The sequence below is a fragment of the Donghicola sp. genome (assembly GCF_025210255.1).
GTDB classification, from domain to species: domain Bacteria; phylum Pseudomonadota; class Alphaproteobacteria; order Rhodobacterales; family Rhodobacteraceae; genus Donghicola; species Donghicola eburneus.
On the sequence record NZ_JAOARZ010000039.1, the window covers coordinates 1 to 57,671 of the forward strand.

Here is a 57,671-nt window from a genome sequence, read left to right on the forward strand (position 1 = left end):
CCCGCCACAATCAAGAGCGGCAACCGGTTCACATGCGCGAGCGCCGCAGCCGTCACCACGTTCGTGGACCCCGGCCCAATGGACGAGGTCACGGCCATCGCCCGCGTGCGCTTCTTGCCCTTGGCATAGGCAATCGCCGCATGGGCCATGGTCTGCTCGTTCTGGCCGCGCCAGGTGGGGAACACATCGCGGCAAGCATGCAGCGCCTCGCCAATGCCCGCTACATTCCCGTGGCCAAAGATCGCCCACATGCCGTCAATGTACCGCTCACCCTCTTCGGTCAGCTGTACACTCAGCCACTTCACCATGGCCTGCGCCGCTGTCAGCCGGATCGTGCCCATCGTCTTCTCCCGCACAAAGGACCCCTCAACGCAGGCCCCTGCTTTCAACTTTGTCTCAAATACTCCGGGGGCGCGGGGGCTGGCCCCCGCACACGCCCGATCCATCCTCAGGCCGCGTTGCGCCGTGCGCTCTCGCGGGCCGTATCCCAGACCTGACACAGGCGGGTGTAGCGCGCCGCCATCTGTTCGATCGCAGCCTCGTCCGACATCTCGCCCTTCATCCAGGCCCGCGCCGCATCGCCAAAGATCGTCCGGCCCACCGCAAAGCCCTTCACCAGACCAAAGCCCGCCGCCACTTCGAACGACGCCGCCAGCTCTGCCTCGGGGGCATCCAGGCCCAGAACCACGATCCCGCGGGTGTGCAGGTCGTATTCCTCGATCGCCGCCACGGCCTTGGCCCAAGCCTCCGCAGTTTTCAGAGGCTCCAGCTTCCACCAGTCAGGGTAGACACCGATCTCGTAGAACTGGCGGATCAGGGTCGGGGTGGTCTCGTCATCGATCGGGCCGACCTTGGACGGGATCACCTCGAGCAGGAACTCCAGACCATTCCGGCGCGACGCCTCGAACAGGCGCTTGACGGTGGCTTCCTGATCGGCGCGGGTCGCCGCGTCGTCATCGGGATGGCAGAAGCACAGACACTTCACCACATTCTCTTTGGCCCACTGGTTCAGACCGCCAAAATCAGTCCCCAGCTCCGGCTCCAGCGTCAGCGGGCGCGAGCCCGGCCATTCCGTTGGACGCCCGATCCACAGACCCGAGCCACTTGCCGCGTGCAGGGCCGAACGGCCAATGCGGTTGTCGCACAGAATACCGTACCCATCGCGGCCATCCTGCACCTGAACGGCAGCCTTCATGCACAGCTCTTTAAACTCGCCGCCCTTGGCCAAGGTATACCCGTCCATCTCTTCGAGCTGCAAACGGTGGTCAAAGGCAAAGACGCGCATGGTCGACCAGTCGCCCGCATTGCGAGTGTAGCGGGTGGTGGACCAGTGGATCTGCTCCAGATCCGCATCGTTGCGCAGGTCTTTCTGTTTGACGCCGCGCTCCAGGAAATACTCCAGCTCGGTCAACGAAGGGTACGCCGGCGTGCAGCCATGACGGCTCACCGCAAAGGCCCCGCAAGCATTGGCGTACTTCAGCGCTGTCGGCCAACCGGCATCGTCCATCCAGCCCTTCAGCAGACCAGAGAAGAACCCGTCGCCCGCGCCCAAAACATTGAACACCTCGATGGGGAAGCCCTCGCCGGTCTGTCCATCATCCAGGCTGTCCGGCACATCGCCTTCGAAGGCCACAGCCCCCAAAGCGCCACGCTTGCACACCAGTGTTGCGCCAGAGTTCTCGCGCACTGCGCGCAGGGCCTTGACCGTATCGGTCGAGCCGCCCGCGATGTGGAACTCCTCTTCGGTGCCCACGATCAGGTCAAAGTAATGCAGGGTCGACAGCAGCTTCTCGGTGACCTTGGCGCTTTCCACAAAGCGGCTCTCACCGTCCCCATGGCCCGCCACGCCCCAAAGGTTCGGGCGATAGTCGATGTCCAGAGCGGTGCGCAGCCCGTGCTTGCGCGCCAGTTCCAGCGCCTTGATCACAGCCGCTTCGGTGCGCGGGTGGCTCAGGTGCGTGCCCGTCACCACAACCGCCCGCGCCCGCTTGATGAAACCCTCGTCAATATCGTCTTTGCACAGCGCCATGTCCGCGCAGTTCTCGCGGTAGAAGATGAGGGGGAATTGCTCTTCGTCGCGAATGCCGAGGATCACCAATGCTGTCAGACGCTCGGGATCCGTCACCACACCATCGGTGCACACGCCCTCGCGCCCCAGTTGTTCCAGAATGAACCGCCCCATGTGCTCATCCCCAACACGAGAGATCAGAGCTGTCTTCAGACCCAAACGCGCCGTTCCGCACGCAATGTTTGTCGGGCTGCCGCCGATGTACTTCTCGAAAGACCCCATGTCCTCCAAACGCCCACCAATCTGCGCCCCGTACAAATCAACGCCAGCACGACCAATCGTAATTACGTCCAAATCGCTCATTCTCTGTCCTCCCTACGCGCGCCAACAGGTGCTGCGCGGTCGTTTTCGTCTCTGGGTGTTGCGGCGAAAAGGTCAGAACTCCAAAGCGCCGCATTTCGTGTCATTTCGTCTCATCGGAGCGTGCAATCGCTCCAAATCGTGTCAGCTTTCAGGACGCGATGTTGATCGTCTCGAAAACCAGATTGCTGTGAAATTGCTCGTGGAAAGCGATGAAGTCTTTGGTGTGTTGCTGCGCCATGTGAAAATCATGGGCGGCCTGATCGACCCAAGTTTCAACGAACACGAGACGGTCCGGATTGTCCGTGCAGGTGTAGAAATCATAAGCGAGGCAGCCGGGCTCTGCGCGGGTCGCCGACTGAGCTTCTGGCGCACGGGACAAGATCGTCTCGCGCGTGCCGGGCAAGCAATCGATGGTAATGATGAACTTGTACATGGTGTGTGATGCGGTGGCCGTGTGCTGACCACCGCGCCTCCTTAGCGGATGATGGTGGCCTTGAGCGCGTCGATCGACGATTGGATTCCCGCATTCGTGGACATGGTGAAATCTTCCATCTCCAGCGAAACCCAGCCGTTGTAGCCGCACATGCCCACGACCGAGAAGAACTCCTTCCACCACTGCAGGTCACGACCTGCACCGACGGCAACGTAGTTCCACGAGCGGTTGGCCACGTCAGTCACGTCCTTCAATTCCAGAAGGCCGTTGATGTCGCAAAGACCGCGCTCGATGCGGGTGTCTTTGCCGTGGCAGTGGTGGATTGCCTTACCCAGTGCACGGGCCGACGCGATCGGCTCTGCGCCCATCCACATCAGGTGCGAAGGGTCGAGGTTCATGCCGACCATCTCGCCCACTTCGTTGCGCAGACGGAACAGGGTCTCGGGGTTCCACACCAGCATCGCGCTGAAGTTTTCCAGCGCGTAGCGCTTGATGCCGGCCTTCTGACCGAACTCGACCAGATCGTGCCAGAGGGGGAACGCACGGTCTTCCCACTGGTACCGGTCGCGCTCGGGCATCTCGTCGGGCCAGGACTTGGTGTAGACCAGCCAGTTCGGCACTGTGTCACCGGGGGCTGCTTCGGGCAGACCTGACATGGTGACGATGGTCTCAACGCCGATTTCACCTGCCAGAGTGATGGTATCCTTCATCTCTTTCAGGTGGCGTTCGCCCATCGCGCCGGGATCCAACGGGTTGGCAGAGCAGTTCAGCGCAGCGATTTCCAGTCCACGGGCTTTGATCTCGGCCAACTTCTGCTTCAGCAGACCTTTGTCCACCAGCAATTCGGCCGCGCGGAAGTGGGGGCCCTTGGACCAGCCGCCGCCGGTCATCTCGATGCCTTCGACACCGAGATCAACACATTTGTCGAGCATGTCCGTGAAGGACATATCGCCCATGACATCGGTGCAAATGGAGAGTTTCATGAGGAGCTCCGGATCACTCTGCTGCCAAGGCTTGCGGCTCGCTGTAGAGCGCAGGCTTGTCGATCATGGCGATTTTTTCGAATTTGCCGCTGTCTGCTGCACGCAGAGCTGCATCGGCGGTTAGGGTCGAGGCGTAGCCGTCCCAAGCGCTGGGACCGGTTGCGGTACCCTGCCCTGCGGCGATGATCCACTCGCGGAATTCCTGATCGTAGGCTTCGATAAAGCGCTCGCGCCAGTCTTCAGGCATCGCCTGACGAATACCGTTCATGTCCGTGACCACAGTCGCGGGACGGTTCGGGAGCGACGCAACGCCGGTTTCACCGGACACTTCACCACGGATGTCGTAGCCGTACTGGATTGCCACCGAAATCTCGACGTCAACAATCGCACCACCCTCCATGTGCAAGAGCACAATCACGGGGTTCTTCAGATCGTTGCCGCCGACATTGGAACGGCGGGGATAGCGCACTTCGACACCGACGATCTCGTCCGACAAGAGCCAGCGCGAGATATCCGCGTCATGCACCAGCGTGTCGTTCAGGCACATGTCCGAGATGTAATGCGAGGGCACCGAAGCGTTGCGGTGAACCGACTTGTAGATCAACGGGGTGCCAACAACACCGCTGTCGATCACGCGCTTTAACTGGCGGTAATCGCTGTCAAAGCGGCGCATGAAGCCCACCTGAACCAGACGCTTGCCGAAAGCCACTTCTGCTTCGATCACCTTCAGCGCGCTCTCTTCCGAGGTCACCATCGGCTTTTCGCAGAATACGGGCTTGCCGGCAGCGATGCAGGCCAGCAGCTGCTCTTCATGGGCAGGACCCCAAGAGCAGATGACGATCGCGTCGACATTGTCGGACTCGATCAACGCCTGAGGGGTTTCAAACACCTCTGCACCATAGGGAGCGGCCTCGCGGGCGCGCTCCACATCAATGTCGTTGACGGCGGTGATTTCAACGCCGGACAGGACTTTGGTCAGACGACGGATATGATCTTGGCCGATCATACCAGTGCCAATGACACCAACTTTCAAAGCCATCTCGTAGCCCCTTATTTGAAATATTTGTCGACGTAGCGCTGGATTTCTTTGCGCATGAAATGGCCGGACTCGTCTGCCTTGTCTTCCCAGGCAAAGACGCAAGAGGTCATGATGCCGTCAAAGCCGATTTCAGCCAGCGTGCCAAAGAAGTCATCCCACGGAACCTCGCCTTGACCGATGTTCAGGTGCTGGTGGACGCGGGCATTGGTGCCCGGAGGGTTCAGGATGTAGCGCAGACCGCTCGATGCCTTGTGGTTAAAGGTGTCGCCGACGTGTACGTGGGCGATGATGTCTTTGCACTCGCGCAGCATTTCTTTGGTGTCATCGCCAAAGTAGAAGGTGTGCGGCGCGCAATACAGGAACTTCACGTTTTTGGAATTCACGGTGCGGATGATGTCCAGCGAGGGCTGCAGGGTTTCGCACCAGTCTTCGGGGTGGGGTTCCACGTGCAGGTTGATGCCTTCGCGCTCGAAGATCGGCACGAGTTCTTCCATCGAACGCCACCATGCGTCCTCACAAGCCTCGATCATAGAGCCGGTGTGGCAGCAGTAGCACGAGCCCTTATCCGGGTGCGGGCCGCGGCCAAATTCGGAGTTCATGGTGTCGATTTCCATCTCGACCGCGATCTCGATGGCGCGCTTCCAATGCTTAACGGCGGCCTGACGCTCGGTCTCGTCATTCGAGGCCCAACGGTACATGGGCAGCAGCGACGCGATGCCAACGTCCGCATCCTTCAGCGCTTTCTTGAAGCTCTTGATGCGGTCGGGGTAGACGCGGGGCGCCTTGAACCATTCAAGGAAATCGCCACGGGGGCTCATTTCGATCCAGTCAAAGCCCAATTCTTTGACTTTGTGGGGCAATTCCTCGAGCGAGAGGTGGCGGTGCATAAACGGGTCGAGCGCGATTTTCATGCGTCTATCCTCCAAAGGGTAATTTCGAGAGCGCGCCGCCTCCTCTGCGGCGCGCGAAGTCTTTAGTCAGCGGTGGCGACTTTCGGCGGGTGGCCTTCGTGGGTCTCCATGTACCCTTCGATTGAGGCTTCCAGATCGGCCATGGTCTCGCCACCAGCCATCAGGTCGGTGATCTCTTCGCGGGTCTTCTCGCCTTTGCGGAAGTCCGCTGCGATCGCGCCGCGGATCAGAACTGCGAAGTGGTCGCCCACGGTCATTGCGTGCATCACCTGGTGGGTGATGAAAATCACCGCCAGACCGCGCTTCTTGGCTTCGTTGACGATGCGCAGAACGTGCGCCGCCTGCTTAACGCCAAGCGCCGCAGTCGGCTCGTCGAGGATCAGAACGCGGGCGCCGAAGTAGACGGCGCGGGCAATTGCCAGCGACTGACGTTCACCGCCCGAAAGGCCACCGACCAGACGGTCGCCATCGGTGATGCGGGTGATGCCCATCTTCTGGACTTCTTCCACCGCGATCTGGTTGGCCTTCTTGCGGTCAAAGACCTTGAAAGGGCCAAAGCCTTTGGTGGGCTCCATCCCGAGGAAGAAGTTGCGGCCGATCGACATCAGCGGGTAGGTGCCGCCGAACTGGTGCACGGTCGCAATGCCTTGATCCTGAGCATCACGAGGGCCGTCGAAGGTGGTGGGCTTGCCGTCGACCAAAATCTCGCCACGGGTGGGGGCGTGAACGCCCGCTAGTGTTTTGATCAGGGTCGATTTGCCGGCGCCGTTGTCACCCAGCAGGCAGAGCACTTCGCCAGCGCGGACCTTCAGGCTGATTTCGTGCAGGACGTCGATGGGGCCGAAGCTTTTGTCGACATTACGGAGTTCGATAACAGGCGTATTTGTAGACATAGTTTCAGCCTTTCTTCTTTTTGGTGACGGCAGTGAGGGCTTTCTTGCGGAAGGTTTCGTTCATTCCGACGGCGACCAGCAGCATGACGCCGATGATCAAGTTGGCCCAGTTGCGGTCGATTGCGGTGAAGTCGATGCCCTTGATGACGATGGCGAAGGTGATCGTTCCGACGAATACGCCGAGGATCGAACCGAAACCGCCTGTCAGGAGCACGCCACCTACGACCACGCTGACGATGATGTTGAAGATGTCGTTCATCCCGCCAGAGACCTGAGCCGAGTTGAACAGGATTGCGTGGCACATGCCGACAAAGGACGCGGATGTTGCAGTGCCGATGAAGAGCAGGATGGTGATCTTGTCGACGGGGATACCTGCGTTCTTAGCCGATACCTTGTCGCCGCCGATGGCGAAGATCCAGTTGCCGTACTTGCTCTGGTGGGCAAAGAACCAGAAGACCGCGGTCAGGATGACCCACCAGATGATGACAACCTGATGGCTGCCGCCGAAGATAAAGTCTCCAAAGACAGTCTTGGCCCAATCAGGCGCAGTAATCGGAACCGAAGCCGCACCCGTCAGCAGTTTGGAGCCGGCCAGAACGATACCCTGCATGCCCACAAGCGTGCCAAGGGTAATGATCAGCGTGGGCACCGAAGTGCGGGTCGCCAAGAGGCCGTTGAACAGGCCGACCAGAACACCGACAGCCAGAGCTGCGATGATCGCAACGATCATGGGCATCTCGTAATGGCCTGCGACGATCGCGGTGGTCATGGCCCCTGCAGGGATCATCGCGCCGATCGAAATGTCGATCTCGCCCGAGATCATCAGGAGGGCGACGGGTAGGGCAACGATGCCGATGCGTGCTGCGTAGTTCACCCAGCTGGCTGCGCCAGACAGTTGGTTCAGATCAACGCCGCCAAAGATGACGTAGAAGAACAGTACACCGATCAGGCTGAGAACCGAAGCTGCAGCGGGACGGCGGAAGAGGCTTGAAATCGTGTCCATGTGTCCGTCCTCACTTCTTCTTTGTTGCGTAGTTCATGGCGAGGGCGCGGAAGGTGTCGTTCGACAGAACAGCTGTCAGCAGCAAGGCACCGATGATGATCGAGCCGATGTTCGGATCCAGTGCTGCAAAGAAGATGCCTTGGTTCACGACCGCAAAGGTCATGGTGCCAAGCACGATGCCGATGATGGACCCTGCCCCGCCGGTCAGCAGCACGCCGCCGATAACCACACACATGATCGAGTTGAAGATAAAGGACTGACCGCCAGCAACCTGCGCAGCTTGATAGGTCATAACTTGTGCGATGCCGACAAAAGCTGCGCCGAAACCCGAAGCCATGAACAGGCCGATGGTAAGTTTGTCAGTGGGGATGCCAGCGTTGCGGGCGCTCTCGCGGTCGCCACCCATGGCGAAAACCCAATTTCCGATGGGTGCAACGTGGACGAGGAAGTAATAGACCGCCACAAAACCGAGCCACCAGAAGATCGAGACGTTAAACATGCCATTGATAAATGTGCCAAGCAGGCCTTTGGTGACCGGATCGGGCACGTAGGACACGCTGGTCGAGCCCTTGATCAGAACCGCCAGACCCAGCGTCAGACCCATCACAGCGAACATCGAGCCGATGGTGGCGATGAGCGAGGGGATGGTGGTGCGTGTGACGATCAGACCGTTAATGAAGCCAACCAGCAGGCCGACGCTCAGGCCGCCGATGATCCCGACAAGAGCGGGCAGCTCGTAATGACCGGACAGAATAGCTGCGGTCATGGAGGACGCCGGAATGATAGAACCGACGGACAAATCAAATTCACCAGAAATCATCAACAGCCCGACGGGCAGTGCGATAATTCCGACTTCGGCTGCGATGTTCAGCCAGCTCGACCAACCTGGGGCACCCATGAAAACAGCGCCGCCGAGGCTGGCGAAAAATACATACACCACGATAAACCCGATCAGGGACCCGGTCTCGGGCCGCCGAATGAGATCACCGATCGAAAATCCACCCGCATCGGATGAGGATTGCGTAGACATCTAAGCGATTCCTGTTTGGTCGGTCTCTGCTAACCTTGGCGAATGCTCCGGATTAGCCTTGGCGAAGAGGGCCAGCCGGGGAGTGCCGGCGGCCTTCTTCAAGTGTGCCGGACCGAAGTCCGACACGTGGGGAGAGGATTAGCGGACGCCAGCCTTCACGCCTTCGATGACCTGCTCGACGTTCGACGCATCGATCACGCCGGGGCCGGTCAGGATTTCACGGGTGGGGATGGTTACGCCGTAGTTGACGAAGTTGTTCAGGATCGACACAGCAAAGAAGCCCTGCTGGTAACCTTGCTGGTCGATGGCACATGCTTGCGAACCAGCTTGGATGTTCGCCAAGATCGACTCGTTGAAGTTGATGCCGCAAACTTCGACCCGGCCGGTTTTGCCAGCCTGCTGGATGCCAGAAACGGCCGCGTTGGTGTCTGCGTCGCCGATAGCGAACAGCGCGTCAACGTCAGGGTTCTGCAGCAGGTGTGCACGGACCGCCTGAGCAACTGCGGTTGCATCGCCGAATGCGGTCGCGGGCAGTTGCAGGGTCGAACCTTCGCCGCCAGCTGCGGCGATACCTTCGATGAAACCCGAGCAGAACGCTTCGATGTTCGCTGCGCCGGGCAGAGTGTTGACGCACGCGCCGTTTTTCTTGCCAGCCTTGCCCAAGTATTCGCCGGCCGCGTAGCCCGACTTTGCGTCGACTGCGCCAACGTAGTTCATGGCACCCAGTTTGTCGGCTGCGTCCAGACCACCAGCGTTGTAGATAACCAGCGGGATGCCCGCGTCAACTACAGCTTCGAATGCGGGGTCCATTGCTTCGGGGACCCAGTCGGGGCCAACGATTGCGTCTGCACCTTGGTCGATCGCCTGACGGATCAGTTCCGCGGCATCGGGGCCCAAGTTGTCGTAGTTCTGCGGGCCAAGCCAAGTGACCGAGCCACCCTGTGCTTCGGCAACGATACCTGCGTCTTCTGCGCCCTTTTTAACACGCGACCAGAACGGGTCGTCGGGCTTACCGCCGATAACAAAGATGTCTGCAGCCATTGCGGTGCCAGCTACCATGGTGAAAGCAGCGGTCGCCAAAAGGCCGCGCGCAACGCGGGTTGTGATAGACATTGAGTTCTCCTCCCATTGGAAAAACCTGGCCACTTCCCTGTGTGACCGGTTAGCGACAAGTTACCGCAACTCAATCACACGTGAAATACTTCTTGCAATAAAATGGCTTTTTTGTTTCATTTTGTGTCACGCCAAAATGAAATGAAGATACGTCATTATGAAAAATCGCCCCACCATCGCGGACTTAGCCAAAGAGGCTGGCGTCAGCGTGTCGACCGTGAACCGCATTTTAGCTGGAACCTCCAAAGTGCGCGCCTCGACAATCCAGAGTGTTCAGGCCGCAGCCGAAAGAATCGGTTACTATGGGTTGGGTGTAATTGAGGCCCGCCACGACGAGCAGCGTCCCTCCTACCGCTTCGGTTTCTTGCTTCAGCAGTCCAGCCGAGAGGTCTACCGCATCTTTGCGAGCGGCATTCAAGAGGCTGCCGTGCAGCGTCGAGGCGAGAAGGTGACCCCTCTGATTGACTTCGTGGACCGGCTGGAGCCATCAAATATCGCCGCGCGCCTGACCGCTTTGGGCGAAGAATGCGATGCGGTCGCTGTGATTGCCGCGGATCACCCCCTGATTGGACAGGCCATTCGCGACCTAAAGCTCAAAGGCAAACCCACTGTCGCCTACATCACCGACCAGAGCGCACCGGATCGTGCCGCCTTTGTCGGGCTGGATAACTGGAAACTTGGACGCACCGCCGCATGGTTCGTGTCCGAGATGTCGCCAGAGCCCGGTCGGATTGCTTTGTTCCTTGGGAACCACCGCTATCAATGTCAGGACATGGCCGACGCTGCCTTCCGCTCGTATATTCGCGAACACGCGCCGCATCTGACGGTGGAGGACTCGCGCCCCACCAACGAAGACAACGATGTGTCCTACCAAATGATGAGAGAACTTCTTTCGACGGGCGAAAAGCTGTCTGGCGTCATGATCGCAGGCGGCGGCATTTCTGGTGTGCTGCGAGCTCTTCGGGAAGCGCCTGAAGAGCAGCGAAAAGGTGTTCGTTTGATCTGTCGTGATATCGGCCCCGAAGCCCGCAAAGGTTTGACAGAAGGATTGATTACCGCTGCGTTGTGTCATCCGCTGAAGGATATCTCTAACAACCTCGTGGAAACCATGATTGATGTCACTAAGGATAAGGCCGGCGGAACGACGCTTCAGCGTACCGTCCCGCTTGAGATTGTCACACCGGAGAGCATTTAATCCCAATCCCGTGCTCAAACACTGCGCTCAATCCTTAATCGACTTTAGGAAAGCGTCATATTCTACGTCTTTGATTGGCACAGAATGACAATCTTCTGGATAGCTGCCGGTGTCGACGTCGGATTTGAAGTCCTTGAAGGCCTGAATGCGAGCGTCCTGCAGCTCTTTCATCTTGGCGCCAAGATCCGCGTAGACTTTGCCGTGACGGGGCTTGTGGTTGACGCCGTAGCCGCAGACATCCTCGGTAAAGAGGTATTGCGCGTCGGCGTATTTGCCTGCGCCCATCCCCAACATGATCAGGCTGGAGTTTTCTGTAAGGTGCTTTGCCACGCGGTCGGGGACGACCTCGAGCTCGGCACCGAAAACGCCGATCTCTTCCATCTTCTTGGCATGAGCATAAAGGGCCGCTGCCTCGTCACCTGTTTTGCCGACAGCGCGCCAGCCGGTCCACGTGATGTAGGACGGGATCAGGCCGATGTGTCCGACCACCGCCAGATGGTTGTCCGCCATCGCTTTCTGGATGTCATAGGACGCCGCGCAATAGTAGCAATCCGCACCGATCGCGCCTGCTTCGAACGCGGCGCGCAGGTAATCCTCGGCGGTGATCAGCTTGGCACCTGCGGGGCCATGCGGGCCATAGGGCAATCCGACCTGCACAAAACAGCTGCCCGCCGCTTCGCGCATCTCGGGCGTCCAGTATTTACGCTCAATGGACAGCATGTGGATGCCCGCCTCGTTTGCGGCGGCGGCCTCTTCCAGCGTGGTGACATAAAGCATCGAGATTTTCTCGCCACGCTTCTTCATGGCGCGGATGTCTTCGACGTGGGGGCGGTTGTGGTACATCGGTTCGCTTTCTTTCAGAGGGTGAAGGCCACGACGAACGCGTCGAGGGCCGCGTCGGAATCGCTTTCGGCAAAGGCTTCCATCGCCACGGGGCCGGAATAGCCCATGGCGTGCAGCGCCTTGGCGACAGCGGCGTAGTTGATTTCTCCGGTGCCGGGCTCGCAACGACCGGGGTTGTCGGCGACTTGAACTTCGCCGATCCAAGGCAAGCAGGCTTCGCACCAGCGGATCAGATCGCCCTCGCCAATTTGGGTGTGATAGAGGTCTAGATTGATGCGCAGTTGCGGACGGTTCACAGCCGATACCAGCGAGAGCACATCTGCGGTCGATCCGAACGGGCAACCAGGGTGATCCAGCGGGTTCAGGTTTTCGAGCGTAAAGGTCACGCCCTTTTCTTCGGCCATATCGCAGATGCGGTTCAGAGTATCGCGGGCCCGCAGTTCCATGCCCGGCGCAAAGGTGCCGTGCTGGGGGATCGGAATGCCGCCATCGCCAAGGCCGGTGCCGTGAAGGTTCAGACGATCCACGCCCAAACGCTTGCCGACTTGCGCTGTTTCCCGCGCCGAGGCTAGCAGCATGTCTGCGCCTTCGGTGTCGGTTAGGCGACCGACCAGATAGCCGTTCATGATGGTGTAGTTAGCGCCGACCTTCTCAAGCTTGTCCAAGTCGTGCGCGGGCCAGTTCCACAGACCCACGCCAAGACCGCGTTCGGTCAGGCGCGCGGCGCGCCACTCGATCGGTTTGTCCTGCCACAGCATTTCGGCGCATGCCGCCAATTGGAAATGTTCTGTCATCTTGTGCCTCAAAGATGTGGAGATCAGGCACCCTGCCCGATCAGATTTCGACGTAGACGCGGCCGTCTTCGATCTTGGTGGGATAGGTGCAGAGGTTTTCGCAGGCGGGTGGTGTTTCGACCTCGCCGGTCGTCGCGTCAAAGATCGACGAGTGCTTGGGGCATTCGATGGTCGCCTCGACCACTAGGCCGTCTTCGAGGTGCACATCCTCGTGGGTGCACATCCCGTCAGTGCAATAGTAGTTGTCTTCGTGGTCGCGAATAATCACGAAGGTGCGCTCACCGTGGTCAAAACGGATGACATCCTCTTCTTCGACATCATTGATCGCGCATGCGTTTACCCATTCAGCCATGGGGTCTCTCCTCCAGTCGTGCCGTTCAAGCGGCGGGGTTGTCTTGGTAGGGGTTGGCCGTTGCGGGTAGCGGACGGCAAATATGAAAGTCCGGGTCTTTGCGCTGACTCCACAGGGCGGGCAGCATTTCCGCGTAGCCCGCAGCAAAGGACCGGCAGGGCGCGGGGAAATCCCACGCGCACTCTTGGTGTAATTCCGGTAGTCGGTAGTACGGCACCAGCGGGAACATGTGATGCTCTACATGGTAGTTCATGTTCCAGTAGATGAAGCGGCTGACGGGATTCATGTAGACCGTCCGGCAATTCAAGCGGTAGTCGGTCACGTTATCCGCAAGCCCGCCATGCTGAAGCCAGCCGCAGATCACCATGTGCCAGCAGCCAAACAGGCGCGGCAATCCGATCAGCAGCACCGGAATCTACGATTGGAACCACAGTGCAGCTGCTAGGGTCAGCGCATAAATCGCCATCCAAATCCGCGCGGTGCGGATGGTTTTGGCGGCGAACATTGGCGGCAGATATTCCGCCTCTTCGGGGTCAATCTTCTCGGCCGCGTGCAGCACCATCAGACGAAACCCGCTGAACATATCAGGTAGGCCGAACAGGTTCATCGCGACTTTCAGCGCCACCACAGGGCGCATGATCGCCACTTCGGGATCGCGGCCCACAATAATCGTGTCCGAGTGGTGCCGTGCGTGGCTGAACTTCCAGCAATGGGGATCGCGGATCATGCAAAAGGACGCGATCTGGTAGACCACTTGGTTCATCCAGCGTGTTTTAAAAGCAGTCCCGTGCCCGCATTCGTGCCAGCGGCTGTCCATTGCCGAACCATAGAGCACGCCATAGGCCAGCCAGAAAGGCAGAGACCACCAGGACGACATGAGCGCGATCGCGATGCCCGCAAAGATCACCATCAAACCGAACAGGATGGCCGTATCGCGGATCGCTGGCCCATCGGAACGCCGCATGAGGGCCTTCATCTCTTTGCGGTCGATGTGGGTGCGGTACCAGTGTTCGGTGACCAGTCCTGCGTCGACAGCACGTTGGGCATCGGGCCCGATCAGGCTGTAATCGCGGGGCATGTTATATGTTCTGCGGCTTGTAGTCGGATGCCGCGACAGGCATCACCCGCTGCAACAACGCGACCGATTTCTCCAAACCTTCCAGACTGTTGAGCAGCACATCTTCATGTTCGATGGAAAGCCAGCCGTCGTAGCCGCCCATTTTCAGGCGGTAGCAGAACTGGCGCCACCAGTCCTCGCCATGACCAAAGCCGAGGGTAATGTAGCTCCACGACCGCGCGGGGATATCCATGAGCGAGCCGTTTTCCAGAAGCGAAGTCGTCGCTTGCTTGGGCGCGTTCAACAAGGTGTCTTTGGCATGGATGTGATAGATCGCCTCTCCCAGAGTCTCGGCCGCGATCAGGGGATCTGCGCCCATCCAGAACAGGTGGGACGGATCAAGGTTGGCCCCCACGGTCGGGCCGACCATCTCGCGCAGCTTGAACATAGACGGGACGTTGTAGACGCATTGATTGCCGTGCAGTTCGAGTGCGATCCGTTCGACACCGTGTTCACGGCAGAGGTCCACGATCTCTGTCCAGAAAGGGGCTAGCACGTCTTCCCATTGATAGCGCAGAATGTCTTGGGTCTCGGGCGGCCAAGAAGACACGACCCAGTTTGGTAGCGTGTCATTGGCCGATCCTGCGGGCAGACCGGACATGGTGCAAACGGTTTTGATCCCCATTTCACCGGCCACACGGATGGTGTCCCGCAGCCCCTGCCCCTGTTCGGGCTGGGTCGGATGCACAGGGTTGCCGTTGGCATTCAGCGAGATAATTTCGAGACCGCGATTGTCGAATGCTTTGCGAAATTCTTCGCGCGCGGATGCATCGGTGACCATCGCAGGCAGATCGAAATGTGACGCAGCGGACCAGCCACAGGTGTTTACCTCGACCCCGGAAACGCCCATGCGGACCGCGTGGTCCAGCATTTCGTCACGGGTCATGCCGCCTAGGCTATCGGAAACAAAGCCAAGCTTCATCTTGCACCTCAAAAAAAGGGGTCGCGCTCAAAAATTTAGAAAATCAGGGGGCAAGACGGCCCGCTTGGGAACAGGCCACCTTTCGGGGAGGAAGGTCTTATTCCGCAGCTTGGGCCTGCGGATAGTGACCGTCGTGGGACTCGACAAAGCCCTCGATGCTGGCTTCCAGATCAGCCATGGTCTCGCCGCCTGCCATGAGGTCGGTGATCTCTTCGCGGGTCTTTTCGCCCTTGCGGAAGTCCGCTGCGATCGCGCCGCGGATCAGAACGGCGAAGTGGTCGCCCACGGTCATCGCGTGCATCACCTGGTGGGTGATGAAGATCACAGCCAGACCACGCTTTTTCGCCTCGTTGACGATGCGCAGAACGTGGGCCGCCTGCTTCACACCCAGAGCCGCAGTCGGCTCGTCGAGGATCAGAACGCGGGCGCCGAAGTACACCGCGCGGGCAATCGCCAGCGACTGGCGCTCACCGCCCGACAAACCGCCGACCAGACGGTCACCGTCGGTGATGCGGGTAATCCCCATCTTCTGGACTTCTTCCACCGCGATCCTGTTGGCTTTGGCACGGTCAAAGATCTTGAAGGGACCGAAACCTTTGGTGGGCTCCATGCCAAGGAAGAAGTTGCGGCCAATCGACATCAGGGGATAGGTGCCGCCAAACTGGTGCACGGTTGCGATGCCCTGATCCTGTGCGTCACGCGGACCGTCGAAGGTGGTGGGTTTTCCATCAACCAAGATCTCGCCGCGGGTTGGGGCGTGAACCCCCGCCAGGGTTTTGATCAAGGTCGATTTACCAGCGCCGTTGTCGCCGAGCAGGCAGAGCACTTCGCCAGCGCGGACCTTCAGGCTGATTTCGTGCAGGACGTCGATGGGGCCGAAGCTTTTGTCGACATTACGAAGTTCAATAACAGGCGTATTTGTAGACATATCTGGCCTCATTCCTTCTTCTTTCTGGCCCAGTTGGTGGCCATGGAGCGGAAGCTGTCGTTCATCAGAACTGCGATCAGAAGCATCACACCGATGATCAACGAGGACAGGTTACGGTCGAACGGGGTATAGCCGATGCCCTGCTGCACAATCGACAGGGTTGCAGTCCCAAAGAAGATGCCAGCCACGGTGCCAAAACCACCGGTCAGCAGCACGCCACCCACAACAACAGCGATGATCGTGTTGAAGATCAGAGCAAAGTTGGTGGTCGTAGTCGCAGAGTTCGACAGGACGGTTTCACACACGCCCGACAGAGCCGCTGCCATCGACGCCAGCATGAACAGACCGATTTTCAGCTTGTCTGTGGGGATACCGGCGTTGCGCGCACTGTCCTGATCGCCACCCAGAGCGAACAGCCAGTTGCCCCAAGGCGAGTAGTGCAGAACATAGTACAGCAAACCTGCCAGAGCGATCCACCAGAACACCGAGCTCTGGAAGCCCCAGATGTGATAGTCACCGAACAGAGCCTTGGCCCACGCAGGCGAGGTCAGCGCTTGGCTCGTGGTGTCAGTCAGCAGCAGCGAGAGGAACAGGGTCGCGCCGGATACCGCAAACAGGGTTGCGAGGGTAACAATAAGCGAGGGCACCTTGGTGCGTGTGACCAGCATGCCATTGATCCAACCGATCGATGCCGCGATCCCAAAAGTGATCAAGAGACCCGCGAGGATCGGCAACTCGTAGAAGCCGCAAGCAATCGCCATGGTCATTTTAGCGGCGGGTACAACCGCGCCGATGGAAATGTCGAGTTCGCCCGCGATCATCAAGAAGCCAATCGGGATCGCGATGATGCCGATGGTCGAGGCCGCGTTCACCCAGCTAGAGGTACCGAAGGGCGACAGAAAATTCCGGTCATAGCCAAAGTAAGAAAAGAATAGAAAACCAGCATCATGCCGACAAAGGCACCGACCTCTGGTCGGCGGAACAGGCTACCGATGGAGAAGCCTCCCGATGGTTTGGTTGCGTTGGCGGTATTGTCGGTCATTCAAGTGTCTCCTCAGCGCAATATACCGTGCGCACATGCATCAAAGTCCTTCGGCAGGGCTGGCCTGCCGAAGGCAAAAGTAAGGGATTAGCGGGCGCCAAGCTTTACGCCTGCCAGTGCGCTCTCGACGTTCGAGGCGTCGATGATTGCAGGTCCGGTCAGAACAGGATCCGTTGCAAGCTCAGTGCCGAAATCGAGGTGCGCGGCCAGCATGGAGGTCGCGAGGAAACCTTGCAGATAGGGCTGCTGGTCGATTGCCATGGTCTGGGTGCCCGCCTGAATGCGGTCCAGAACAGCGGGGTTCATGTCGAACGAGCCGATTTTCACGCGGTCAGCTGCACCGATCTGAGCCACAGCATTGGTTGCAGCGTCTGCCGACCATGCGGCCAGAGTGATCACAGCATTGATCGACTGGTCAGCAACCAGCTCGGACTTGATCGCTTCGGCGGTACCGGTGATGTCACCGTCAAGGTTCGCAGGAACGCGCAGGATCACAGCTTCTGCACCGGCTTCGGCTGCGCCTTCGGCAACACCCTTACAACGGGTTTCGAGGTTGATCGCGCCGGGGGTCTGGATGTGGCACAGGATCTTGGTTGCGCCGTTCTCGACCATGTACTTGCCGCCTTCAAAGCCAGCGACGTACTCGTCCGAACCAAAGTAGTTCACGCCGTTCACGTCTTCTTTGACGCTCTGACCCGAGTTGTACATCATGATGGTGACGCCCTTCTCTGCAGCTGCCTGCAGTGCGGGAACCTGCGCTTCGGGAACCCAGACGGGGATCGCGATGCCATCAACACCCTGAGCGACTGCCTGGTTGATCAGGGTTACCAGATCGGGGCCAAAGTTGTCATAGTTGGGGGTGCGCAGGTAGTTCACCGAACCACCGTTCGCTTCGACCATCAGGGTCGCGTCATCAACGCCCTTTTTGATCAAGTTAAAGAAGCCGTCTTCGATCGAACCTGCGATCACAGCAATGTCGGCAGCCATTGCGTTGGTTGCCATCAGAGCCGCGGTCGATGCAGCAGCAAAAAGGTTCTTCAGTTTCATGTTCGTTTCCTCCCTATAGTCACCGCGTTTTTGCGGTGCGAACATTTAGTGGTCCTTCGGAAGCTCCTCTTTCCGAAGGCGCGAGAGCCGCTATTTGGCGGACCCTCCCGTTCTTCTGGCCTTGGCCTCACGCTTGGCGCGGAAGCGGGCTTTCATTCTTTCGTCGGCCTCTTTTGTGCCGTCGTGCCAGGTTCCAAGCCATTGATCCCACGGCAAAAACCCGTCGTCGCAATAGTTCACCTCAAAATACTTGTGATGCAGGTAGTGGGCGTAGGCGTGGCTGGTCACAGAGCGCTGTTGCCCCAGCTCGAGGCGATCAAATCCAAGGTGCCCGACGATGGCGCCAAAGGTGGCGAGCACGAAAAGCCAGAGCACGACAAAGGGATTTGAAAAGAGCGCGAGCTGCAAAACAAGTGCGCCATAATACAGTGTAGACTCGACCGGATGCATAGACAGGGACGACCAAGGGCTAGGATTGATCGAATTGTGATGGACCGAATGTACCCGTTTGTAGATCGGCTCCCAATGGATCGCGCGGTGCACAAAGAAGAAGTAGCCTTCGTGCAGGATTGGCGCGAATAGAACTAAGGCGATGACCCAGATCGGGTTGTCGATGGTCGGTACGGCGCCAGATGCCATCAGCCACATGACCACCACCATGATCGCGGTGCCAATCGGCACGGTCACGAACAGCGACCGCAATGCATTGTCCCATGCTTGCGAGCGGAACCAGAAGACATCTGACGGCTTCTCAGCGGGAAACGTGCCATTGTATTTGAAGCGGCGCTCTTGGGCGCGCTGCATGTACAGACGCAGCTCGAAGGCACCAAAGAACAGCGCGGCACCAGCAATGTTCAGCGCCAGTATGCGCAGGGTCCAACCCCATTCGAGCGAGGCCATAACCTGTGTCTCAGGCAGCGCCCAATGCCAGTAGGCCAGCGCGATCGCCATGTAGAGCGTGTTCCACCCGAAGAGATACCCGAGCACAAAGCCGGGAAGCTTCTTTAGGGCGCCCGCGGACACGGGCGGCAGGGCGATTGGCGCATTCGGGCGCCAATTGCCGCGCTTGTCACGCGTGCCGTATGCGAGATCGTTTACCATTAACCGCGGGCCTCGGCAGCAGCGGCCTTTGCTTTCAGGCGGTCTTTCTTGGCTTTGAAACGGGCCTTCATCTGAGCATCGGCCTCTTTCGAGCCGTCGTGCCAAAAGCCGAACCACTTATCGAGCGGGATCAGGCCCTCGCCACCATAGTTCACCTCAAAGTACTTGTGGTGCAGGTAATGGGCATATGCGTGGCTATCGACCGCGGCGTCCTCGGTGATCTCAAGCTTATCAAAGCCGATGTGTCCGTTCAGGGCGCCAAAGCCGATCATCTTGGACTGGAACAGTGCAACAATCGGGTTCGACGGGATCAGCAGATGCCAGAAGATTTCGACAAAGTAGGCAAAGCTTTCCACCGGATGCATGGAAAGGGACGACCACGGGCTCGGGTTGATCGAGTTATGGTGGATCGAGTGGATCCATTTATACAGCGGCGGCTGATGGATCAGCCAATGGATGGTAAAGAAATGTACCTCGTGCAGGGCCGGACCGAGCAGGGTCAAAACAACCAACCACACCCAATGCTGTTCCCATTCAAGCCAGCCCAAGGCATGGATGCCGTTGGTAAAGCAGTAGAGAAACAGAACCTCCATGATCGTCCACATGGGGATCGACAGGAAGAAGCTGCGCAAGAAGTTGTCGAGGTTTTGGGATTTGAACCAGAACACGTCGGACGGGTTTTCTGACGGGAATTTGGCGTTGTACTTGAAGCGGTTCTCTTGCTTGCGGCGGGTATAGTAGAGCAACTCGACTCCGCCGAAGGAGGCAAAGATCACACCGGCGTTCGCCGCAAAGAGCAGGCCAAACCCCGTAAGTGAAATGGACTGATAAAGGGCGAGGTTCGGCTCAATCAAAAAGAACCAGTAAGCCAGCGCCATCACCATGTAAAAAATATTCCAGGGCCACAGGTAGCTCAGGGCAAAACTGCCAAGCTTGCTGAACTTGCCCGTCCAGAACGGAGCGATCTCCAGCGTTTTGCTGGGTGCCCAATTGCCGCGCTTGTCGCGCGTGCCGAACTGCAAATCGTCCATGAGTCCCTCCCGGATCAACCCGCCAATGCTCCCCCATGAGCGGTGCTGAATTGAGTGAGTGGTTGACAGATTGACGCATGAGCGATCAAGACTAGTTCAAATCAGTGCATGATTTTGTTTCAAAATAACTCAAGGGAGGAGCCAAATGAAACAAAATGAGGGGACGGGCCGATGGTAGGACGGCCCACTATTCGTGATTTGGCCGATGCGGCGGGGGTTTCTGTGTCGACCGTCAATCGCGTCATCAACCAGCCAGATTCGGTGCGTCAGCCCACACGAGATCGCGTTTTGTATGCCGCCGAAGACATCGGGTTTTACGGTCTGGGCTCGATCGAGAACTCGGTGATGAGGGCTCGAGAGACACATCGGCTCGGCGTCCTGCTACAGCAAGGGGATCGTGCTTTTTACAGCGGTCTGGGCAAGGCGTTGACACGAGCGGCACAGACATATCATGCGGCAAATATTGATCTACAGGTCGAGTATCTGAGCGATTTGAGCCCCGAGAATGTGGCTGCGCGCATTCGCGCTCTAGGAACTCAGGCGGATTCGATTGGCGTGGTCGCGGCCGAGCACCCTTATGTATCTGACGCAATCGATACAGTGATTCAGCACGGCGTGCCGGTCACGGCACTCATTGCTGTCTTGTCGGCTCAGCACGACGTTGGCTTTGTGGGACTTGACGGTTGGAAAGTTGGTCGGACGGCAGCATGGGCGTTCCACCGGATGTGCCGCGAGCCCGGAGAGGTCGCGATTCTATTGGGCAATCCGCGCTATCGTAATCAAGAGTTGAACGAAACAGGGTTTCGTTCGTACTTCCGCGAGCATTGCCCGAGCTTCACCCTGCTCGAGCCGCGGTCGACATTAGAAAGTTTAGCAATTGCCAAGGAATTGACGCACGAAATTCTGGATAGCCACCCAAAACTGAAGGGGCTCTTCATATCAGGAGGAGGTGTGACGGGGGTGTTGGAAGCACTGAGGGAGCGGCCTCAAGCCGATGATTTTGTCACGGTTGGTTACGAACTTTTCGGTGCAACACGTACAGGCCTGATCGACGGAACACTAACGATGGCAATCTGCCATCCGGTAGAGGCCTTTGCGCGCCAGATTATTTCACAGCTCGTCGCGGCGAAACTGGGGAACCTGAAGTCTGGCGCCACTACGACCTATCTCAACTTTGAAATCTACACGTCTGAAAATGTTTAACAGTTCGCAGAGAAGCTTTCGTGGCGCTGCTCTACGAGGCAATTGACCGATGGCGAACCGCCCCACAGTAAAAGACGTCGCACGCGAAGCTGGCGTTAGCGTCACGACCGTTGATCGCGCCTTGAACGGCCGGATGACGGTTCGCGAGGATACCTTGAAACGCATTGCGGACGCTGCGCATCGTGTCGGATACCATAACAAATTCAACCTGACGCAAAGGCTACACACCTATTCCCCATTGATGCGGTTGGGTGTCGTGCTCGTGAAGAGACATCAAGAGTTCTACCGCAACTTTTCCAGTGAACTAGAGGCGACCATGGCGCAGCGGCAGGATATCCGGGGAGAGGTGAAAATCCGATACGCGGCATCTCAGGCACCTGACGATTTTGCGCGGGAAATCATGAGCCTATCCGAAGAGGTTGATGCTATTGCGTGTGTGTCTGTCAACCATCGCAAGATCGACGAAGTCGCCCGCGATTTGCAGCAGCGTGGCATACCCCTCTTCGCACTGCTTAACGATGCCGCGCGAGGTATTAGAACCACATATATGGGATTGAACAATATGAAAGTCGGGCGATCTGCCGCTTGGCTATTGAGCCGCACCATCAGGTCGCCGGGAAAATTAGCTGTCTTCGTGGGCGGCAATAGATGGCATGGGCACGATCTTCGCGAAGTTGGATTTAGATCTTTTATCCGAGCGGAAGCGCCAGAGTTCACTGTCCTTGACACCTTGGTAAATTTGGAGACGCGGCAAGTCACCTACGAAGCGACTCTAGATTTGCTCAATCGGCACACAGATCTGGTCGGGATTTTCGTCGCGGGTGGTGGGATGGAGGGTGCCATCGCAGCCCTTCGGGAGTCGCGTCCGCCCAACAAAGTTTATACTGCCGTCAACGAATTGACTGGAGAAAGCCGTTCTGCTCTCGCAGAGGGATATGTGCATATGGTCAACGCGACGCCCATTCAGGCCTTGTGCTCTGATCTAGTGAGTTTAGTCGTGCAAAGTCTGGACCCCAAGGGCACCGCCCTGCCAGATCACAAGTTCTATGCACCAACGGTCTTTCTGCCCGAAATGGTATGAATGACGTTTTTTCGTCATTTTGCAAATGCAGCAAACGTCAGAAATGACGTTGAATGGTTTCAAGTTCTTTGACGTCAAGGCGCGCGCGCCCTCATGGTCCGACAAAGCCTGCATGGCAAGCTACGGGTCAGGAGGAGGTCCCTATGCAAAGAGCGCTTAACCAGATGACGGTTCCACATCTCAGCTTTGAGGCATTTCTCGATCTGGCGTCAGATATTGGCTGCGTCGGGGTCGAAGCCCGCAACGATATGGATGCGCTCGGACGACCTCTGTTCGACGGAATGGCGGCCGAAGCTGCTGGAGCGTTAGTGCTCGCAAAGGGGCTGAGGCTAATCGGCCTGAGTCAAGTTTATCCCTTTAATCGCTGGGACGAAACGCGCGCGTCCGAGGTGGCTGGTCTGATTGCGACCGCCAAAGCAGCGGGCGCCGAAACCATAAGCTTGATCCCTCGTAACGACGGGACGGGCCTCGGAAATGGCGAGCGGCAGGCAAATGCGCGCATCGCGTTGAAAGCAATTTATCCTATGCTGGTAGCCGCGGACATGAGAGCTCTAGTCGAACCCTTGGGTTTCGGCAGATCTTCGCTTCGCTTCAAGGAAGAGGTCGTCGGGATCATCAATGACCTTCAGGCGACTGATCGCTTCAAGCTGGTGCACGATACGTTCCACCACATTCTGTCAGGCGGTGGGCCGCTCTATCCCGAGCAGACGGGCATCATCCATATTTCTGCCATTGTGGACCCGTCGCTGAGCTTTGGCGCAATGGAAGACGAACATCGCGTCTTGGTGGATGAAAGAGACCGGCTAGAGAATGTGTCACAAATCAACGCTCTGCTGGATTCGGGGTATGATGGACCGGTCAGCTATGAGTGTTTTTCACCCAAAACACAGGCGCTGAGTGATCCCAAGACAGCGATCTCGCAGTCTTTTGCTTTCATCGAAGCAAAGTTGGCCCGGGGCTAAGCCCTCTTATCTCCATGCAGCCGTCACTCGTCGGCTATGGTAAAAGGATACTTCATGAAACTTGGTTTGGTTGGATACGGCTTTGGTGGCCGTGTGTTCCATGCACCTTTTATACATGCCGCAGAAGGCGTGGATATCGCAGGTGTTGTGGCCCGCTCTGCAGACAAGATCGCGCAACTGGCAAAAGATCTTCCGGGCGTTCCCGTTTATAGCAGTCTTGCTGAAATGGCAGCCGCAGGCGAGGTCGAGATGGTCACAATCACCACTCCGCCTGAGACCCACAAAGCTCTGACGCTCGAGGCAATTGAACTCGGCTTGGATGTGGTTTGCGACAAGCCCTTTGCACCGACCTACGCCGATGCTGCCGAGATGGTCGAAGCAGCTAAGGCCAAGGGCGTGTTGTTGAACATCTTTCACAACCGCCGATGGGACACGGACTTCCGCACTCTGAAGTCGCTTGTCGAAAGCGGTCGCCTTGGGGAAATTCGTGCGATCCACAACCGCCTGGATGCGGATGACTGGGCTACGCTCGAAGCGGGCCCCGGCGGCGGGTTGCTGCGCGACCATGGCAGCCATTTCATCGACCAGATGCTGTTCCTGCTTGGACCAGCCGCAGCAGTTGATGCAAAGCTCGACTTTATGGACCTGCCCCAAGGAACGACAGACGTGAGCTATGCCGTGCACGTCCGCCACCAAAGCGGCCAGCATTCCTACATCACAGGCTCCAAGGTAAACTACTACAACGAGCGCGAATTCCGCGCCTACGGATCGCTCGGGACTTATGTCGGACGCGGCACAGATGTGCAGGCGCGGATGGTGATGGCGGGCCATATGCCTTCGGACGACCCCGAAGGCTGGGGCATCGAACCCAAAGAGGCATGGGGCACCCTGCACACCGAAGGCAATGCGGAACTCGTCCCCTCGGTTCAGTCCAAAATCCAAGACCTCTACACCCAATTTGCGCAGGCTGCACGGAGCGGCGGCCCCGGCCCTGTGCCGGCGACGGGTGCCTTGCACACCATGCGCGTTCTCGATGCGGCGCGCGAAGCGTCCGAGACCGGCCAAACGGTACTTATCGATTAACACCACGGCCCGAGCGGCCCAATTCCGGAGACTACAATGACCGTTCGTTTCGCAATTCTCGGCGCAGGCCGCATCGGGCAGGTTCATGCCCGCGCAGTATCCTCGATCCCCGCAGCACAGCTGGTCGCCGTGGCTGAACCCTTTGCCGACGCAGCCAAGTGCATCCAAGACACCTATGGCTGCGACATCCGCGAGATCGATGAAATCGCAACATCGGACGATGTGGATGCCGTTGTCATCTGCACTCCCACAGATACCCACGCGGACCTGATCGAAAAATTCGCCAAAGCAGGCAAAGCTGTCTTCTGTGAAAAGCCCGTCGATCTGATCGTACCGCGCGTCAAAGAAGCCTTGAAGACCGTTGAAGCCGAAGGGGCGACCCTGATGGTGGGCTTCAACCGCCGTTTCGATCCCGACTTCATGGCACTGAAAGCGGCCATCGACAGCGGCAAGATCGGCGATGTCGAGATGGTCACCATCACCTCGCGCGACCCCGGTGCCCCGCCCGCGTCCTACATCAAAGTGTCGGGCGGCATCTTCCGCGACATGACCATCCACGACTTTGACGTGGCCCGCTGGCTCTTGGGCGAAGAAGTTACCACCGTTATGGCGCAAGGCAGCGTTCTGACCGATCCCGCCATTGGCGAGCTTGGTGACTACGACAGCGTCAACGTCATCCTGACCACCGCGTCGGGCAAGCAGTGCACTATCACCAACTCGCGCCGCGCCACCTATGGCTACGACCAGCGTATGGAAGTTCTGGGCTCGCTCGGCATGGCGCACGCGCAGAACACCCATGAAAACACCGTCGAAGTCGCGGTTGAAGATGGCTACTACAAAGCGCCTCTGCTGAACTTCTTCATGGACCGCTACACCATGGCGTATGCCAATGAAATCGCGGCATTTGTTGATGCGATCCAGAACGGCACCCCCACCCCGACCACCGGCCTTGACGGCCTGAAGGCGCTGGAACTGGCGGATGCCGCACTGGAAAGCGCACAGACCGGCAAAGCGGTGACACTGGCCTGATCGGCCAAACCGGAGGAGAGACCATGATCCAATTCGGCACCAATCCAATTGCATGGGCCAATGACGACGACCGATCGATCGGCGCGGATATCCCGACCGAACGCATCCTGGACGAGGCCGGTCGCCAGATCGGCTTCGACGGGATCGAGAACGGTCACCGCTGGCCCGAAGATCCTGTGGAACTACGCGAGACACTCGAAGAATACGGCCTGAAGTTCATTTCAGGCTGGTATTCGACCGAGTTATTGACCCGTTCGGTCGAGGACGAGATCGCGGCCTTCCAGCCGCATCTCGCCAAGCTGAAAGAGAACGGCTGCAAGTTTTGTGTGACCTGCGAAACCTCGAACGCGATCCACTCGGACGCGGACAAGCCTGTGAACGACAAAGCCTCGCTTACGGCGGCAGAGATGCTGGCCTTCGGCGAAAAGATCGAAGCCTTTGCCGCCTATATGGCGGCACAAGGCATCCATCTGGCCTATCACCACCATATGGGCACGATTGTCGAGACACCGGACGAAATCGATGCCTTCATGGCGGCGACCGGCCCCGCGACCAAGCTACTGTTCGATGCGGGTCACTGCTTCTTTGGCGGTGGCAATCCCGAGGAGGTTCTGGCCAAACACATCGACCGCGTGGTCCATTTTCACGCGAAAGACGTGCGGCTTGACATTGCGCAGCGCGTGCGCGCCGAGCGTCTGTCCTTTATCCAAGGTGTTTTGGCTGGCGTTTTTACCGTTCCTGGCGATCAGGAAGGCGCGGTGAACTTTAAACCCTTGCTCGCACAACTCGCGGCCAAAGGATACGATGGTTGGATTGTGATAGAGGCGGAACAGGATCCGAGGGCCCGTAATCCCCTGCTTTATCAGACTTTGGGGTTGGCGACGCTCAGGCGCTTGTCAAAGGAGGTCGGCCTCGATTTTATGATGTGATGACAAATTGTAGGCATTGATCAAGTCTGTGCGGCTGAGAAGTCTCTTCATTGTCTTTGCGGCTCGGTTTGGAACTTTGGCCTTCCGGAAACTGTGTTTGTCAGGCTGCCGCGGAGGTCCACTTGTAGCGGATTTTGTTTCAGCATTTGCGACAGGCGCCGCTTCAGATAAAGGCAAAATGGGCTTGCTGGGACAAAAACGTCGGCGTAGTCATGCCATGACCCAGCGCATCAAGGTTTGGTTGTTGGTCCGTTCTCTACGGACTGTCGGCATCCGTTTTCAGAGGTCGCTGGCGTGGCGAACGACGGAAAAGTCTGCACTGGCGAAGTTGGGCTGTTCCGGTGTGTCTCGGCCTGCATGAACCACCGCATCAGTGAAGCTACGCTTCGGCGATGGTCTATTGCATCAGGAATCTGAGATCGCTCTACAGGCCAGAGTGTGTCCAGAGCTTTGCTTCCCGCGCGACCTTTGCAAGATGGTCCTCAAGGGTTTTGCCCGTGACGCGCTTACGAGGCTTGAGGTCGTGATCTCCATCTTCGAGCCAGTGCAGTGTGACCGCATCTGACAGTGCGTAGGTCTCGACGACTTCCCGCGTGCCGAAGGGATCTCGGGTCCCTTGGCAGATGAGGGTAGGACAGGTGATGTCCGATAGGTTTTCGCCGCGGCGATTGTCGGGCTTCTTCGGTGGATGGAAAGGAAAGCCGAGGCACAGCAGGCCGTTGATCCGCCCCGCGTCGTAGAGGTCTTCGGCGATCAGGCTTGCTACGCGGCCGCCCATGCTTTTGCCGCCAATGATCAAGGGGCCGTCGCAGGAGAGCGCGTCTATGGCAGACAGGAATTCAGGGGCATAGGTGTCGGCTTTTGCGGGCGGGCGCTTGGAGCCGCCCGTGCGACGAGCCGCCATATAGCTGAACTCAAACCGGGCGACGCGGAAGCCTTGGTCGGCCAGCCCCTCGGCAACCATATTCAACCAAGGGGTGTCCATCGGGGCTCCAGAGCCGTGGGCGAGGAGGATTGTCGTCCTCCCCTTCTCATTGCCGTTCAGCAGGAACTCCATGGCACCCTCCAGGCAGGTTAGGCCGCGCTGGCCTCGCGCTCGGCTTCTTCGACAGCAAGTTCGGCCATTTTCAGCGCCGCCTCTCGACTGCTGGCAACCGCGATAAAGCGGCCGTTGTGGCAGAACTTGGCGCCTTTGACGCCGCTGGCTTCTTCGAGCGCTTCGTCGGTCAGGCCGGCCCACGCCGCAGGTAGATCCGCGCGCTGCTCAAAGCTGTCGCCGCTGATGCGGATGCCGCCGATGGACCAATCGTTATCACGGGGATTGATCACGAACAGCAAGTGGTCGGCGCCCGCTGCGTCGATGGCCGAGCGGAATGGCATGCCCATGGGCAGCTCCAGAATGCGCGAGGCGCCTGCGTCTGCGATCGCTTTGGCAACAATGGCCTCTGCGCGGCGCTTGGCGGCTTTCTTGGCGATCGAGGCTTCGACGAAGGCCCCTGCGATCGGCAGCGCCTTGGCAAAGGCCTGATCGTCCGCATCGGGGCTGCGGTTGTCGAACACCGGCTTCAGGCTTTCGAGCAGAACAGAAATCGTCAGCGAGGTCAGAGGGCCCGCCACCGACGGGTTCATGGCGCCGTTGTCCATAAGGTCGATCGGCAGGACAAAGCTCTTCTCGAAGCTGGCGTGGATGTCTTCCAGATCCGCCTCGGGGATGTCGAGCGCACGGAGATAGTCGAGCCCGTAATGCTTCCAGATCAGGCCGAAGGAACTGTAGGGCTGCTCGTCTTCACGGGTGGGCACCGGGCGCTGATGATGGTCAAAGATGCGCGCTTCGGCATCATAGTCGCGGCCCACATCGTAAATGATCTTGCCCTCGCCGGGGGTGATCCACGCTGTGTCGCGGGTGCGGACCAATTCGGCTTCGGGGAAGAGGCGGGTCAGGATGACCGACGACAGCAGTTCATCCGCGTGAAAGCCGCCACTGTGGGTTACGAGGTGGGTAATGGTCATCTGGGTCACTCTGGCAGGTCTGGAAATGCAAGGGGCGACCGGTGGGGTCGCCCTGAGGAAGTCATGTTCTGGGATGTTTCAGCGTCTGCGCGGCCACAATCAATATGTTGCGCAGGGCGTGGTCCGAAAATTAAATCTAGGGCTTCGCGAGATCTTTGCCCCGATTTCGCGACAACTTTACCCCGATTTACAAAAGTTTGTAAGTCGGCCCAAAGTTATCTCCGTGTCGCCGAAAATCCTCCCTAATTACAATGGCTTATTTCGCATAAAAATTGACCGGGAGCAAGGATGCCGCGAAATTCGGGGTAAGATCCCGCGAAGTCCTGAAATTAAAAAGAAAAAGCTCGCCGAAGCGAGCCTGTTTTCCGAATCTGTGAATGACGTTTAGGCGGCGTTTGCCGTTTCGACCAAGGGCTTCACCTCGACGAGGATTGAGCTGATTCCTTTTTTTGAAGGATCACGAAACGCTGGGATCCGCCGATTGAGAATTTCGGTGAACAGATGTTCGAAGCGCCCTGCCCCACGCTGGCTTGCGTAAGTAAGGGAGTGGAAATCATTTCGATCACGGTGGACGATTTCCACCAGTTCTTCGATCTGCGCCAAAAGAGCATCTAGGTGGTTCCGGGCAAAGACGACGTGCCGAACTGATCCTTGGGAAGTTCGCGGCACCAAGGGTTGAACGGCTCCGGTGCGATAGAGGACCTCGAATTGGAGCTTCGTCGCTCCAATGTAATCCCGCGCATCTCGGAGCGGAATTGCTGTCTGGAAGGCCTCGACCAATGGAACAGTTTGTGCCGCTTCAAAAACCATCTTCCCGGCTTCGATCTCGGTCGCCTGCGAGGGAATTTTGCCAAGCTTTTTGAGGATCCGCGACAGGCGCTTTCGGTCAATTCCGACTGCTAATGAGAGACTGGGAAGAGAATGGTATCGACGCACTGTGATTTCTTCACCAAGGACTGTGGTGCCAGGCTCTACCGCGGAATGTTTGACGATGTGATCGCGAAGCAGGTCGCGGATCGGCCCGGGGTCGATAGCATTGCTTCTGCGGTCCAGCCAATCAAAGAGAACACCATAGTGCGCAAGAGGACCTGCCTGAACTGCGGAGGCTGGTGACATATTGCGGATCGTGTCCAAGGCTTCTTCTACAGCTTCGTGACCCTCTTGGTAGATCGAGAAGCCGATATCGATTGCCTCTTCCGCGGCCTCCTGTGACAGCTTGGTCAGCCTGACTTTATGGCCATGCTGGAGGACTCCGCCGATCATTTCCGACGCGGCTAAAACCTGCTCCATTGACTGGTCGGCCAACCAAGAGGATTCGAGGGGTCCTCCGCCATGCACGCGATGGCGTAGCCAATCTAAGTAAGTCGGGGTTTCTCCGGATGCGTCAGACGGCGCGTTGTAATGCGCGTCGTTCAACGCAACCCGCAGATTGATCGCGCCTGTCTTTCCTGTGGGAGTGAGCCAAAGACCGTGATGCGTGCAACGCTGAACGTGGCGGAAGCCCCAAAGAAGACGAAAGCGCCAATTGGTCGGGCCGCCATCCTCTGCGAGGCAGGCTGGGCAGTAGCGCTTGGCTTGGGGCAGCAAGAATGGCTTAGAAGTGGCCTCTCCTCGGAACTCACCACCGAGCCGAAACACACGGATTGCGTTGCGCTGGAGTTCAAGCAGGTCATGCCCAACGGCATCCGCGAACATCTCTACGGCCTCGGGGCGGCCTGAGGCAAAGTGCTCATGGTTGATGCCACGGTCCCGCAACAGCCGCTCCATACCGCGCCCGGTGTGATACATCGACAGACGATCGGCGTACGAAGTCAGAGTTTCCTGCGTATCAAACGGAAGCATCGGCCACAGCATGGTTACTGCCCCCACCCAATTGCATGAAGTTCGTTCTGCACGCCAGCCCATTGAGAGGCATGAAAAGGCGTCATGCCGATACACTTGCTGCTCTTGCGGTAGACGGTCTCAGCGCGTTCAAGCGATAGCTCCGTGCGTTTGCGGGTGATGGCGTCCGCCAGGATCAGCTTGCCAAGCTCGACGCTGCGTCCGAGTTGGCCATGCTTCGCGAAGAGGATCCGTTCTGCCATCGAACAATCTTCCGGGATCTCGACACCAACAGTCTTCGCCGAATATGCGAAGTTTTTTGCAAACGTGAAGGCGGCTTTGCTGCCGAGCCCAATTTCGCCCATCGTGAACTCTTGGAAACGGCGCGCTGTTTCGCCTGACTCTTCCGAGAGGATGTCGTCGCGAAGGCTTGGGACCCCGGCAATGATCAGGGCAACGCCTCCAGCAGACTGCATAATGTGCTTGAGCGACTGGATTGCACCGGCCACATCCCGGCCCGCCCCTCGACGGAAAATGTGGTGGCATTCATCGATAATGATGGCGCGGATGCCGAATTTGGTCAGCCGGTGCATCACCATTTCCCAAGCATCAGCAGACCGTAGCTTTGCGTCCACGCGCTGGTAGCCTGTCCTTGCAAGGATAAGTTCGGCAAGCTTCTTGATCGTCGCCTCAGGCGGGACAGTAATGTAGAGTGTGTTCCCCTCCTGTCCCTGTGTTGCTTCGGTCAGGACCGAGTTCACCCGGAGCATCCGTTTCAAAAGAGCGCTCTTGCCGTCACCGGAGCGGCCCAACATCATGAGGCCACGGCTTTCGCCAGTCAGCGGATCAACCCGCGGCTCGGCAGTCATCGCGCCATTGTCGTCGATTTTAAAGAGATCGAAGAGTTGGTCCTCAAACTCGTCCTCCATACCGAAGCGCCAATAACGCGCTTCGAGCCAGGCAGTTTTTTCAGTAATTGTGGAAGGGATCGTGTTTGTGGTGTTGATCGTCATTTTGGTCACTCCATAGTGTGGTCTTCGTCGCTGTCATGCGCGCTCTTTGTGGGAGTAGAGGCAACGTCGAACTGATTGGTTTTAGCGGTGATGTCAGGCGACGCCTCGCCGTCGAGGTCCCCCATCAAGGGGCGATGTGGGACTGCTTTGTGGCGTCGTTCAGCGGTATCGGAATGACGCATGAAACGTTGGGTCTCGTATTCAAGCTCATCCCCCGTCTTGGGCAGCGAAATCAGCCCTGTCAGGCGCTTAAGGCGATAGGATTCTCGGTTGGCTGCGTTGATCCAGTCCCGGCGGGCGCGCCGTTCCGCGTCGATGACAGCCAGATCCGAGTCATCAACCTCGGCCTCCTCCGCCAGATCTGCCAACATCTCCAGCTCGCTCTTGCCGATCCAGCGCTTCTCGCAGGCCGGCACTGTCATCCACGAGCCGATACCCGCGCGCACCGAGATGGTGCCGATATCGCCGTCCCACCAGAGCACCTCGAGATCGTCCACCTTATCGTTTAAAAGCATGTGCATAGTCGCATCCGACTGGTAGTCGATGTTGCGTACGCGAACGCCCTTGCGCGTCAGCTTGCGGCGCGTGCGGACGCCGAACACCTCACGCATTTCATCGGTTGTCAGGGATCGCGGTGGGCACTCCTTGCAGCCTTTCTCCCAGGCCCTGCCGGGGGACATGCCAAGCGCGGGGTGCTTCTTGGTGTGGTAAGCGTCAACAACCCAGCGCACGAGCCAGCACAGGAAGGCTTCCAGCGTCAGGGTCGCACGGGCTGCGGCGTCGTTCTCGCCGCGCTCGACTACATTGCTGAAGGCCCTACCAGAGAAGCGGAGTAGTAAATCAGTGTGAACAGTCCGAAATACGCGCTCAATGAAAGGCTTCAACCAGGGCTTGCCTGCAGGGCAGCCAAGGTTAGTGATCCCTAGATCAGAGAGAATGTCGTAGGCATCATCCGTGATATACTTATCGCCGCGGTCAAAAACGATGGCCTCCGGTGCGCCACCCATTGGCCAACCAAACTTGGCACCGGCTGCATCGGCGATCGGGGACTTGTCCATGTAGATCATCTCGAGGGTTCGAGCGAGCGGGCTCTCGGCGCCTTGCGGGACGATCTGCAGACCCACGAAGCAGCGGGTGTGGACATCGACGGCACCTGACAGAGTGACCCTACAGGGTTTCCCATCCAGTCCGATTAGCTGTTTGATGGACACCGGCAAATGATCGAAAAGGCCCGTCTCGCGCATGAGCACAAACAGATCCACGGTGTATTCGTCGACTTCAACCCTCTCCAACACCCGAGATGTCGTGATACCCATGCCAAGCGTGTGCAGGTCTTTGTAGGCGGTATCTCGGCTGCTTCTACGTAGCGCGTGATCGATCGGCGCCAATTCCTTGATCTTGCCTTTGATATAGTCGTATCCAGGTCGCTGCAGCTTTGCGGCTGGCACAGGCAAGCGTTCGCGGCGTTCATTTTCGGCGTCAATAGCAGCCTGAACGCTTTCGACGAAGGACTGGATCGTCGGGCGTTCCTGATCCCACAGCATATCGAGTTGGCGTTCGAGGAAGCTGTCGGTCGCCTCGTTGTACCGCTTGTAGCGACCGCAATTTCGGTATTGATCGAACAGCGCGTCATCCCCATTGGCCTTCCAGGCGCAATACCAATTCCACATCGTGTGCCCGCATTTGAACCCCTGATGAAATTCAGCAGCGCGCTGTTGCGCCTTCTCGGTTCTCTGGACCTTGGTACCCCCGCGCTTTGCTTCCCGCATCGACAACGCTGCTAGGTATTCGCGGTATCGCTGGCCTCCATTCGCGATGATGGTGACGATTTTCTCGCAGAAATCATCTCGGACAGGATCGAGTTCACCTTTGTCTAGCATGTCCTGAATGGCGAGGACGTATTGCTTGCGGAACTTCTGACGCGCGACCTCCGCGCTGACACGTTCGCTGCGCCGGATGCGATCATGCCGCGCAGGCTGGGCCAACGGGCGCTTGAGGATTTTCAACGCGCCATAGTTGTTGTCGGTGATGATGGCTTCATAACCGTAAACACTGGCTACGCTGTCGTGGCACTCACCGCTGGTTGGATCAGTCCAAGCCTCCCAAAAGACCAAATAGCCTTCTGGGCGCAGATCTAGCACGCGGCCCTTGCGAACACCGACCTGGAAGTCACAGTCCTTTTCGAGGAGCCGCTTGACCTTCTGTTTGAAAGAGAAAGCCATTAGAGAGCACACCCACGAGTGATCAAGGCATGTCCTGTGATTTTCTGCGGCGAGAATAGCTTGGCCCGACCAACTTGAATGGCACGCGCAACACTTCGAAACCCGATGCCCTCAAAACCAATGTTCGCGAGAAAGTCACGGATGCGGATCGGCCCTTCGATATCGGCGAGTCCTGCGATGATGGGAGCATCAAGATCTGGCTCTGGTTCGCGCGCGGAATGGAAGAGTTTCGCATTATGCAGCTCGATCGGATGGATGTTACGTTCTGTAACGGTCAGAACGTCATCGCAGATATTTCCAATCGCAGCCTGTTTCACGCAATCGATCTGTGAACGATATTTGAACGTCTGCGCAATACGCTCCGGCTTTACCGAAATGCAAACACGGCGACCGCCTTTGAAGGTGACCCTAAAATCAAAGAAGTGATTTGAGGATTTGCCATTTGGCATGACGAACGGAAGAGCGGGCAATTGCTCTTCAATATCTGAAAAGTCCGGACGAGTGATGAAGCATACTGCCGTATTGTGTTCCAGCATACTCGCGAAGCCCAATCGCTGGCGCTCGTTGCCACGATTGAAGACGAGTTCCCCCACAAAATGCCCTCGCGAGGATTTGGGGATGGTACGCGCTGCTCGAGAAGGCGAGGGTTTACGACGCTTGTGCTTGGGTTCGGCGTTTGTTGTTTCCTGCTTTTTGCGAGGCTCGCTCTTTTCAGGGCAGTCGACGCTCTTATCGCTTGAGGAAGTAGGGTCTTGTGGTCTTTCCATTCGTTCTTACCTTTAAGCACAGATGGTTCTGTCCGATCCGCACTGCGGTCGGGTCCTTTGTGTGCTCTCCTTTGGGAATTTTGGTGGGTTTTCGCGCTGCATTTGAAATGCAGCTTGCGCTTTGTGTTTCGGCTTTTTGGCCAATTCAGTCTTTGCTTTTATCTTCTCAAATTCTCCGTCTTATGTTGCCGTTGCTCGACTACAGATTCACCTATGTGTAAAATTTTGAGTTTTGCAGGAAAAAATATTTCAACCTTCTCGCGTTGATTGTTTTTCAATATAATTCAATATCTTGTGCTGAAATTTTTTTGGGAGGCCAATGTTCTTGGACACTTCTCAAGTGTTTTGCAGCGTCATAAAGACCATTTTTCAGAGCGACCTCGGAGAGTTCGCCAGGCCTGTTCGCCATTACCTTCCGCGCTATGCGCAGAGGGATGCCAAGCCCATGTACTCCGACCGTGGGGCAAAAGCCTTCCAGATCAATGTCAGGAAACGTCCGAGAGATGTCGATTTTCAGTGGGCTGCCGAGACGATACCAGCGAGACAGCGTCCGTGCCCATTGGGAGTCGTCCGAGATGTAGATCAGCATCGATGTTCTGATAAGCCTTTCACCGAGTAGAGGATGGCCGGTCACCTTGCCGGTTAGGTAAAGTTTGGAACCTTGCAATACGCATAGGTACTCGTCGAGATTTGGGGCATGTAGGTCAGCGCCATTTATTTCGGGCCCCTTTTGAGACGCTCGAAAAGCGTGGATACAGCGTTGGATGAGTTCTTGGAATTTGGGTGTACGTATTTTTGTCATTTCGCCATGAGGTCGCCACTCGGACCGGAAACAGAACTCCGCCAAGGGGTAAATTGTGATTGCGAGATGAGCGCTCAAACAGAGCCCGTAATCCCTTGTTTTAAAGGCTGCAACAGGATGATTTTGCGAAAAAGGATGCCGGCAAATTTGTCGGACCTACGCTCCGCCAAGTGAGCAAGGAGTGCGTGGGATTCTCAAGGAGGTTTTCGCAAACGCTTGTAGTGCACATTTGTCTCTATGACGTAACGTCACTTTTCGATGAAATGCGACCTTCTTCCATTCACGTTGATCGGCGCAGTTACTTGTTTGCAAAAAAGCGTTTGCGGAAACGGGTGAAAACGGGGTGGAATACTATCCTTGTGAGCGAGCGACACAATCAATAATGTAAGCGAAAATTTGCTACGCAAAGAAAGCTTTTGAGGAATATGTGTTGAATGATGTAATTTTCGCGTTCGGCGTTGAGACCAAGAAGCGCATCATCGAGCTTGCTGAGTTGCTGACCAAGTCGGACAGCAGCCCGGGTCTGATTGCTGCAGGTTTGTTTCTGACGACCTTCGCTCTAGGGATTTGGTATTTCATCAGAACTTACCATCAGTTGGAAGCTATCAAAACCTTTGACGGGATAGTGCGCAAGCATGATGGGATTGAGGCCTTTGCCGATGGTTATGCTGACTTCAAGCATCGCATCAAGTCCGACTACAGAAAGCGGGGTCCGAGGGAAGCCATTTGGGAGGCTTGGGACGAATTCAGCGAAACAATCGTACCTGATGACATTGACGGTCCTCTTAGGATGCGAAATTCCATTCGCCCCGCGTCATTTATGAATATCGAAGATTTGGGTTTCGGACCCGCTGTCTTTCGTATCGTGCCAAACACACTGGTTTCCGCTGGCTTGTTTCTCACGTTCCTTGGACTAGTGGCTGCACTTCACCAGTTTTCTCAGTCGATGAACGAGACAGCTGGGGGTGACATGAACAGCGCGATGCAAGACTTCATGCAAATCGCTTCAGCAAAATTCATCATGTCGCTGGTCGGCCTCTTTTGCTCGATCATCTTCACCTACTTATTGCGGGTGCGCCAAAACAATTTAGAGCATCATCTGCATCGGCTCTGTACGGGTATCGAACGCAGGCTGGTCTTCGTGAGCCTCGAGGATATCGGGTTCCGCCAGTTGCGGGCTGCAGAGGAACAAAAGGCAAATCTACAAGAGATCGGCACCAGCCTTGTGGCACAGTTGAGAGAGCCTCTCGATGCACTGCCAGGGGCCATTACCTCTGCTATCTCAACCGAGATGAAGCCAATCTTCGAGAAGGTCGGCACGCTCGGTTCCTCCAACATGGAGGGTCTAGTTGGAGATCTCTCCCAGCAATTGTCGCATTCGGTGGGCAATGCTCTCACTCGAGCCAGCGAGTCGCTTGGCGAGGCAACGGATCGTATCGGCACAATGGTGGATCGAATGAGCGCCACCAACAACCAAGCGGGCGACGGGCTTCGTGACGCGATTGACCAGATGGCTCGCGCCATGTCCGAGATGCGCTCGGAAGTCGCGGCGAGCGGTCGGACAGCGTCAGAAGCAATGAACGAAGGCGCGGACAGGCTCCTATCGGTGATGAACGACACGCTCTCGGGCATCAGGGACAATACCGGGCAAGGTGCCGAAGCGATGCGAAGCGCGGCCGAGGAAATGCGCCGCGCGGCCGAGGGCTTCCGCGATACGCTGGAAAGCGCCAGCCAAGATAGCGCAAATGCCGCGAAGCAACGCATGACGGAAAGCACGGAGCAAGCAGGACAAGCGATTGAAGGTGCGGGTAAATCGTTGCTTGAGAGCTTTAATCAGACAAGCGCCGATATTTCGCGTCTTGGAACTGAAATGGGCGGTGTTATCGGCGGTGAACTACTCTCGCGGATGGAAGAGATCAGCGGGCGTCTGGCAGAGATGGCTGATGCAGTTCAACGCGGCGCATCAGGTGCTCAAAGCGCTGCGCAAGGCATGAACTCCGGGGCGGACGCTATCCACGGAGCGTCTGAAGGCTTTAGGATCGCCAGCCAGAGTCTATCCTCAGCTGCCGAACCCATACGCGCTTCCCATGAACGTATCGAGACGACGATGCGGCGTGTAGGCGATCTTGTCGAAACGGTTTCCGAAACACTTATGCAAAACTCCGCCTCGGTTGCCGAGAACGCCAGCCACGTTCTGGAGACCGCACAAACTGCGCTTGGCAATGAACGCGAAGGTATTCGCCGAAGCCTCGAAGCGACACGCGCTGCTATGGCCCAACTTTCGGACGAGGCCGAAAAGCTCGATCAGATCGATGAAATGCTCGGTCGCGCCCTTACACAATATAATGCGCAGTTGGAAGCTGCACTTGGGACGGCGCAGGACCATGTCGGCCAGATGCGTGATGCCCTTGCGCCAGGGCTCGATACGCTTAAGAGCGTAGTGGAACAGGCCGAAGCATTCTTACCTAGCCAGTCGCGGGGGCGCACATGAGGGCGCAAGGAAAGCAGGTTCGCCATGAGGAAGAGGAAGAGAGCGCTTTTGTTTCGATGACCGATATGACGGTCGGCTTCCTATTCATTATGATGATACTTCTCGCGTTTTTCGCTAGCCAAGCCCGTGAGACAGACACTATCCCACGCAGCGATTACATCGCCGTAGTGGATCAGCGGGATAGAGCGCTCGAAACGCTGCTTGAGCGAGAGGCGACCATCACTCTTCTGGAGCAAAAGATTGAAGACCTCGAGGCCCAACTCGCCGATTTGCGTGACAAACTTAAGGTGGTCAAAGAGGAGCGCGATCGGCTTGCCGAGCAGGTTGAAAACCTGACAGCGGAAAATGCTGAGCTTTTGGATCGCTTGCAAAAATCTCAAAAAACAGTCGCCAAGTTGGAACAAGAAATTCTTGAAAAGGATCAAGAAATCAAGCGCCTGAAAGAACGCCTTGCCCGTCTGGAAAGGCGCGACCCGCTGGAGGCTTATCTTTCAAATGTCGCGCATGAACGGGAAAGAATTATCAAGGATCTCCGGGATCGGCTCCTCGTCGACTTCCCCGACCTAAAAGTAGAACTCAGCGAGGAAAGCGACGCGCTGCGTTTTCAGGGGGAAGGATTGTTCCGGACGGGCAGTGACAAGATTGTAGAAAGTAAACGTGCGATCATATCGCGCCTCGCGGAGCTCCTGAACGAAATGCTGCCCTGCTACACGATCAGCAAAACACCGATGGAGCGCTCGAACTGCAGAGCAGGATTTATCATGATCGAAACCGTCCAGATCGAGGGGCACACGGATAATGTCGGCAGAGATCAGACGAACCGTCCGCTTTCTGCAAATCGCGCGAATAGTACGTTTTTTGCCATGACTGACGCCGCAAACGACATAATGCAGCACCTCAATCTCAAGCGACAGCCGGTGCTCTCCGTCGCGGCCTACGGTTCGGACAGGCCTGTGTCTACGAACGACACAGCAGAGGGGCGCGCAACCAACCGGCGGATCGACTTGCGTTTTATCATGGTCACCCCCCAAGACACCGACGGTATCGAGGTTATTCGTCAAGCACTGGAGACGGTCGGAGGTCAGGAGTGAACGAAGCGCGTTCCAAACATCCGTCAGCCCGAGACCTGCTGAACCGGCTGGAACCACTGCGGACGCGTGCACTGGCACCGCTGGACGGTATTGGCAGATCAGTAGCCTCTATCTTGTCGAGATGGCCAGATGCTGTGCGTACGCCCGAGGATCGGGATCGCGAAAAGCTGGCGCTGAACATGCTTTTCCGAGTTCAAAACTGGAAGTGGGACGACATCACCACCCAGCGCGTGATCTCTGCAGCAGTTGCTGTTTTCGACGAAGAACGTCGATGTCGTCCGGATCTCGCGCCGGTTCGGAGCTTTTACCTGTCCGAGATCGCGATCCGCGATCCTGGTGCTTTTCTCGATGGCATGGTCGGGATCTATATCGACAGTTTCACGCCAGGCTCAGATCACACGCGCAATCTGGCAAAGGCGCTTGCGCAGCGTGCTAGGGATCTCGGTGGGAGGTGCCGAAAACTTACCGAGGCTCTTCCCAGTCTCTTCCGGCCCGATACTGCGCAGCTTGAACTTGGGCGGCTTATGCTGGAGTCTGACGATCCTTATACCCGCCTTAAACAAATTGGCCTGAACAGTCCGCACACTTCAGGTCTAGCTAAGGCTGCGCAACAGGTTTTCATTGAACGACTGAAACCTGATTTAGCAGGAGCCAAAGCGCGTCAACAGCTCTTCAACTGGCTGACGCCTGAAAAAGGCCCAGTTCTGCAAACCGGCGCCGGTTCTGCTGTCGAAGCCCTGCTTTCCGTGTGGCGAGACAAGGCACCCTCGGACGCGCTGCGGAACGAACTGTCAGAACAGATCATCGCCGCTTGGAATGATCCACGACTGCACACGGGCGGGATATGGTCAGGGTTCGATCCCTCCCTTCGCGCGATCCTTCTGCGTTGGCTGACTCACCAAGACATGAAGTTCTTCTGCAACATGGTCACGGCCACGCAGGACAGCCACATGTGGCCTCCGAGACGGGACTTTTGGCTGAAGCTTTACGATGACAAGATGATCGATGAGGCTTGGGTGGCCTTCGGATCAGAAGCGCGCCGTTATGCGCAACAAAACCTCGTTCGGAGCGGAAAGACCGACATGAACCGGCGCTTCGGGCGTCAATTGGATCGCGGTGGTTCCACATCTCTCCTAATCATGCGGATCGGCAACAAGATTGTCGTTGACGGGTGTCACAGTTACAAAACGCACATCTTCCGAATGGATGACAAACAAGCACCAAAACTCTACCAAAGAGAGTACTATTGCGACAAAATCATGCGTTCTTCGCGCAACTCTAAGCCCCACAATTCTATAAACAATTGGTCCCAATGGGTGCTCCAGAATGTCTAGTATTTCGCCCATTATCACGACCTCAGATCGCTCCATTCAGGTTCGGTTCCCAGAAGCCAAACAAGGGCTTTTTTCGCGCCTTATTTCAAAGCCGAAAGAACGCAGCTTCACTGCGCTCAATCCTGAAGACCGGGACCTGCTTTTTGCTATAGGCGATCTTCGAAACTGGGAGGACGCTCATCCCGGCGAGGTCACTGTTGAGACAGATCATATAAGTCTATCGCATGACGCAGCTTCCAGCCTTTCTGCTACTGCAGCTGAAGCGTTAGGTTTGCCTAGAACAGTGGACTTGATGCTCAAGACCGACGTGTCTGGCGTTTTGGGACGACCAGACTTTAGGCTGCGCTACGAATGGTCTCGGCAGGGAAGCCGCGAGATACCAAAACGGACGGGTGCAATCCTACATACCTCGAACGGCGACCGTCGTCTGCCACTCTGGATGAAACGTGCGCTTGATCTGGCGGACAGTTTCGATGCCAGCCAACCTATCGAAGATCATTGGCGTGCTTTGGCTGAGTTTCGCCGAGCCATCGAACCTGAGGCTGACATCGAGGCGGAAATGCCAGCGAACCGAAGCATGGCCGGGCTCTCGATGACCGCCTTCCTGCGCGGGCTGGAGGTACGTATCGCAGATCGTTTCTCAATCTCACCCGACGAAGCTCTGGGGCACTTCGACGTGGTACCCTATTCGGCCGAACGCCTCGAGAATGCCGAAATCGGTGACGATATCTCCGAAGAGCAGGCAGAGCTAAGCGGAGAGGAACTGGCAATTTTCCAATTTGGCTTGCACCAATATGGAGCAAAGCCCGCTTACCGGATCGGAAATAACGGTTACCTCGTCATCGACAAGGGCGCGGCCTCGGTGCTGGCAGAAATGACCCGTGCGCAGAAGGCTCCGCGCGAGGAAAGGCGCGCCTTCATCGAGAACCCTAGGGCTTTCATCACAGAAGCCGTCAACCGCGACTTGGCTGAGCGTGGGGAATTGGATGGTCTCGATGATGCGCAGCAAGCTGAGATGGTCGAAGCCATCGCAGGGCCTGCGCTGATCGAAAGCCGCGAGTATTCCGAACGCGTGACCGGGATCGTTGTTTACAAAAGAGAAGCGGAAATCGGCGAAGGCAGTGGGACGACATGGCTGCCCGAAGCCTTTGCACAGCATCTCGTCGAGGCCATTCGGGCACTACCCAAAAACGAGCTTCAGGCCTTGCGTGACCATATGGCGGCGGTGGTTGAAGCTGGGACGGACATCCCTGCTGAGATCGCTGGCGAAGAAGTGCAAGTTACCCCGGCCCGCTTGGCCGCGATTGAAGGAGAGATCCAGCGCCGGGAGAAACACGATTTTCCGGACGGCGATAAGCCCGAGACACCAGAAGCCGATGGTCCGATCATCCTCGACACAAAGGGCAACTACGAGAACCTGACGTGGGAAGCACAACTCGTCCCACGGACGCCTACGATCCCGATTGAGGTGCCGCAGGCGATCACCACGCCCTTACGCGAGCACCAGAATGTCAGTTTCGATTGGGCAATGCATGCTTGGAGAGCTGGGTTGCCCGGCATTCTAAACGCCGACGAACAGGGGCTGGGTAAAACCCTGCAAACCATTGCGTTTTTGGCCTGGCTGAAGGAGCACATGAAGCAACCTTCGGCGAAGAACCGTGGCCCGATCCTCGTCGTGGCACCCACTTCGCTCCTGCGCAATTGGGAGCAGGAAGTTGAAACCCACGTCGAAGGGAGAGGCTTCGGGACACTCGTGCGCCTTTATGGGTCCTCTCTGGGTTCCCAGAAGCGGCGCGACGCGCAAGGTACAGAAACACAATCCGGCCTGCCGCAACTCGATATGGATTGGCTGGATGAGGCTTTCGAGGACGGACGCGCGCATCGTTACTGGCTGTTGACGACTTACACGACGCTTGCCAACTATCAGCATTCGTTGGGGAAAATCCCGTTCTCGGCTATGGTAATGGACGAGATCCAAAACATTAAGAACCGTGCGACTTTGGCGTCGAAAGCCGTCGAAGCGATGAATGCTGATTTCAGGATCGGCCTGACCGGAACGCCCATCGAGAATGCTGCGATCGACCTCTGGACCATTATGGACCGCATCGCGCCGGGCTGCCTCGGCTCCGGCGCGGAGTTCAAATCGCGTTACGCAACACCCGACGCCGAGAACATGGCGGAGCTCCATGCGCGTGTCTTTAAGGCGCGCGGTACCGCACCGCCACTAGGTCTACGTCGTCTGAAGGACCAGGTCGCCCGAGATCTGCCGAAGAAACGCCGCTTCCTGCATCCCCGCCTGATGCCGAAAGTACAGGCTGAGGCCTATGATCTGGCTCAATTGAAGTTGGCCAACGGCGGACCTGGCGCAGCGCTAAAGATGCTGCACCATATTCGCTCGGTCTCGGTTCATCCAGGCGCGGCCAAAGCCATGCCACCGGATGAATTCATTGCTCAGAGCGCGCGCCTTGACGCGGTCGTTGATGTCCTGCACCGCATCAAAGATGCAGGAGAGCGGGTGTTGGTATTCATCGAGCATCGAGACATGCAGTTTCGCTTTGCCGAGATTGTGCGCCACCTCTTCGGTCTTGAGAAGATCGATGTGATCAATGGCGACACGCCGATCCCGCGTCGGCAGGAGATCGTGAACCGGTTCCAGCGGCATCTGAGCGTCGATGGCGGCTTCGACATGCTAATCCTCGGCCCTAAGGCGGCCGGTACAGGCTTGACGCTTACCGCGGCTACCCATGTGATCCACCTGTCGCGCTGGTGGAACCCGGCCGTCGAAGAGCAGTGTAATGATCGCGTCCACCGCATTGGGCAAACACGCCCCGTTTTTGTCCATATCCCGATGGCCTTGCATCCTGAGCTTGGTGCCCAGACCTTTGATAGCTTGCTCCAAAGCTTAATGCAGCGCAAACGCAAGCTCGCGGAACAGGCGCTTTGGCCCATGGGGGACAACTCGGCGGATGTGGCGGGACTGACGAAGGCTGTCTCAAGTCCGACACGTGGCCATGCGGTGATTGCCGACAGTATGGCCGAGCAATTCCAACGAGATGGCCTTGCGCCTCACGCGCCAGATTCCTTTGGTGCTTGGGAGCTGACATAAAGAGTACGATAGAAAGTTTGTTCCATGACGATAAAGCGTGGTCTCATCATTGATACACCCTGGATCGACCATATCCTCGAAGGTCGCAAAGATTGGGAAATGCGATCCCAGCCTACGACAGTCCGAGGCTGGGTAGGGCTAATTCGCAAAGGGAGCGGCAAAGTGGTCGCTATCGCCCGTCTTGCTGATTGCGGCAAGGCTCTCACACCAGATGAAATGATTGCCAATGAGGAGCATCACCGGATACCCGAACGAATGATCCGCAGCGGCGAGGTCGCGAAGTGGTGTGTCCCTTGGAAGTTCGCGGACATCCGCCCGCTTGCTCAAGCGGTCCCGTATGAACACAAGAGTGGTGCGGTTATCTGGGTGTCCCTTTCGCAGGAGGTGACGCGCGCATTACATGCTGCCAATACCAGCGTTCAAACTGCAGCATCCCAGGAAGCGCCATCGCCGTCTCGTCAAGTGACTACGCTAGTAAAGCTGTCAGACCGGCACGATCATTACTCGGCTGAAGTTGCGCCGCGGCGGCCTTCAGGAATATATAATCAGCTCCCCTCAGATACTCGAAAAATCATAATGCGGAAGTCCATCACGCAAGGCAGCTTGAGCAACGGCTATATCGCATTGGGAAGTGCCATCGCCTCTTTCCCCGCAGATGCCATTGGCGGTGGCAATAAGAAAAGCTCTGCACCCAAGACGCTGACGGTCCATTGGGGTGGACCAAATCCCACTAGAACCGATATCGCTGGCGACAAAAAGATCTTCCGAGACCGAAGCATCATGAAAAATTTCATTGAGACTGCAGGCGCATGCGAAGGCGACGTTATCGTGGTGTCGCTTTCAGATCCTTACACGGTCCATCTCTCCCTTGAGCGTTCTGGGCTCGAGTAGGTCCGCCTGTTGGTCACTTCTGCGATTTTGCTTTCCGCGGGCGCTGTCATAGGAGCCATAGTTGATCACGGTATCAATTGACTGATTTCTCAAATTACCAGAGGGCAAAATTTGGCTATCAGACTCGCTGAGTGATAGTCTGGATTACTTACTATCGAGGCCGTGAGTGAGGCCTGATTATGACGACTGAACTTGCATATCTTAATGATACGCTTCATTCTGTGGTTGATTTAATGCAAGGTGTTTCATGTCGGCTGCCGTTAATCAAAGCCCCGAGCAATTAGCGAGAGATCGAATTGACGAATTGCTCGCTGCGGCCGGCTGGGTTGTACAGGACAAGGCCGATATAAATTTCAATGCGAGCCTCGGAATTGCAGTGCGCGAGTACCAAACGGACATTGGACCAGCCGACTATGTTCTTTTCGTCGATAGGGCCGCTATAGGCGTAATCGAAGCCAAACCTGAAAATTGGGGCGAAAAGCTTACGACCGTCGAGGAGCAGTCCTCCGGCTACGCGAATGCGCAACTGAAGTGGGTCAACAACTCGCAGCCTTTGCCCTTCGTGTACGAAAGCACCGGCGCAATCACACGTTTCACCGATGGGCGGGATCCGTCGCCGCGGTCTCGCGAGGTCTTCACTTTCCACAGGCCGGAAACCCTGAAGTCCTGGTCGAACGCGCCGTTCTCGTTCAGAACCGGGCTGAGTAAGCTCCCTGACCTCAACACCGACGGCCTCCGTGATTGTCAGATCACCGCGATCACCAACCTCGAGGCATCACTCCAGGCCGGGAAGCCGCGAGCTCTCGTCCAGAAGGCGACCGGGTCGGGAAAGACCTTTACCGCCATCACCCAGGTCTACCGCCTGCTCAAACACGCTGGCGCGCGCCGAATCCTGTTCCTTGTCGACACGAAGAACCTTGGCGAACAGGCCGAGCAGGAGTTCATGGCCTATGTCCCGAACGACGACAATCGCAAGTTCACCGAGCTTTACAACGTCCAGCGCCTGACATCGCCCTCGATGGCCGGTGATACTCAGGTCGTCATCTCCACCATCCAGCGGATGTATGCCACGCTGAAAGGCGAGGAGCTCGACGAGAGCCTCGAAGATGAAAATCCTGCGGAACAGAGGTTCCGGCCCAAGTCGCCTAAGCCGGTCGTCTACAATCCCAAGCTCCCGCCCGAAACCTTTGATGTGGTGGTGATCGATGAGTGTCACCGCTCCATCTACAACCTCTGGCGGCAGGTCATCGAATACTGGGATGCCTTCCTTGTCGGCTTGACCGCGACGCCCGACAACCGTACCTTCGGCTTCTTCAAGAAGAATGTAGTCAGCGAATACACCCATGAAAAGGCCGTCGCCGACAAGGTCAATGTCGGCAACGAGGTCTACATCATCGAGACCAAAGTCACCAAGGGTGGAGGCAAGGTGCAGGCCGAACAGCTGGTCGAGAAACGCGAACGGGCGACCCGTACGAAACGCTGGGAAACGCAGGACGTGGACGAAGCTTATGCCGCCACGCAGCTCGACCGCTCTGTCGTGGCACCCGATCAGATCCGCACCGTCATCCGTACTTTCCACGACCAGTGGCCCGAGATCTTCCCCGGTCGCAAGGAACTTCCCAAGACCCTTATCTTCGCCAAGACCGACAGCCACGCAGACGACATCATCCAGACCGTCCGCGAGGAATTTGGCGAGGGCAACGAGTTTTGCCGCAAGATCACCAATGGCGCGAAGAACCCGAAATCCTCGCTCACCTCGTTCCGCAACGAATACTACCCGCGCATCGCCGTCACCGTGGACATGATCGCCACCGGCACCGACGTGAAGCCCCTCGAATGCCTGCTCTTCATGCGGGACGTGAAGTCGAAGAACTACTTCGAGCAGATGAAGGGCCGTGGCACCCGTGTCGTCAAACCCGATGACCTGAAAAAGGTCTCCCCCTCGGCCACCGCGAAAACCCATTACGTCATCGTCGATGCGGTGGGCGTCACCAAATCGGTCAAGACCGCCAGCCAACCGCTCGATAGCAACCCCTCGATCCCCTTCAAGGAACTTGCCATGAACCTGATGATGGGCGACCGGTCCGAGGAAACCGTCAGCTCCCTCGCAGGCCGTCTGGCGCGGCTGGATCACAAGCTGACCCCCGAGGATCAGGAGAAGGTCACCGAACTGGCGGGCAAGCCGCTCTCCGCCGTCATCCGTGACCTCTTCGATGCCATCGATCCGGACAAGGTCGAGGCTGACGCCATCGCCGCAGGCCACCCCGAGCCCGACGATGCCGCCATGAACACCGCCCGCGAGAACCGCATCAAGCAGGCCGCCAATGTCTTCACCGGCCCGCTGATCAACACGCTCGACACCATCCGCCGCGACACCGAGCAGACCATCGACCATGACACCATCGACGAGGTGATCACCGCCGCATGGGCGGGCGATGCGGACGAGAACGCCAAGGCCATCGCGCAGGAGTTCGAGGACTACCTCAAGGAACACCGCGACGAGATCGAGGCGCTGACCATCTATTTCGACACGCCCGCCCGCCGTGCCGAGGTCACCCTGTCGATGATCAAGACGGTGCTGAAGACACTGACCGAGGATCGCCCCCGCCTTGCGCCGCTCAATGTCTGGCGCGCTTATGCGCATCTGGATGAGTACAAGGGCGAGACGCCGAACGGCGATCTGACGGCCCTCGTGGCGCTGATCCGGCGGGTGACGGGGCTCGATGACACGCTGACGCGGAATTCCGACCGCGTGCGGCGGAACTTCCAGAACTGGATCATGCAGCGCCACTCCGGCGCAGGGACGAAGTTCAGCGACGCCCAGATGGACTGGCTGCACATGATCCGCGATCACCTGATCAGCTCGTTCACCATCGAGCGCGACGATCTGGAACTGGCCCCCTTTGACGGCAAGGGTGGGATGGGGCAGATGTACCACCTCTTTGGCGATCAGATGGACGAGGTCATGACCGAGATGAATGAGGCGTTGTCGGCATGACGGAACTACCGAAGGGGTGGGCAGTAGCCACCGTAGGCGAATTATTCCATTATTATCGTGGAGTGACATACTCGAAAGAAGATGCTGAAAAACAACCCAGCGAGGGCCGTTTGCCGGTACTGCGGGCTAATAACTTCAATCAGGCATTCGATTTATCGGACTTGGTTTTCCTCCCCGAGGCGATGGTCAGTCCAGATCAGCGGCTTAGGTCCGGTGATCTACTTTTTGCCATGTCAAGTGGTAGCAAGTCACATGTTGGCAAATGTATTGAGGTTAAAAAGAGAATGAACGCAAGCTTTGGCGCTTTCTGCGGCGTTTTACGCCCAGTGGATGCTATGGCGCCCAGTCTCTTCGTTCATGCTTTTCAGAGTAAGAAGTTTCGGAACTATATTGAAGAGTTGGCGGCAGGAACGAATATCAACAACCTGAAGCGGGATACTCTACTGAATTACGAGCTTTCGATCCCACCCCTAAACGAACAACGCCGTATCGTGGAGCGGATCGAGGCGATGTTCGACGAGATCGATCATGGGGTGGAAAACCTGAAGAAGGCCAGGGCGACCCTTGGGCTCTACCGCCAATCCCTGCTCAAATCCGCCTTCGAAGGACGTCTGACCGCCGACTGGCGCGCCCGCAACGCCGACAAACTGGAAACCCCCGAAACCCTTCTGGCCCGCATCCGATCCGAACGCGACTCCCGCTACAAATCCGCCCTCGACGACTGGCAAAAAGCCCTGACCGACTGGCGCGAAAACGGTGAAGAGGGGAAGAAGCCGTCGAAGCCGAAGCGGCCACGGGACATTGCCGCCATCCCTAAGGACATCGGCATTCCCGGTTGGACCACTGTTCCACTGGGTTTGATTATAGATACCCCAACCTACGGGACATCGAAAAAGTGCGACTATGACGGGGGGGCGAAAGGGGTGCTTCGCATCCCCAATATCGGTGCAGGCCGCGTAGATGCTACTGATCTGAAGTCGGCAGACTTCGACGAATTTGAAATAAAACAGTACGGCCTTGAAGAAGGCGATGTCCTGACTGTTCGTTCAAATGGTAGCCTTTCGATCGTGGGGAAGCCGGCACTTGTGACAGCGAAGGATACGGCGTTCCTTTTTGCCGGGTACCTCATCCGCGTGAGAGCCGTTCCTCGGGTGTTGCAGCCTGAAAACTTGGCAAATCTGATGACTGAGCCTTCCGTACGCAATCAGATCGAAGCCAAGGCAAAGTCTACGAGTGGTGTGAACAACATCAGTGCGAAGGAACTGGAGGAGCTCCAAGTCCCGATCTGCTGCATGGAAGAACAAGCCGAGATCACCCGCATTCTCGACGAGCGCCTCTCTGCCGCCGATGCGCTGGAGGCCGAGATCGACGCAGGCCTGACCCGCGCCGAAGCCCTGCGCCAGTCCATCCTGAAACAGGCCTTCTCGGGCAAACTGGTCCCGCAAGACCCCGAAGACGAACCCGCCGCCGACCTCCTCGCCCGCATCAAGGCCGAAAAGGCCACCAAGCCCAAGGCACCCCGCAAACGGAAAGCACCGCAGAAGCAGAAGGAAGACCAGAATGGCCTTTGACGCCCTCGATGAGATCTACGGTCTGAGGACATGGAAGGGTCTGCCTCTCGCGGATGGCTTCATTCGCAAGGTTGTCCCTGCCGCCGATCTGCGCGGGGCACTGCCAGAGTTTGCGCGACGTCCTTTCGGAACAGAGCCCAACAACCATCCTCGGATGCGCAGTATCTGGAGAATGCCCTTCGGTGACGATCCTTGCGAAAGGCCGGTTGCCGTCGTGTCGGACCAATACGATCTGCTGCAACACCAGGTTCTTGCCACCTGGCTGACGGAAAACCTTTCGAAAGCCGGTCTCAAGAACGCTGACGCGGAAATCACCATGACCGAATACGGGGAGCGCGTTCGGATCACCGTGCCGCTGGTCGATAGGACTTTCGACTTCGCCGAAGACCTGCTGTCTCCTGACCGCTACCGTCCCGAGATCGAGGTGACGAATTCGGTTGATCGGTCTTCAGCCTTTCACGTGGTTCTGCGTTGGCGTCGCCTGATTTGTCTGAATGGTATGTTCACAGTCGAGGAGGACCGGATGCGCTCGATCCATCGCGTAGACCTGTCCCGGACCGAGCTGGTACGCGATTTCATCCGGGAACGTCTGTCGACGACACCAGACATGGTGACCGCGTTGAGCAGTTGGAAGAAGCGTAAGACCGACAAGCAAACGGTGCAGGCGTGGTGTGAAGAGTGGCTGCGCAACCAGAAGGATTGGACGGTCGAAAACTGTGCCCGTCTCTGGTGGATACTCGAGCAGGGCTACGATGGAGAGGTTCGCACACCCAGCGGCAAGAAGGAAAAATGGCCATTGAGATCATATCAGGTCAGTCAGGACGCCCGCGTTCCCGGCGACAACTTCCCGGTCAAGACCGCCTACGACGTCGCGCAGCTGCTGACGTGGATCACTAGTAACCAGAGGTCGGTCGAAATGCAGCTCGAAGGCACCGAAGCTGTGCCCAAGTTGATGAAGGCTTTCCTGAAATTTGCAGGAGCACGAAAATGAGCACGTTCGACAGCACGAAGCTCCCGCTTCCGCAGGTCCTGAAGGACATCACGGATGGTGTCATCCAGCTTCCGGATTTTCAGCGTGGCTGGGTGTGGGACGACGAGCATGTGAAATCCCTTCTGATCTCGATCGCGCGGTCGTTCCCTGTGGGTGCCGTCATGATGCTCGATACGGGCGGTGAGGTGCGGTTCCAGGTCCGCCCCGTGGAGAACGTCGAGTTCAGCGGAGGCCTGCCCGAGCCAGAAAAGCTGATCCTTGATGGTCAGCAACGTTTGACTTCGCTGACCCAGGTGTTGGCCCTCGACAAGCCGGTGAAGACCTTTGACCCGAAGGGCAAGGCCATCGACCGGCACTACTACATCGACATCGCGCTGGCGCTTGAGGAAGACCGGCTGGAGGACGCATTCATCTCGGTTCCCGCTGATCGGATGATCAAAACGAACTTCGACCGGGACATAGTGATGGACCTGTCGACCACGGAGATGGAGATAAAGAACTTCCACTTCCCATGCTCGCAGATCCTGAGCTCAGACGATTGGGAGGAGGCGCTGCACGAGCACGCGCCGAACCGCTTCGGTGAGTTCATGAAGTTCCGCAAGCAGGTGCTGGCGGCGTTCAGGAGCTACCAACTGCCTGCGATCACGCTGGGCAAGGCTACCTCGAAAGAGGCTGTGTGCCTGGTGTTCGAGAAGGTGAACACCGGCGGCGTCCCTCTGTCCGTTTTCGAACTGGTGACGGCGACCTTCGCCGCCGATAACTTCAATCTCCGGGACGACTGGTACGGCAGCCGGCTTCGGAAGGTCGAGGGCAGGGTCGAACGGTTGTCGAAAGAGCCGATCCTGAAGGGGATCGAACCTGCCGACTTCCTGCAAGCGATTTCGATCCTCCAGAGTTCCGAACGCCGGAAGGCCGACATTGCCGCAGGCAAGACAGGAAAGCAGATCTCGGCAGTTTCCGCGAAAAGGGCGACTGTTCTGTCCTTGTCCCTTGCTGACTATCAGTCTTGGGCTCCGGCGGTGGAAGCTGGCTTTATCCTTGCGGCCAAGTTCATGCGAAAGCAGTGCTTTTTCACAGGGCGCGAACTGCCTTACCGGACACAGCTGGTTCCTCTGGCAGCGGTTCTCTCCCAGATCGAGAACCGTTGGCTGGAGCCGAAGATCTATGACCGGCTGTCGAAATGGTTCTGGTGCGGTGTCCTGGGTGAACTGTATGGCGGTGCGGTGGAGACGAGGATCGCGAACGATTACGAAGAGCTTATGCGGTGGGTCATTGATGGTGGCGAGAATGGCGATACGCCCCGTACCATCGGTGATGCCGCCTTTCAGGAGAGCCGCCTTGACTCCCTGCGCTCGCGCAACAGCGCTGCCTACAAGGGGTTGAATGTCTTGATCCTGCGGGAGGGGGCAAAGGACTTCTTCTGGAAGGCGACGATCCAGGAGCTTGAAAACGAAGATGCCAGTCTGGACATCCACCACATCTTCCCTCGGGCATGGTGTGAAGATGCGGGGATTCCGGCGAATACCTTCAACTCGATCGTCAACAAAACTCCGATTTCCTACAAAGCGAACCGGATGATCGGTCGAAAGGCCCCATCGGAATATCTTGGCGCACTTCAGACGCATAAGCAGGTTGGTCTCGATGACGCGGAAATGAATGCCATTCTGGCTTCGCATCGCATTCCAGTGCAGCCCCTGCGTTCGGATTCATTTGGGGAATTCTATTCGGCCCGGAAGTCAAATCTGTTGCAACTGGTTGAGATCGCCATGGGAAAGTCACCTCAGCTTGATCAATCAAATTCGGATGATCTGCCTTCTCCGAGTGCCGAACACGATGCGCTCGTGTGAAAGGAAACTGAATGAACACTGCACCAATTATCTCGAAGGTCTGGTCTTTCTGCACGACGCTCCGTGATGACGGGGTCGGCTATGGCGATTACCTCGAGCAGCTCACCTACCTGATCTTCCTGAAAATGGCGGACGAATATTCGAAGCCGCCTTATAAGCGTGATATCGGCGTGCCTCTCGAGTACAACTGGGAAAGCTTGACCGCATTGGTGGGCGCTGATCTCGAGGCCCATTACGTCAAGGTACTTCGTGAATTGGGCCAGCAGAAGGGGATGCTGGGGCAGATCTTCACCAAGGCGCAGAACAAGATCACCGATCCCGCCAAGCTGTTCCGCTTGATTGCCATGGTCGATGGCACCAAATGGATCATGCTGGGCGCCGACGTGAAGGGAGACATCTACGAGGGCCTTCTGGAGCGCAATGCGGAGGACACCAAATCCGGTGCGGGGCAGTATTTCACGCCGCGCTCGCTCATTCAGGCGATGGTGGAATGCGTCCGTCCGGAACCCGGCAAGACCATTGCCGACCCGGCCTGCGGCACGGGCGGCTTCTTCCTGGCGGCTCATGATTTCCTGACGGACCCGGCAAATTACGCGCTCGACCGCGAACAAAAGGAATTTCTGAAGAACGCCACGTTCCATGGGAACGAAATCGTGGCCGGAACGCGCAGGCTTTGCCTGATGAATATGTTCCTCCATGGCATCGGGGAAATGGCGGGCGAACCGAGCGTATCCCCGGCGGATGCTTTGATCTCGTCGCCATCGGACACGGTTGACCTCGTTCTGGCAAACCCGCCCTTCGGCAAGAAAAGCTCCATGACCTTCACGAATGCCGAAGGGGAGCAGGAAACCGAGGACCTGACCTATAACCGGCAGGATTTCTGGGCCACGACGTCCAACAAGCAGCTGAATTTCGTTCAGCACGTCCGCACCATGTTGAAGACCACTGGGCGCGCCGCAATCGTGGTGCCGGACAATGTGCTGTTCGAGGGCGGCGCGGGCGAAACGATCCGCCGCAAGCTGCTGCAGAACACCGATCTGCATACGATCCTGCGGCTGCCGACAGGGATCTTTTACGCACAAGGGGTCAAGGCGAACGTTATTTTCTTCGACAATCGCAGCGCCAGCAAGGAGCCGCAGACCTCGCAGGTCTGGTTCTATGATTATCGGACGAACGTGCATCACACGCTCAAACAGAAGCCGATGACCTATGCCCACCTTGAGGACTTTATCGCCTGCTACAACCCGGCGAACAGGCAAGAACGCACGGCAACCTGGAGCGAGGGCACCCCTGATGGGCGTTGGAGGGCCTATACGCGTGAAGAGCTGCTGTCGCGCGACAAGGCCAGTCTGGATGTGTTCTGGCTCAAGGACAGCTCCATGACCGATCTCGACAGTTTGCCGGAACCCGACATTCTTCTCGAGGAAATCCTCGAGAACCTCGGCGCAGCGATGGAGAATTTCGCGGCGGTACGGCAGGCGGGGTGAAGTTGAAGCGGCGATTCAGCCGCAGAAGCACCCCGCAGATTCCGCAATCCCAGAAATAGTACGGGCACCCAGTGGGTGCCCTATATCATGATCGAAGCTCAGCTTCGCGGGATCCTTGCCCCTATTTCGAGACAACTTTGCTCCGATTTACAAAGTTAGTGGGTCCACGCACCGCGGCGGTTGGTGGCGAAGTTTTCGCCATAGCCGCCCTTGCGAATGTTCGCCTTGCGAGGCTTGGGCTCGATCACTTGGGCGTCGATGCCGTGCTCTTCGGCGTATTCCATCGCGGCTTCTTTGGTCGAGAAGCGCAGCTTAACCTGGCTCTGCGTGTCTGCCGAAGAGGTCCAGCCCATCAGGGGGTCAACTTCGCGGGCGCTGGCTTGAACGAATTCGAGAATCCATTCTTTGCTTTTCGCGGTGCCCGAGGACATGGCCGTTTTGGCCGGACGATAGATGCGTGCGCGCATGGGATGCCTCCTTAGAGTTCGGTTTCTTATCCAGAAATCGGGCGCCTTGCGCAAGTCCCGAACGGCGATTCAGCGCGCGCATTGAACGTCTTCTTGGCTTTTCTGTACCGGTGCCTCTGAAAACCGACCGGAGCCGCCGCAAGAGACGGCAGAAATCGCGATCAATTCGGCCTCTGCCCTTGAAAGGGAACAAAAAGAGGACAAGATATGCCCTGAACAAGCGGAGACCTCTATGCACAACAATCGCCCCGACACTTTCTCGATGCAGAATGCTGCTCCACAGCGCCGCGAGAAGCTGGAAGGGGGTAAGCGGTTCGAGATGCATACCGAATTTGCGCCAGCAGGGGACCAGCCCACAGCGATCAAGGAGTTGGCGGGCGGCGTGCTGGATGGCGAACGCGATCAGGTTCTGCTGGGGGCCACTGGTACGGGTAAAACCTTTACCATGGCCAAAGTGATTGAGGAGACCCAGCGCCCTGCCATTATCTTGGCTCCAAACAAAACACTGGCCGCGCAGCTCTATGGCGAGTTCAAAGGATTCTTTCCCGAGAATGCAGTCGAGTATTTCGTGTCCTATTACGACTATTACCAGCCCGAGGCTTACGTACCGCGTTCGGACACGTACATCGAAAAAGAGAGCCAGATTAACGAGCAGATTGACCGGATGCGCCACTCGGCGACGCGGGCTCTGCTGGAGCGTGACGATGTGATCATTGTGGCCTCGGTATCGTGCATCTACGGCATCGGCTCGGTCGAGACCTATAATGCGATGACGCAGGACATGCATGTTGGTCAAGAATACGATCAAAGGCAGGTGATTTCCGATCTGGTGGCGCAGCAGTACCGCCGAAATGACCACGGGTTCCAACGCGGAAGCTTTCGCGTACGTGGCGACGTATTGGAGGTTTGGCCAGCACACCTTGAGGACCGCGCATGGCGTATGAGCTTCTTTGGTGAAGAGCTTGAAGCTTTGACGGAATTTGACCCGCTGACTGGTGAAAAGACGGACACGTTCGAGCGTATCAGGATTTACGCGAACTCTCACTATGTGACCCCGCGTCCGACAATGAAGCAGGCGATCATCGGGATTAAGGACGAGCTGCGCAAACGGCTCGATCAATTGGTTGGTGACGGCAAGCTGCTTGAGGCGCAGCGTCTGGAGCAACGCACCAATTTTGATTTGGAGATGCTGGAAGCCACTGGGGTCTGCAACGGGATCGAAAACTACTCTCGCTATCTCACCGGCCGTGCACCAGGCGAGCCGCCGCCGACCCTGTTCGAGTTCATCCCCGACAATGCAATTGTTTTCGCGGACGAAAGTCACGTCTCTGTGCCCCAGATCGGCGCGATGTACAAAGGTGACTTTAGGCGCAAAATGACGCTTGCGGAACACGGGTTCCGCTTGCCTTCTTGCATGGATAACCGCCCACTGAAGTTCGAGGAATGGGACGCGATGCGCCCGCAGTCGGTGTTTGTCAGTGCGACCCCCGCCGCGTGGGAAATGGAGCAATCCGGCGGCGTCTTCGCCGAGCAGGTGATCCGTCCGACGGGCCTGCTGGACCCGCTGGTCGAAATCCGTCCCGTCGACACGCAAGTTGATGATTTGCTGGATGAAATTCGGCGAGTCTCGCAAGAGGGGTGCCGGACGCTCGCGACCGTTCTAACCAAGCGGATGGCCGAAGACTTGACCGAGTATCTGCACGAGCAGGGCATTCGTGTACGCTATATGCACAGCGATATCGACACGATCGAGCGGATCGAGATTCTGCGGGACCTGCGTTTGGGCGCGTTCGATGTGTTGGTCGGGATCAACCTGTTGCGAGAGGGTCTCGATATCCCAGAATGTGGATTGGTCGCGATCTTGGATGCGGATAAAGAGGGCTTCTTGCGGTCCGAAACCTCATTGATCCAGACCATTGGTCGTGCCGCGCGAAACGCCGAAGGCAAGGTGATCATGTACGCTGACCGGATGACCGGCAGCATGGAGCGTGCAATCGCGGAAACCAACCGACGCCGTGAAAAGCAAATTGCTTATAATGAAGAGCATGGGATTACACCCGAGACGGTCAAGAAGAACGTCGATGACGTGCTTGCTGGCCTATACCAAGGCGACACCGATATGTCGCGCGTGACGGCGACCATCGACAAAAAGCAACAGGGCAGCAACATGCAGGCTGTCATGGAAGGCTTGCGGAACGACATGCGCAAGGCAGCCGAAAACCTCGAATTCGAAGAAGCTGCCCGTCTGCGCGATGAGTTGAAGCGATTGGAAGCTGTCGATCTGGCAATTGCGGACGATCCGATGGCGCGCCAATCTGCGATCGACGCTGCGCAAGACGAGGCAGTAAAAGCCCGCGGGCGCAGCACCGCAGGCCGACCGGGTCAACGAGGTGGCAACGTGAAGCGCCGCAAAAGATAGGGCCCTTGGGGCCCACCTCAAATCAGCGGGACAAATGGAACGCCGCACCCCGCCAAGGCCAAAAGTCCCGCGATCAAAATTAGTTTCTGCATGATGCCTGCCTTTTCTTGAGTGTTTGCCGCACACTGGCAGCAGAAAAGTCGCGGTTCAATGTGATCTTGTGATAGCGTTCCCCCTTTATTAGGCATCTGTTAACCAAGAGCGCGCACCCTGCCCTTATGTGGTGGTGTGCGGTTTTCTTATTTGCTCTTTGGATAGGACCGTGTCTCGCGGGCCCTTGGCCGCGCGAGGCCGGCACATTCTTCCTGTCGACGGGACTGAACTCTGAGCCCGCTGCATCGCTGTATCTGGAATACGGTTTGGGCACCGACTGGACGGTCGGTGTCGACGCCTATGGTACTTGGAGCTACACGGGCCATGCTGCGGCCTTTGCCAGTCGATCTTTTGCCCTGCCGAGCGGCCTGCGATTTGCCACCGAAGCCGCTGTGGTTATGCGCTCTGACGGGATGGTTGCTCTGGATCCATGGGGGCAAGCCTATGGTTTGGATGTTTCAGGTCCCGATTTGCGCATTGGCGCGTCATTGGGGCGCGGGATTGATATTATGTCGGGCGGATGGGCGACGGCGGCGTCCTCGATGACCTTTGGGGATGTCCAGAGCCAGAAGTTTGAGCTAACCCTTGGCGTCTCGCCGTCGAAGTGGTCCAAAGTCTACGGACAACTGCAGGGCACGCATAACACTTGGGGGCAGATTTGGCGCGCAGAGACCGTCGCAGGGTTAAAAATCTCGGACTCTCACGAATTTTTACTTAGCTTTAACGCCCCGTTCGGAGAGGGCGAGACTAGGATCGGTTTGCAACTATGGCAAACCTTTTGAATGTTGTTGGAACAGCGACGGTAAGCTGCTTTGACCTAATGCCGTTTTGCAATAGAGTAGAAGCAAAAGCAGAACGGGCACCGCATGCGCAAACAACCTACGGTTTTGATCGGTCTGGGGGCCACCAAGTCGGGCACGACGTGGCTCTACCATTATCTTGCTGATCATCCTCAATGCCATGTGCGGTCGCGAAAAGAGTTGCATTACTTTGACAATCTTGACCCCGAAGGCTTGGAGAAAGAGCGCCAAAAGGTCGCCCGCAAAGCCGAAGAGCTTGGGCGCCGTGCGGAGATAGCCAAAGGCGGGATGCGAGCGCGGGTCCGCGAGCGTTTCGATGATGCGTTGGATTGGTTGCTGGTTCTAAACGAAGACGACGAAGATCGCGACTACGCCTATCTGTGTTTCCTCAAGGCTGGCCGTCAGGGTAAGCCGGTTGTGGCTGATATCACCCCGTCCTACGGAATTCAGCCCGAAGAAGTGTATCGCCGGATGATCGGCCTGACTGACGATGTCCGCTTTCTTTACCTAATGCGGGATCCGGTGGCGCGGTTATGGAGTCACGTGCGAATGAACGCCGAAAAGGCAAAGAAAAAGAAGCCGTTTGATGTGCACTGCGCAGAGATGCTGCAGTCGGCTTTGGATGGTGATTTGCCAGAAATGCGAGCGCGGGGTGACTATGCCACGGCCCTAGAGCGCGCGAGCACCTTGCCCGAGGGTAAATTTCTGGCAGTGTTCTATGAGGACATTTTTGAGAAGGATGGGCTGGAGCGGATTTGTGCGTTCGCTGGTCTGGACTATGTGCCCGCTGATCTGTCGGTCAAGCACCATGAAGGCAAGTCGCTGAAAATGACGGCGGAACAGGAACGCGCTGCGTTTGTAATCCTGCGCCCGCAATACGAGGCCGTCCGCGAGAAAATGGGCACCCTGCCCCGCAAGTGGCGGGACAGGGTTGAGCAATTTTCGACTTAATTAGATCGGCGCATCGACGCGCGTGGTCAATGTCACGCGCCCTTTGAGCGCTGTGGGCCAGACC

At 57.4% G+C, this 57,671-nt stretch carries 50 protein-coding genes and 1 pseudogene (1 of these 51 running past the window's edge); 21 read left to right on the forward strand and 30 right to left on the reverse strand.

The genetic code is table 11. The annotated features are described in order from the left end of the window. The 10 genes from N4A58_RS17440 to N4A58_RS17485 all read right to left on the reverse strand — a co-directional run. On the reverse strand, window positions 1-341 hold a 341-nt coding region (locus tag N4A58_RS17440), incomplete at its 3' end, for a thiamine pyrophosphate-binding protein (protein ID WP_293711926.1). Between the two features lie 107 nt (window positions 342-448). Further along, window positions 449-2,371, reverse strand: a complete 1,923-nt coding sequence (iolC, locus tag N4A58_RS17445; RefSeq protein WP_293711928.1) for a 5-dehydro-2-deoxygluconokinase — start codon at window positions 2,369-2,371, stop codon at window positions 449-451. A gap of 148 nt (window positions 2,372-2,519) precedes the next feature. Beyond that, window positions 2,520-2,804, reverse strand: coding sequence for a putative quinol monooxygenase (locus N4A58_RS17450; RefSeq protein WP_293711930.1), 285 nt, complete (start codon window positions 2,802-2,804; stop codon window positions 2,520-2,522). Between the two features lie 41 nt (window positions 2,805-2,845). After that, the gene (locus tag N4A58_RS17455) at window positions 2,846-3,787 is read right to left on the reverse strand and encodes a sugar phosphate isomerase/epimerase (RefSeq protein ID WP_293711932.1); all 942 of its coding nucleotides are present in this window, start codon (window positions 3,785-3,787) and stop codon (window positions 2,846-2,848) included. 13 nt (window positions 3,788-3,800) lie between these two features. Further along, window positions 3,801-4,826 carry a Gfo/Idh/MocA family oxidoreductase gene (locus N4A58_RS17460; protein WP_293711934.1) on the reverse strand — a complete coding sequence of 342 codons (1,026 nt, stop codon included), beginning with the start codon at window positions 4,824-4,826 and terminating at the stop codon, window positions 3,801-3,803. 11 nt (window positions 4,827-4,837) lie between these two features. Beyond that, window positions 4,838-5,737, reverse strand: a complete 900-nt coding sequence (locus N4A58_RS17465) for a sugar phosphate isomerase/epimerase (RefSeq protein WP_293711936.1) — start codon at window positions 5,735-5,737, stop codon at window positions 4,838-4,840. Window positions 5,738-5,799: 62 nt separating this feature from the next. Further along, window positions 5,800-6,630, reverse strand: a complete 831-nt coding sequence (locus N4A58_RS17470) for an ATP-binding cassette domain-containing protein (protein WP_293711938.1) — start codon at window positions 6,628-6,630, stop codon at window positions 5,800-5,802. A gap of 4 nt (window positions 6,631-6,634) precedes the next feature. Beyond that, entirely contained in the window at window positions 6,635-7,633 is a 999-nt protein-coding gene (locus tag N4A58_RS17475; RefSeq protein ID WP_293711940.1) for an ABC transporter permease, read from the reverse strand. Between the two features lie 10 nt (window positions 7,634-7,643). After that, window positions 7,644-8,663 carry an ABC transporter permease gene (locus N4A58_RS17480; RefSeq protein ID WP_293711942.1) on the reverse strand — a complete coding sequence of 340 codons (1,020 nt, stop codon included), beginning with the start codon at window positions 8,661-8,663 and terminating at the stop codon, window positions 7,644-7,646. A gap of 138 nt (window positions 8,664-8,801) precedes the next feature. Further along, window positions 8,802-9,776 carry a substrate-binding domain-containing protein gene (locus tag N4A58_RS17485; RefSeq protein WP_293711944.1) on the reverse strand — a complete coding sequence of 325 codons (975 nt, stop codon included), beginning with the start codon at window positions 9,774-9,776 and terminating at the stop codon, window positions 8,802-8,804. A 157-nt stretch (window positions 9,777-9,933) separates the two neighbouring features. Between N4A58_RS17485 and N4A58_RS17490 the strand changes: the two genes are divergently transcribed. Continuing rightward, complete coding sequence (locus N4A58_RS17490) at window positions 9,934-10,971, forward strand: LacI family DNA-binding transcriptional regulator (RefSeq protein WP_293711947.1); 1,038 nt, start codon at window positions 9,934-9,936, stop codon at window positions 10,969-10,971. A 27-nt stretch (window positions 10,972-10,998) separates the two neighbouring features. On the opposite strand, the gene N4A58_RS17495 is transcribed toward N4A58_RS17490, so the two are convergent. The 11 genes and pseudogenes from N4A58_RS17495 to N4A58_RS17545 form a co-directional block, all read right to left on the reverse strand. Further along, window positions 10,999-11,814 carry a 3-methyl-2-oxobutanoate hydroxymethyltransferase gene (locus N4A58_RS17495; RefSeq protein WP_293711950.1) on the reverse strand — a complete coding sequence of 272 codons (816 nt, stop codon included), beginning with the start codon at window positions 11,812-11,814 and terminating at the stop codon, window positions 10,999-11,001. 14 nt (window positions 11,815-11,828) lie between these two features. Continuing rightward, a complete protein-coding gene (locus N4A58_RS17500; protein ID WP_293711953.1) occupies window positions 11,829-12,608 on the reverse strand; it encodes a TIM barrel protein in 780 nt (259 codons plus the stop codon). Window positions 12,609-12,648: 40 nt separating this feature from the next. Next, window positions 12,649-12,960, reverse strand: a complete 312-nt coding sequence (locus N4A58_RS17505) for a MocE family 2Fe-2S type ferredoxin (RefSeq protein WP_293711956.1) — start codon at window positions 12,958-12,960, stop codon at window positions 12,649-12,651. A 25-nt stretch (window positions 12,961-12,985) separates the two neighbouring features. After that, window positions 12,986-14,038: pseudogene (locus N4A58_RS17510) on the reverse strand (fatty acid desaturase). Window position 14,039: 1 nt separating this feature from the next. After that, the gene (locus tag N4A58_RS17515) at window positions 14,040-14,999 is read right to left on the reverse strand and encodes a sugar phosphate isomerase/epimerase (RefSeq protein ID WP_293711959.1); all 960 of its coding nucleotides are present in this window, start codon (window positions 14,997-14,999) and stop codon (window positions 14,040-14,042) included. A 97-nt stretch (window positions 15,000-15,096) separates the two neighbouring features. After that, window positions 15,097-15,927: an ATP-binding cassette domain-containing protein gene (locus tag N4A58_RS17520; protein WP_293711962.1), complete on the reverse strand. Its 831-nt coding sequence runs from the start codon at window positions 15,925-15,927 to the stop codon at window positions 15,097-15,099. An 8-nt stretch (window positions 15,928-15,935) separates the two neighbouring features. Next, window positions 15,936-16,799, reverse strand: a complete 864-nt coding sequence (locus N4A58_RS17525; protein WP_293711965.1) for an ABC transporter permease — start codon at window positions 16,797-16,799, stop codon at window positions 15,936-15,938. Next, complete coding sequence (locus N4A58_RS17530) at window positions 16,796-16,969, reverse strand: hypothetical protein (protein ID WP_293711968.1); 174 nt, start codon at window positions 16,967-16,969, stop codon at window positions 16,796-16,798. The genes N4A58_RS17525 and N4A58_RS17530 overlap by 4 nt, the downstream gene beginning before the upstream one ends. Before the next feature lie 87 nt (window positions 16,970-17,056). After that, window positions 17,057-18,016, reverse strand: a complete 960-nt coding sequence (locus N4A58_RS17535) for a substrate-binding domain-containing protein (protein ID WP_293711970.1) — start codon at window positions 18,014-18,016, stop codon at window positions 17,057-17,059. Window positions 18,017-18,106: 90 nt separating this feature from the next. Continuing rightward, window positions 18,107-19,117, reverse strand: a complete 1,011-nt coding sequence (locus N4A58_RS17540) for a sterol desaturase family protein (protein WP_293711972.1) — start codon at window positions 19,115-19,117, stop codon at window positions 18,107-18,109. Beyond that, the gene (locus tag N4A58_RS17545) at window positions 19,117-20,148 is read right to left on the reverse strand and encodes a sterol desaturase family protein (protein ID WP_293711975.1); all 1,032 of its coding nucleotides are present in this window, start codon (window positions 20,146-20,148) and stop codon (window positions 19,117-19,119) included. The genes N4A58_RS17540 and N4A58_RS17545 overlap by 1 nt, the downstream gene beginning before the upstream one ends. Before the next feature lie 171 nt (window positions 20,149-20,319). Between N4A58_RS17545 and N4A58_RS17550 the strand changes: the two genes are divergently transcribed. The 6 genes from N4A58_RS17550 to iolE all read left to right on the forward strand — a co-directional run bounded on the left by N4A58_RS17550 (window position 20,320) and on the right by iolE (window position 26,435). After that, window positions 20,320-21,351 (forward strand): LacI family DNA-binding transcriptional regulator, encoded by a 1,032-nt coding sequence (locus N4A58_RS17550; RefSeq protein ID WP_072703887.1) that lies wholly within the window; start codon window positions 20,320-20,322, stop codon window positions 21,349-21,351. Window positions 21,352-21,400: 49 nt separating this feature from the next. Continuing rightward, a complete protein-coding gene (locus N4A58_RS17555; RefSeq protein ID WP_293711979.1) occupies window positions 21,401-22,432 on the forward strand; it encodes a LacI family DNA-binding transcriptional regulator in 1,032 nt (343 codons plus the stop codon). A gap of 143 nt (window positions 22,433-22,575) precedes the next feature. Further along, window positions 22,576-23,394, forward strand: a complete 819-nt coding sequence (locus N4A58_RS17560; protein WP_293711982.1) for a TIM barrel protein — start codon at window positions 22,576-22,578, stop codon at window positions 23,392-23,394. A gap of 54 nt (window positions 23,395-23,448) precedes the next feature. Then, entirely contained in the window at window positions 23,449-24,477 is a 1,029-nt protein-coding gene (locus N4A58_RS17565) for a Gfo/Idh/MocA family oxidoreductase (RefSeq protein WP_293711985.1), read from the forward strand. 36 nt (window positions 24,478-24,513) lie between these two features. Further along, window positions 24,514-25,506, forward strand: a complete 993-nt coding sequence (iolG, locus tag N4A58_RS17570; protein ID WP_293711988.1) for an inositol 2-dehydrogenase — start codon at window positions 24,514-24,516, stop codon at window positions 25,504-25,506. Window positions 25,507-25,529: 23 nt separating this feature from the next. After that, the gene (gene iolE / locus N4A58_RS17575) at window positions 25,530-26,435 is read left to right on the forward strand and encodes a myo-inosose-2 dehydratase (RefSeq protein WP_293711991.1); all 906 of its coding nucleotides are present in this window, start codon (window positions 25,530-25,532) and stop codon (window positions 26,433-26,435) included. Window positions 26,436-26,859: 424 nt separating this feature from the next. Here the strand turns inward: iolE and N4A58_RS17580 are convergent, their stop codons facing one another. Beyond that, the gene (locus N4A58_RS17580) at window positions 26,860-27,492 is read right to left on the reverse strand and encodes an alpha/beta family hydrolase (protein WP_293711994.1); all 633 of its coding nucleotides are present in this window, start codon (window positions 27,490-27,492) and stop codon (window positions 26,860-26,862) included. 17 nt (window positions 27,493-27,509) lie between these two features. Further along, window positions 27,510-28,445, reverse strand: a complete 936-nt coding sequence (locus N4A58_RS17585) for an MYG1 family protein (RefSeq protein ID WP_293711997.1) — start codon at window positions 28,443-28,445, stop codon at window positions 27,510-27,512. On the opposite strand from N4A58_RS17585, the gene N4A58_RS17590 reads away from it, so the two are divergent. Continuing rightward, the gene (locus tag N4A58_RS17590) at window positions 28,438-28,833 is read left to right on the forward strand and encodes a hypothetical protein (protein ID WP_293712000.1); all 396 of its coding nucleotides are present in this window, start codon (window positions 28,438-28,440) and stop codon (window positions 28,831-28,833) included. The two genes, N4A58_RS17585 and N4A58_RS17590, sit on opposite strands and share 8 nt — an antisense overlap. On the opposite strand, the gene N4A58_RS17595 is transcribed toward N4A58_RS17590, so the two are convergent. From N4A58_RS17595 to N4A58_RS20955, 5 genes are all read right to left on the reverse strand, one after another. Then, a complete protein-coding gene (locus N4A58_RS17595) occupies window positions 28,830-30,299 on the reverse strand; it encodes a TniQ family protein (RefSeq protein WP_293712002.1) in 1,470 nt (489 codons plus the stop codon). The genes N4A58_RS17590 and N4A58_RS17595 overlap by 4 nt on opposite strands. 2 nt (window positions 30,300-30,301) lie before the next feature. Then, window positions 30,302-31,279, reverse strand: coding sequence for a TniB family NTP-binding protein (locus N4A58_RS17600; RefSeq protein WP_293712005.1), 978 nt, complete (start codon window positions 31,277-31,279; stop codon window positions 30,302-30,304). Window positions 31,280-31,284: 5 nt separating this feature from the next. Beyond that, window positions 31,285-33,501, reverse strand: a complete 2,217-nt coding sequence (locus N4A58_RS17605; protein ID WP_293712008.1) for a hypothetical protein — start codon at window positions 33,499-33,501, stop codon at window positions 31,285-31,287. Beyond that, window positions 33,501-34,268 carry a hypothetical protein gene (locus tag N4A58_RS17610; RefSeq protein ID WP_293712010.1) on the reverse strand — a complete coding sequence of 256 codons (768 nt, stop codon included), beginning with the start codon at window positions 34,266-34,268 and terminating at the stop codon, window positions 33,501-33,503. Before N4A58_RS17610 ends, N4A58_RS17605 begins: the two co-directional genes overlap by 1 nt. Window positions 34,269-34,542: 274 nt before the next feature. Continuing rightward, window positions 34,543-35,070 carry a DUF6634 family protein gene (locus tag N4A58_RS20955; protein WP_367177048.1) on the reverse strand — a complete coding sequence of 176 codons (528 nt, stop codon included), beginning with the start codon at window positions 35,068-35,070 and terminating at the stop codon, window positions 34,543-34,545. A 430-nt stretch (window positions 35,071-35,500) separates the two neighbouring features. Here N4A58_RS20955 and N4A58_RS17620 point away from each other — a divergent pair, with 430 nt between their 5' ends. From N4A58_RS17620 to N4A58_RS17665, 10 genes are all read left to right on the forward strand, one after another. Next, window positions 35,501-37,561, forward strand: a complete 2,061-nt coding sequence (locus N4A58_RS17620; RefSeq protein WP_293712016.1) for a hypothetical protein — start codon at window positions 35,501-35,503, stop codon at window positions 37,559-37,561. Then, entirely contained in the window at window positions 37,558-38,652 is a 1,095-nt protein-coding gene (locus N4A58_RS17625; RefSeq protein ID WP_293712019.1) for an OmpA family protein, read from the forward strand. Before N4A58_RS17620 ends, N4A58_RS17625 begins: the two co-directional genes overlap by 4 nt. Further along, window positions 38,649-39,986: an EH signature domain-containing protein gene (locus N4A58_RS17630; RefSeq protein ID WP_293712022.1), complete on the forward strand. Its 1,338-nt coding sequence runs from the start codon at window positions 38,649-38,651 to the stop codon at window positions 39,984-39,986. Before N4A58_RS17625 ends, N4A58_RS17630 begins: the two co-directional genes overlap by 4 nt. Before the next feature lie 292 nt (window positions 39,987-40,278). Beyond that, window positions 40,279-43,092: a DEAD/DEAH box helicase gene (locus tag N4A58_RS17635; protein ID WP_293712025.1), complete on the forward strand. Its 2,814-nt coding sequence runs from the start codon at window positions 40,279-40,281 to the stop codon at window positions 43,090-43,092. A 24-nt stretch (window positions 43,093-43,116) separates the two neighbouring features. After that, the gene (locus N4A58_RS17640; RefSeq protein ID WP_293712028.1) at window positions 43,117-43,983 is read left to right on the forward strand and encodes an ASCH domain-containing protein; all 867 of its coding nucleotides are present in this window, start codon (window positions 43,117-43,119) and stop codon (window positions 43,981-43,983) included. 376 nt (window positions 43,984-44,359) lie between these two features. After that, window positions 44,360-46,981, forward strand: coding sequence for a DEAD/DEAH box helicase family protein (locus N4A58_RS17645; protein WP_293712031.1), 2,622 nt, complete (start codon window positions 44,360-44,362; stop codon window positions 46,979-46,981). Further along, window positions 46,978-48,552, forward strand: coding sequence for a restriction endonuclease subunit S (locus tag N4A58_RS17650; protein ID WP_293712034.1), 1,575 nt, complete (start codon window positions 46,978-46,980; stop codon window positions 48,550-48,552). Before N4A58_RS17645 ends, N4A58_RS17650 begins: the two co-directional genes overlap by 4 nt. Next, window positions 48,542-49,543, forward strand: a complete 1,002-nt coding sequence (locus N4A58_RS17655; RefSeq protein WP_293712037.1) for a DUF932 domain-containing protein — start codon at window positions 48,542-48,544, stop codon at window positions 49,541-49,543. Before N4A58_RS17650 ends, N4A58_RS17655 begins: the two co-directional genes overlap by 11 nt. Beyond that, window positions 49,540-51,390 carry a DUF262 domain-containing protein gene (locus N4A58_RS17660; protein WP_293712040.1) on the forward strand — a complete coding sequence of 617 codons (1,851 nt, stop codon included), beginning with the start codon at window positions 49,540-49,542 and terminating at the stop codon, window positions 51,388-51,390. The genes N4A58_RS17655 and N4A58_RS17660 overlap by 4 nt, the downstream gene beginning before the upstream one ends. 11 nt (window positions 51,391-51,401) lie before the next feature. Further along, window positions 51,402-52,877: a class I SAM-dependent DNA methyltransferase gene (locus N4A58_RS17665; RefSeq protein WP_293712043.1), complete on the forward strand. Its 1,476-nt coding sequence runs from the start codon at window positions 51,402-51,404 to the stop codon at window positions 52,875-52,877. Between the two features lie 155 nt (window positions 52,878-53,032). Here the strand turns inward: N4A58_RS17665 and N4A58_RS17670 are convergent, their stop codons facing one another. Next, complete coding sequence (locus N4A58_RS17670; protein WP_072702457.1) at window positions 53,033-53,344, reverse strand: ETC complex I subunit; 312 nt, start codon at window positions 53,342-53,344, stop codon at window positions 53,033-53,035. Window positions 53,345-53,576: 232 nt separating this feature from the next. Between N4A58_RS17670 and uvrB the strand changes: the two genes are divergently transcribed. The 3 genes from uvrB to N4A58_RS17685 all read left to right on the forward strand — a co-directional run bounded on the left by uvrB (window position 53,577) and on the right by N4A58_RS17685 (window position 57,607). Beyond that, window positions 53,577-55,763 carry an excinuclease ABC subunit UvrB gene (gene uvrB / locus N4A58_RS17675; protein ID WP_293712049.1) on the forward strand — a complete coding sequence of 729 codons (2,187 nt, stop codon included), beginning with the start codon at window positions 53,577-53,579 and terminating at the stop codon, window positions 55,761-55,763. Window positions 55,764-56,122: 359 nt separating this feature from the next. After that, window positions 56,123-56,638: a hypothetical protein gene (locus tag N4A58_RS17680; RefSeq protein ID WP_293712052.1), complete on the forward strand. Its 516-nt coding sequence runs from the start codon at window positions 56,123-56,125 to the stop codon at window positions 56,636-56,638. 84 nt (window positions 56,639-56,722) lie between these two features. Beyond that, window positions 56,723-57,607, forward strand: a complete 885-nt coding sequence (locus N4A58_RS17685; RefSeq protein WP_293712054.1) for a sulfotransferase — start codon at window positions 56,723-56,725, stop codon at window positions 57,605-57,607. On the opposite strand, the gene N4A58_RS17690 is transcribed toward N4A58_RS17685, so the two are convergent. Continuing rightward, window positions 57,608-57,671: the end of a glycosyl hydrolase family 28-related protein gene (locus tag N4A58_RS17690; protein ID WP_293712056.1), read on the reverse strand. 2,228 nt of this gene lie beyond the right edge of the window; only the last 64 of its 2,292 coding nucleotides appear in the window; its start codon lies beyond the right edge, outside the window — the gene reads right to left on this strand; its stop codon occupies window positions 57,608-57,610.

What these genes read in the sequence shown, in the direction of transcription:
- uvrB (WP_293712049.1), top strand. Translation starts at nt 53,577, where the DNA reads ATGCACAACAATCGCCCCGACACTTTCTCGATGCAGAATGCTGCTCCA.
- N4A58_RS17480 (WP_293711942.1), bottom strand. Translation starts at nt 8,663, where the DNA reads ATGTCTACGCAATCCTCATCCGATGCGGGTGGATTTTCGATCGGTGAT.
- N4A58_RS17535 (WP_293711970.1), bottom strand. Translation starts at nt 18,016, where the DNA reads ATGAAACTGAAGAACCTTTTTGCTGCTGCATCGACCGCGGCTCTGATG.
- N4A58_RS17595 (WP_293712002.1), bottom strand. Translation starts at nt 30,299, where the DNA reads ATGCTGTGGCCGATGCTTCCGTTTGATACGCAGGAAACTCTGACTTCG.
- N4A58_RS17470 (WP_293711938.1), bottom strand. Translation starts at nt 6,630, where the DNA reads ATGTCTACAAATACGCCTGTTATCGAACTCCGTAATGTCGACAAAAGC.
- N4A58_RS17640 (WP_293712028.1), top strand. Translation starts at nt 43,117, where the DNA reads ATGACGATAAAGCGTGGTCTCATCATTGATACACCCTGGATCGACCAT.
- N4A58_RS17605 (WP_293712008.1), bottom strand. Translation starts at nt 33,501, where the DNA reads ATGGCTTTCTCTTTCAAACAGAAGGTCAAGCGGCTCCTCGAAAAGGAC.
- N4A58_RS17560 (WP_293711982.1), top strand. Translation starts at nt 22,576, where the DNA reads ATGCAAAGAGCGCTTAACCAGATGACGGTTCCACATCTCAGCTTTGAG.
- N4A58_RS17565 (WP_293711985.1), top strand. Translation starts at nt 23,449, where the DNA reads ATGAAACTTGGTTTGGTTGGATACGGCTTTGGTGGCCGTGTGTTCCAT.
- N4A58_RS17625 (WP_293712019.1), top strand. Translation starts at nt 37,558, where the DNA reads ATGAGGGCGCAAGGAAAGCAGGTTCGCCATGAGGAAGAGGAAGAGAGC.
- N4A58_RS17515 (WP_293711959.1), bottom strand. Translation starts at nt 14,999, where the DNA reads ATGAAGCTTGGCTTTGTTTCCGATAGCCTAGGCGGCATGACCCGTGAC.
- N4A58_RS17550 (WP_072703887.1), top strand. Translation starts at nt 20,320, where the DNA reads ATGGTAGGACGGCCCACTATTCGTGATTTGGCCGATGCGGCGGGGGTT.
- N4A58_RS17505 (WP_293711956.1), bottom strand. Translation starts at nt 12,960, where the DNA reads ATGGCTGAATGGGTAAACGCATGCGCGATCAATGATGTCGAAGAAGAG.
- N4A58_RS17600 (WP_293712005.1), bottom strand. Translation starts at nt 31,279, where the DNA reads ATGACGATCAACACCACAAACACGATCCCTTCCACAATTACTGAAAAA.
- N4A58_RS20955 (WP_367177048.1), bottom strand. Translation starts at nt 35,070, where the DNA reads ATGACAAAAATACGTACACCCAAATTCCAAGAACTCATCCAACGCTGT.
- iolC (WP_293711928.1), bottom strand. Translation starts at nt 2,371, where the DNA reads ATGAGCGATTTGGACGTAATTACGATTGGTCGTGCTGGCGTTGATTTG.
- N4A58_RS17585 (WP_293711997.1), bottom strand. Translation starts at nt 28,445, where the DNA reads ATGACCATTACCCACCTCGTAACCCACAGTGGCGGCTTTCACGCGGAT.
- iolG (WP_293711988.1), top strand. Translation starts at nt 24,514, where the DNA reads ATGACCGTTCGTTTCGCAATTCTCGGCGCAGGCCGCATCGGGCAGGTT.
- N4A58_RS17610 (WP_293712010.1), bottom strand. Translation starts at nt 34,268, where the DNA reads ATGGAAAGACCACAAGACCCTACTTCCTCAAGCGATAAGAGCGTCGAC.
- N4A58_RS17635 (WP_293712025.1), top strand. Translation starts at nt 40,279, where the DNA reads ATGCTCAAGACCGACGTGTCTGGCGTTTTGGGACGACCAGACTTTAGG.
- N4A58_RS17590 (WP_293712000.1), top strand. Translation starts at nt 28,438, where the DNA reads ATGGTCATCTGGGTCACTCTGGCAGGTCTGGAAATGCAAGGGGCGACC.
- N4A58_RS17580 (WP_293711994.1), bottom strand. Translation starts at nt 27,492, where the DNA reads ATGGAGTTCCTGCTGAACGGCAATGAGAAGGGGAGGACGACAATCCTC.
- N4A58_RS17685 (WP_293712054.1), top strand. Translation starts at nt 56,723, where the DNA reads ATGCGCAAACAACCTACGGTTTTGATCGGTCTGGGGGCCACCAAGTCG.
- iolE (WP_293711991.1), top strand. Translation starts at nt 25,530, where the DNA reads ATGATCCAATTCGGCACCAATCCAATTGCATGGGCCAATGACGACGAC.
- N4A58_RS17665 (WP_293712043.1), top strand. Translation starts at nt 51,402, where the DNA reads ATGAACACTGCACCAATTATCTCGAAGGTCTGGTCTTTCTGCACGACG.
- N4A58_RS17460 (WP_293711934.1), bottom strand. Translation starts at nt 4,826, where the DNA reads ATGGCTTTGAAAGTTGGTGTCATTGGCACTGGTATGATCGGCCAAGAT.
- N4A58_RS17555 (WP_293711979.1), top strand. Translation starts at nt 21,401, where the DNA reads ATGGCGAACCGCCCCACAGTAAAAGACGTCGCACGCGAAGCTGGCGTT.
- N4A58_RS17450 (WP_293711930.1), bottom strand. Translation starts at nt 2,804, where the DNA reads ATGTACAAGTTCATCATTACCATCGATTGCTTGCCCGGCACGCGCGAG.
- N4A58_RS17650 (WP_293712034.1), top strand. Translation starts at nt 46,978, where the DNA reads ATGACGGAACTACCGAAGGGGTGGGCAGTAGCCACCGTAGGCGAATTA.
- N4A58_RS17465 (WP_293711936.1), bottom strand. Translation starts at nt 5,737, where the DNA reads ATGAAAATCGCGCTCGACCCGTTTATGCACCGCCACCTCTCGCTCGAG.
- N4A58_RS17500 (WP_293711953.1), bottom strand. Translation starts at nt 12,608, where the DNA reads ATGACAGAACATTTCCAATTGGCGGCATGCGCCGAAATGCTGTGGCAG.
- N4A58_RS17660 (WP_293712040.1), top strand. Translation starts at nt 49,540, where the DNA reads ATGAGCACGTTCGACAGCACGAAGCTCCCGCTTCCGCAGGTCCTGAAG.
- N4A58_RS17475 (WP_293711940.1), bottom strand. Translation starts at nt 7,633, where the DNA reads ATGGACACGATTTCAAGCCTCTTCCGCCGTCCCGCTGCAGCTTCGGTT.
- N4A58_RS17455 (WP_293711932.1), bottom strand. Translation starts at nt 3,787, where the DNA reads ATGAAACTCTCCATTTGCACCGATGTCATGGGCGATATGTCCTTCACG.
- N4A58_RS17540 (WP_293711972.1), bottom strand. Translation starts at nt 19,117, where the DNA reads ATGGTAAACGATCTCGCATACGGCACGCGTGACAAGCGCGGCAATTGG.
- N4A58_RS17490 (WP_293711947.1), top strand. Translation starts at nt 9,934, where the DNA reads ATGAAAAATCGCCCCACCATCGCGGACTTAGCCAAAGAGGCTGGCGTC.
- N4A58_RS17655 (WP_293712037.1), top strand. Translation starts at nt 48,542, where the DNA reads ATGGCCTTTGACGCCCTCGATGAGATCTACGGTCTGAGGACATGGAAG.
- N4A58_RS17530 (WP_293711968.1), bottom strand. Translation starts at nt 16,969, where the DNA reads ATGACCGACAATACCGCCAACGCAACCAAACCATCGGGAGGCTTCTCC.
- N4A58_RS17520 (WP_293711962.1), bottom strand. Translation starts at nt 15,927, where the DNA reads ATGTCTACAAATACGCCTGTTATTGAACTTCGTAATGTCGACAAAAGC.
- N4A58_RS17670 (WP_072702457.1), bottom strand. Translation starts at nt 53,344, where the DNA reads ATGCGCGCACGCATCTATCGTCCGGCCAAAACGGCCATGTCCTCGGGC.
- N4A58_RS17495 (WP_293711950.1), bottom strand. Translation starts at nt 11,814, where the DNA reads ATGTACCACAACCGCCCCCACGTCGAAGACATCCGCGCCATGAAGAAG.
- N4A58_RS17545 (WP_293711975.1), bottom strand. Translation starts at nt 20,148, where the DNA reads ATGGACGATTTGCAGTTCGGCACGCGCGACAAGCGCGGCAATTGGGCA.
- N4A58_RS17485 (WP_293711944.1), bottom strand. Translation starts at nt 9,776, where the DNA reads ATGTCTATCACAACCCGCGTTGCGCGCGGCCTTTTGGCGACCGCTGCT.